Origin of the sequence: Mycobacterium europaeum, from assembly GCF_002102155.1 — a bacterium.
Lineage (GTDB): Bacteria > Actinomycetota > Actinomycetes > Mycobacteriales > Mycobacteriaceae > Mycobacterium > Mycobacterium europaeum.
In genome coordinates this window covers 171,150-227,171 of the sequence record NZ_LQOU01000025.1, presented here as the reverse complement: position 1 = coordinate 227,171, position 56,022 = coordinate 171,150, and the positions used below count along the sequence as shown (strand labels likewise).

Here is a 56,022-nt window from a genome sequence, read left to right as displayed (position 1 = left end):
ACATCGGGACGGTGCGCAGGCATTCGGCCATGGCGGGCGCCGCCACGCCGAGCACCCACCAACCGCCGTCGTGGGCCAATCCGAGCACGGCCGGCGCCGCCATCAGTCGGCGCGCGCAATCGGTCAGCAGCTCGGTGGTCACCTGCGGGGTGTCCATCCCGATCTGCAGCACCGGGAAGCCGTCCGCGGCGTCGGCATGGGCGTTGGCGAGCCGGTCGGCGAAGTCCTCGCCGCGCTGCGGAATCACCGTGAAGGACCGCAGCCGGTGCCCGATCTCGCCGGCGCCGGCCGCGCGGTCGAGGTCACCGGTCATGGCGACCACCCGGTTGGCCACCGGCGCGGCGGCCACCGCGTCCAGCGTGTCCAGCAGCGCGGCCGCGGCGATCTCGGCGGCGACGGCGTCCCCGACGCTGGCCGCCAGCCTGGTCTTGGCCCGGCCCGGTTCCGGCGCCTTGGCGACCACCAGCAGCGTCACCGGCAACACGCTCACGAGATCACCTTCCAGAAGTCGAGGATCGCGGTGATGCTCCCCCGCAGCGAACCGCTGACCTTCGACTTACCGCCGGTGCGGGGACCATAGCTGACGTCGAGTTCGACCACGCGCCAGCCGGCCGCCGCGGCGCGCACCAGCAGCTCCAGCGGATAACCCGAACGCCGGTCGACGACGCCGAGGTTCAGCAGCGCCTCGCGCCGGGCCACCCGCATCGGCGCGATGTCATGCACCGGCAGTCCGTGGCGGGTGCGCAGCCGCCAGCTCATCACCACGGTGCCGACCCGGGCGACCCACGGCCAGTGCAGGCCGGCCACCGGCCGGCGCCGCCCGATCACCAGGTCCGCACCCTGCTCGAGCGCGGCGACCAGCCGCGGCAGGTCGCCGGGGTCCATGGAGCCGTCGGCGTCGATCACCGCCACGATCGGGGTGATCGCCGCCACCACGCCCGCGTGCACCGCCGAGCCGTAGCCGGCCCGCGGCTCGGCGACGACCTGGGCGCCGTGCCGCCGCGCGACGCCGGCGGTGTCGTCGGTGCTGTTGTTGTCGACCACCAGCGCCCGATATCCGGCGGGTATACCCGCCAGCACGCCGGGCAACGACTCCTCTTCGTTCAAACAGGGCAGCACCACCGTGACGGCGTCGGGCATGGAGGTCTCAGAACCCGCGATGGCTGCGCGGCTGCTGCGGGACGAGCGTCTCCTGCGAATGCGTGGGCGGCGCGGTCTCTTGCGTCTGTGTGTGCGGCGGCGGCGAGTACGAGGTCGTCGGCGGCGAATACGACGTCGTCGGCGGCGAATACGAGGTCGTCGGCGGGCTGTTCGTCGTGGTCGGCGGCGAATACGACGTCGTCGGCGGCGAATACGACGTCGTCGGCGGCGACGGCGTGATCGTCGTCGTGGACGGCGGGTTGTACGGCGGCTGCGGGTAGCCCGGTTGCCAGCCCGGGAACGGAACGATGATCGGGACGGGAACGGGCACAGCGGGATTCGGGTTCGGCACGACGCCCGGGGCGCCGGGCGCGACCGGCGCGGCGGGACCGGGTCCCGATGGCGGCGCCACCTGTTGCGGAACGGCGGCGGGAGCCGGGATGGTGCCGCCCTGGAATCCGGCGTTGGGCTGGTCCACGGGGGGCGGCGGCACGGGCGCCTGCTGCTGCGTCGGCAACAGCGGCATGAACTTGCCCGGAGCGGCGTTCTGGTGCCCGACGACGGGCTGTTGACTCGCGGTGGGACGCACGGCGATGGCGATCGCGGCGGCCAGCGACGCGAACCCGATGACGGCGAAGGCGATCACGGCGTTGCCGACCACCAAGGACCGGCGGCTCAGGCGCGAGGGAATGGCCTCGGTCTCGTCGACGGTGTCGTATTCGTCGAATCCGGGGCCGTATTCGTCGCCGGCGAACGGCTCGGCGTCATCCGCCATCGAATAGGCCAGCTGCGGTTCCTCTGCGGCCGGCGGCGGCACGACCGTCGTCTCGTCCCCGGTTGGCGCGGGTGCCATCGCGGTCTCGTCTCCGGTGAGGCCCAGGGCCGGCGCCATCGCCGTCGCATCGCCGGCGGGCAGGGCGGCCATCGCGGCGCCGCGGGCGACCGCGAACGCGGGTTCGTCGGCCACCTGCACCCGCATGGTGGACGCGTCGCGGAGCTGGTCGGCGACCTGGGCCAGCTCGGGGGAGGCGCCCACCAGGTAGACCTCGCCCGCGGCGTCGGGCCGGGCGCTGAGCTGGGCCATCATCGTGTTGAACGTCGCGGTCGCGTCGCCGCCCGCGAGCGGTTCGCCGGCCAGCACGGTCGGTGGGGAGCCCTGGTCGTCGGGGGCGCCCGGCACCGACAACGTCGCCGTCGCGTCGTCCATCACCAGCGCCGCGCCCGGCCGGCCGGCCGCCCGCATCAGGGCGGCCACGGCCTGCGACTGCGAGAGCACCTCGACGTTGGGAACACCGGAGTCTTCCAGCGCCTGGCGCAGCTGACCGGCCCGCGGATCGTCGCTCCAGCACACGCGGGTGCCGACCAGCCGGTGGTTCTCGTCGGCCAGCAACCGATTGGTGCCGACCACCGTCTCGGTGAGTTTGGCGACCGGGTTGTCCTCCAGGTTGACCACGGATTGGTCGATCACGTCGGCGCCCCGCGCGCCCGGCCCGACAAGCGCCAAGCGGGCAACGGGGCCCGTTACCGCGACCCCCAACACGACGTCCATCCCGGTTCTCCTTCGGCCGGTTACCCCACAACCAGCAATGTCCCGGCATCATTACACTTGCGATACCGTTGGCAGTATCCGTTATTCGGGCGACAAGGTTTGCCCCAAGCGCAGCGTAACCAGCTTCTCGAACTACAGAACGGTCGCCGCGGAATCCGCCGCGGCGAACGAACGGAGAATATGTTCGCAAGCGAGCAGTGCGGCCGGCCCGGCAGGGTAATCACCCGCCGCGCAACCGAACCAGCACCGCAACGGACCGTCGTCGAATCCCGGGGGGCATGGTGAGCCAGAGCAGCGACGACCCGCCCACCGGCCCCATCGATCCCGGGCAGGCGCACCGGACCACTCGCATCATCCGTGCGGCGCCAGGCGATTTGGCCCCGGCCGGCAATCCGACGCGACGCTGGCACGTCGTCAGCGACCTGATCGCCGTGGCGCTGCTGGTGATTGCCCTGTTCCTGCCGTGGAACCTGTACTTCGGTGTCGGGATCCCCGGCAGCAGCCCGGCGCTCTTCGCGGTGCTCGTCGCGGTCACCGCGCTGTCCGTCATCGCCGTCGCCGTGGCCGGTTCCTGGCGGTCCTCCGGCGCGCGGTTCAACCCCGCGGCGGCGGGCCGGCTTCGCCTGGCGCTCAACATCCCCTATGCGCTGCTGGTGCTGGGCTTCGTGGCGTTCGACGCGTTCCAGACCGTCCGGTTCGGCGGCACGGTGAACGTACCGGGCGGCGTGGGGCCGGGCGCGTGGGCGGGAATCGCCGGCTCGTTGCTGAGCGCGCAGGCGGTGGCCACCGGCGCGCGCTCGGGACCGGTTCCCGAAGGCGACGAGTACACCGGCTGGCTGAGGTCGGCCCGGGTCATCGGCTATGGGTCGATGGTGTTGGCGGTGCTCAGTTTCGGCTTCAACCTGTATTGGCGGATGCGCTACGCGCTGCAGAACGTCGACGGCGCCGCCGCGTTCGGCACGCAGAACGTCGCGGTCATCGTGACGGCGCTGGTCTACGGGGTGGTGGCGTTGGTCGCCGTGCTGGTCGCCGCCAGGTGGCTGCTGCGCGGCACCCGGGCGACCCGGCTGGCCACCGTCGCGCTCGGCGCGTCGACGCTGGTCGCCGGGATCCTGGTGTGGAGCCTGCCGTCGGGGCGCAACATCGACGCGTTCCACGGCATCGCGCAGAACACCTCGACCGCCGGGGTGGGGTTCGAGGGCTATCTGGCGTGGGCGGCCGCCGCGGGCATCTTCGCGCCGCGGACGCTGTTCGGTCACCGCAACACCACCGGGGCCGAGGAGAGCGCCTGGCGGGTGGCGGCCCGAAACGGCTTGCTGCTCATCGCCGTATGGGGCCTGGGTTCGATGGCGATGCGGCTGACGGATCTGTTCGTCTCGGTGAGCCTGGACTACCCCTTCTCCCGCTACGACAGTGTGGTGCTGGCGGCGTTCGACCTGGCCACCGCGGTCCTGGCGATCTGGCTGCGCATCAACCTTGGCGACGCCGCCCGCTCCGCGCGACTGATCTCGGCGCTGTGCGGGCTGGTCGCCACGCTGAGCGTCGCACGCGTCGTCGTCGGCGTGGCGCTGGCGCCGCGGTTCGCGGACTCACCCAATTCGCCTGCGCAGCATCCGGTCTACGGCAACGACCTCGCCCAGCAGATCACCAGCACCTTCGACGTGACGCTGTGCGGCCTGGCCCTGTGCATCCTCGGGGCCGCCGTCGTGACCGGGCAGCTGCGCGGCCGGCGCCTGCGCCGCCGCCGCGCCGTGCCCGGGCCCGCCGTCGCGGCGCCCAGTGCTCCCGCCGCCCCCAGGGCGCGCGTCCCGGTGGGCCACGCGGCCGCCCCGTCGGGCACGGAGACCACGCGGCTCACCACCGGCCCGCGGATCTTCCGGGGCGACGACTCCGCCACGCGCCAGATCCCGGTGCAGCGGCCCAAGATCTACCGCCCGCCGCAGGGATAACACGCTCAGCGAAGCGGCGCGAAGGCGAATTCCCGCAGCCCCTCGGCGGGGTCGATGGCCGCGCGGAAACCCAACACCTGCTCCGCCCGCGACGGGTCGGCGACGATGTGGCGCACGTCGCCGCTGCGGTACTGGCCGGTGATCACCGGCGAGAGCGCACCGCCGCGCGCATCGCACAGCGCGCCGGCCACCTGCAGGATCGACACCGGCCGCCCCGAACAGACGTTGACCGCGGCGAAGCCGTCGACCCCCGCGGTGACGGCCGCCAGGTTGGCGGCGGCCACGTCGTCGACGTGCACGAAATCGCGCATCTGGCCGCCGTCCTCGAAAACCCTTGGCGGCTGACCCTTTTCGAGCGAGGACCGGAAGATAGCCGCCACCCCGGAATAGGGGGTGTCGCGCGGCATCCCGGGGCCGTACACGTTGTGATACCGCAGCGCCACCACCGAGCCGCCCGTCGCCTCCGACCACGCCAGCGCGTAATGCTCCTGCGCGGTCTTGCTGGCCGCGTACAGGCTGCGCGGCCGCAGCGTGGCGTCCTCGTCGACCAGGCGCCACCGGAGCTCCTCGCCCCCGACCGGGCAGCGGTGTTCGAAGCGCCCCGCGTCGAGGTCGGCGCGCCGCCGCGGCAGGGGGTCGACGAACCCGTGTACCCCGCAGTGGTACCGGCCCTGGCCGTAGACCACCATCGACGACGCCAGCACCAGCCGGCGCACCCCGGCGGCGAACATCTGCGCGATCAGCACCGTGGTGGCGTAGTCGTTGTGACCGCCGTAGGCGGGGGCGTCGGCGGCGTCCACGCCCGCCCCCACCATCGCCGCCTGATGACACACCAGGTCCACCCCGTCCAGCAAGGGCGCCAGGGCGTCGGCATCGCGGACGTCGACGCGGTGACATCCTCGCGGCAGCACCGGATTCGGGCCGTGCGCGGCGGGCAGCAACGCGTCGACGCCCACGACGTCGTGCCCCGCCGCCCGCAGCGCCGCGTCCACCCGCGAGCCGATGAAACCGGCCGCGCCGGTGAGCAACACCCTCATGGCAACTCGACGGGCAGCGTGACGCCGGTGTGCGGCAGGCAGTGTGCGCAGTCGCGGTCACCGGCGACGCGGCCGATCGCCTCGCGCATCAGTTCTTTGAACGGACCGATGTTCTTCTCGAATTCGGCGAACACCTCGACGGTCGTCACGCCCTGGCCTACCGTCACGCCGGCGTCCAGGTCGGTGACCAAAGCGATTGCGGCGTAGCATATCTCGAGCTCCCGCGCGAGCACCGCCTCGGGGTAGCCGGTCATGTTGACCAGCGAGAAGCCGGCCGACGCGAACCATTGGCTCTCCGCGCGGGTGGAAAACCGCGGCCCCTGGATCACCACCATGGTGCCGCCGTCGACCACGCCGGGCAGCCCGGTGACCGCGGCGCGCAGGGCGGGACAGTACGGGTCGGCGAAGTCGACGTGGACGCCGCCGGAGTCGAAGTAGGTGTCGGGGCGGCCGCTGGTGCGATCGACCAGCTGATCGGGCACCACGATCGCGCCGGGACCGTTCTCGGGTTTGAGGCTGCCGACGGCGCACGGGGCGAAGATCCGCCGCACCCCGAGCTTGCGCAACGCCCACATGTTGGCCCGGTAGGGCACCGTGTGCGCCGAGAACTGGTGGCTGGCGCCGTGCCGGGGCAGGAAGGCGACCTGGTGTCCCCCGACGGCGCCGACCGTCACCGGGGCGCTGGGCGGGCCGTACGGGGTGTCGACGTCGACGGCGCGGGTGTCGGAGTCGAAGAAGGTGTAGAAGCCGCTGCCACCGATGACTCCGAGCATCCGCCCATTGTGGTGCATGGCCCGCGCCCGATCGCGGGTGCGGGGGCGCCGCCGGCTCCTGGCAGGATGCGTGCGTGGCCAATTTCGGGCAGTGGATCTCGGGCGCGCGGCCGCGGACGCTGCCCAACGCGGTGGCGCCGGTCGTCGCGGGCACCGGCGCGGCGGCGTGGCTGCACGCCGCGGTGTGGTGGAAGGCGCTGCTGGCGCTGGCCGTGGCGCTCGCGCTGACGGTCGGGGTCAACTACGCCAACGACTACTCCGACGGCATTCGCGGCACCGACGACGACCGGGCCGGCCCGGTGCGCCTGGTGGGTTCGCGGCTGGCCACCCCGCGGTCGGTGCTGGCGGCCGCCATCGCCAGCCTGGCGATCGGGGCGGCCGCCGGTGTGGCGCTCGCTCTGGTCAGCGCGCCATGGCTGATCGCGGTGGGCGCGGCGTGTATCGCCGGTGCATGGCTGTACACCGGCGGCTCGAAACCGTACGGCTACGCCGGCTTCGGTGAAATCGCGGTGTTCGTGTTCTTCGGCCTGGTGGCCGTGCTCGGCACGGAGTACACGCAGGCGTTGCGGGTGGACTGGGTGGGGCTGGCGCTGGCGGTGTCGATCGGGGCGCTGTCGTCGTCGGTGCTGGTGGCCAACAACCTGCGCGACATTCCCACCGATGCGCGGTCGGGGAAGATCACCCTGGCGGTGCGCCTGGGCGATGCCCGCACCCGCGCGCTGTATCAGGCGCTGCTGGCGACCGCCGGGGTGTTGACCCTGGTGCTGATGGCGGCCACGCCGTGGTGCGCGGTGGGACTGGTGGCCACGCCGCTGGCGCTGCGCGCGGCCCGTCCGGTGCGCTCGGGGCGCGGGGGCCCGGAGTTGATTCCCGTGCTGCGCGACACCGGCCTGGCCATGGTCGTCTGGGCCGTCGCGGTCGCCGCGGCGCTGGCGCTGGCCGGCTGATCGGCCGTGCGCCGGCGGCGTTGACCGTGCGCCCGCGGCGGGGCTGTTCGGCGTGTCGGCCGCCGCAAAGGCACACTCGAGTGCACCGGCGGGGGCGGATTCGATAACAATGGGTGACCGGCGTCGGGACGATGGCCGTTGTAGCGAGCACCGATCGGGGACAGCAATGAAGCAGATCGCCGCAACCAGCGGACCGAAGAACATCGGGTTGCTCAGTGTCGGGGCGTACCGCCCCGAACGAGTGGTCACCAACGACGAGATCTGCGAGAACATCGACTCCTCCGATGAGTGGATCTTCACCAGGACCGGGATCAAGACCCGCCGATTCGCCGCCCGGGACGAATCCGCCGCGTCCATGGCCACCGAGGCGGGTCGCGAGGCCATCGCGAGGGCCGGGCTGACGCCGTCGGACATCGACTGCGTGATCGTCGCGACCAGCACGCATTTCCTGCAGACCCCCGCCTGCGCGCCGGCGGTCGCCGCGGCACTGGGCGCCACCGGCGTGCCCGCGTTCGACGTCTCGGCGGGGTGCGCGGGCTTCGGTTACGCGCTCGGCGTCGCCGCGGACATGATCCGCGGCGGGACCGCTACCAAGGTGCTGGTCCTCGGCTCGGAGAAGCTGTCGCCCACGGTGGACATGCAGGACCGCACCAACTGCTTCATCTTCGCCGACGGAGCGGCGGGCGTGGTGGTCGGCGAGACGCCCGATCAGGGGATCGGCCCGACCGTCTGGGGCAGTGACGGCGAGCAGGCCCTGGCCATACGCCAGGACATCGACTGGATCGACTACATGGACGCCCCGACGGGCCCCCGCCCATTCCTGCGGCTGGAAGGCAGCGCGGTGTTCCGGTGGGCCGCATTCGAGATGGGCAAGGTCGGCCGCCAGGCGATGGACGCCGCGGGCATCCGGCCCGACGAGATCGACGTGTTCGTGCCGCACCAGGCCAACAGCCGCATCAACGAGGTCCTGGCCAAGAGCCTGGAGCTGCGGCCGGACGCCGTCCTCGCCAACGACATCGAGCACACCGGGAACACCTCGGCGGCGTCCATTCCCCTGGCGATGGCCGAACTGCTGGCCACCGGGGCGGCCAAGCCGGGCGACCTGGCGCTGCTGATCGGGTACGGCGCGGGCCTCAGTTACGCCGCGCAGGTCGTGCGGATGCCCAACCGCTGATCGATCTCACGCGTCGTCGCTGCCCGCGTCGGGCGGCTCCTCGCCGTGCAAGCGCGCCCGCAGCTGTTCGCGCTCCCGGCGCCGCCGCTCACCGGCGATCGCCAACGATGCGGTGGCGCGCCGGCGCAGCGGGCCGAACAGCCAGATGCCCAGGGGCATCGCGATGATCAGGGCGAACAACGCGGCGACCGCGATCGGGAATTCGCCCACGCCCATCAGGCGCGCCGCCCCGTAGATCGCGGCGGCGAGCGCCACCGCCAGCAGCAGTCGCGCGGCCGCGTAGAGCGAGACGTCGACGACCGCCCGATGGCGGGTGCCCTGCACCCGGCCCTCGTCCGCGCGGTCCCCAGTGCTGTTGTCGCTAGCTCCTTCTGGCACAGGGAGAGCCTACGACGCGGGTATATTCGTCAGAGGAGGTGTTGAGTGCTCTACCTGCTGCTCGTCCTGATGTTGGGGACGCTGATCTACGTTGGCTGGCGGACGGCGCGGTCGCAAATCAACCGGCCCAAGACGCGCGTCATCGGGCCCGACGACGATCCAGAGTTCTTGCGGCGGTTGGGTCACGGGGACAACCCCCGCTAAGCGTCCCTCTATGCGACCCCGGGGTTGCGCTGGTCGCCCGGGAATCCCTCGGCCACAATGGCCGCCAGCTCGGTGAGCGCCTCGCGGGTCGACCGCTTCAGCCGGTCCAAGTCGATCTCGGCGCCCTCTTCGAGGTGCGGGTCGAACGGCACCACCTGGACCGCGCGGCAGCGTCGGGAGAAGTGGTCGACCACCTTGTTCATGTCGACCTTGCCCGTCCGTGGCCGGACCCCGTTGATGACCGCGATCGAGTTGCGGACCATTTCCTCGTGGCCGTGCGCGTCCAGCCAGTCCAGCGTCGCCGACGCGCTGCGCGCGCCGTCGATGGACCCGGAGCTGACGACGACGAGCACGTCGGCCTTGTCCAGCACCGCGGACATCGCCGAGTGCAGCAGCCCCGGCCCGCAGTCGGTGAGCACCAAGCCGTAGAACCGTTCCAGGACGTCCAGGACCCGGTTGTAGTCGTCGGCGCCGAACGCCTCCGAGACGGCCGGGTCGGTCTCCGAGGCCAGCACTTCCAGCCCGCTCGGACCCTTGGAGGTGTAGCGGCGGACATCGCTGTAGCGCTCGATGCTCCCGGCGTCGTGCAACAACTGACGCACCGTCGCCGCCGTCTCCAGCGGAATCTTCTGGCTCAGCGTGCCGCGGTCGGGGTTGGCGTCGACCGCGATCACCCGGTCACCGCGGATGGAGGCGAAGGTCGCGCCCATGGTGGCGGCGATGGTCGTCTTGCCGACGCCGCCCTTCAGCGACACCAGCGCGATCCGGTAGCACCCGCGCAACGGCCGGTTCACCTGCGCCACCAGGTTGTTGTAGCGGGCGGCCCGGGGGCTCTCCCCCAGGTTGATCAGGTGGCCGGACAGGTCGTAGAGCAGCCGGCGCCAGCCCTCCGACGGTGGCGGCTTGACCGGCCGCAGCAACATGCCGGTGGACAGCTCCGGGTACGGCGTGTGCGGCAGCGGCTCGGGCCGCGGCGGGGGTTGCATGGGCGGCGCCTCGACCGGCCCCGTGTAGTAGGCGCCGTACGCGGTCGGGTCGACCCGCGGGATACCGGTCACCGGGGTGGAATCCCACGGCGGCATCCCGGCCGGCCTGGGCATGGTGGGGGGCGCCGCATCGCGCCGCTCGGGACCCGGAACCCGCCGCTCGGTGCGGAACCCGGCGAAGACACGGGTCGGCGCCTCGCCGGCGTCGGCCGGCGGCTCGTCGGCGTTCGGTGCTGGTGACGGCGGGTCGGACGGCCCCTGCGGAGCCAATTGCGTGGTCGGTTGATCGGGCGCCTCAACGCCCGTCGATGGCTGATCGGACACGTGCACTCCCCCTTGTCGTATTACCCGGGTCGGTCGCTGGCGGTCACCCCACGCCCGCATACGAATGCAGGCCCACAGTGACCAGGTTAACGAAGAACAGATTGAAGACCATGGCCACGAATCCCGCGACGTTGATCCAGGCCGCCTTCCTGTCCCGCCATCCCGCCGTCGACCTGGCGTGCAGGTAGGCGGCGTAGATCACCCATGCGACGAAGGACACGGTCTCCTTGGGGTCCCAGCCCCAGTACCGGCCCCAGGCCTCCTCCGCCCAGATCGCCCCGAAGATCACCCCGAAGCCGAACACCGGGAAGGCGAAGATGGTGGTCCGGTAGGCGACGCGGTCCAGCGTCTGCGCGTCGGGGAACCGCCGCACCATCCGGGCCAGGGCGCCGTCGGCGTCCTCGTCGCCGAGCCGGGAGGTGCGCAGCAGGAAGAGGATGCTGGCGATGCCGGCGACCATGAAGACCCCGGAACCCAGGCTGACCACCGACACGTGGATGGGCAGCCAATAGGACTGCAGCGCGGGCATCACCGGGGCGGCGTTGGTGTAGAGCCAGCGCCCGGAGACGGTCAGCAGGATCAGCACCGGCACCAGCAGGAAAACCCACAGCGGGCGGTATTGCGGGCGGCGCAGCACGAAGGCCCCGGCCAGCAGCCCGCACATGCAGGTCAGGTTGATGAACTCGTACATGTTGCCCCACGGCGCGCGCAGGGTGGCCAGGCCGCGCAGCACGATGCAGGCGAACAGCAGGCCGATGCCGAGGTAGACGACGGCCAGCCCCGCCCGCCCGACCCGCTCGTCCAGCGGCCGGCGGGGGGCGTCGTCCACGATGCCCGGAGTGAAGCTGTCGGAGGACACCGCGCCGGCCAACACCCGCTCACGCTGGTCGACGCGGCGGCCGCCGGCATAGGCCAGCTCGAAGGCCAGCAGCAGCAACGCGATGACCAGCGCGACGACGGCGGACGTGAACGCCCAGTCGGAGTAGCGCGCCAAGCCGATGTTGACGTGCACCGTGTTCATTTGACGTCCACCTGTGAACTCCTTCCGGAGGCGGGGGGCTTGAGTGACGGCGCCGCGCCGGGCTCGCCCAGGCCGTTCAGCACCCGCTCCGTCAACCGCTCGAACTCGTCGCCCCACCCGGAGTTGTCGGTGCGCGCGAGCCCGCCCAATTCGACGTTCACCGTACCGGCCGCCTCGCCACCGGCCTCCGTGAGCCTCACCCACACCCGGCGGCGGCGCACCAGCAGCGATACCACCAGCCCGGCCATCATCGTGATGGCGAAGACCAGCACCCAGCTCTGCCCGGGGTCGTGGGAGACCTGCAGGTTGACGAAGGGCACCGCCCCGTCGAAGCGGACGACGGTGCCGGCCGCCGGGCCGGAGTCGATGCGCACTTCCTGCCCCGCGCGCAGGTTGACGCGCTTCTCCCTGGTCAGCCGGCCCTGCTGGATCAGCCGCGGGTCCAGCGTGAACAGCGATTGCGGCCGCCCGGTGTCCAGCCCGGTGTCGCCCCGGTAGATGTCGACGGCCACCGCCGGCGCGTCCAGGGCCGGGAAGCGCGACGACAACAGCGTCCCGTCGAGTTGCTCGGTCGGCGCCAGCAGGCCCTGGATGGCGATCTGGTGCTGGCGGCGCTCGACGGCGCTGGGGTAGCTGCCCGCGGGCGGGTCGATGCGCGCCACCCCCGACGAGAGCAGCGTCTGCGGGTTGTCGGGCCGCCACTGCACGGTCGACGTGCGCGTCTGCCCGTCCGGGAAGGTCACGGTGAAGGTGGGCGCGTAGCCGTGGCCCTGCAGGTACACCCGGTCACCGCCGACGCGCAGCGGGTGGTTGACCTCCAGCAGGTAGTGCCGCCAACTGTTGGCCGCCAGGTCCCGGCCGGCCTGGTAGTCGATGTCGGCGGCGAACGAGGTGGCCTGCCCCGACGGCAGGTAGTGGGCCTGAAAATCGTTGACGCGGATACAGATCGGGGTCAGCGAGGTGCCGTCGACGGTGTTGCCGGCGCGGAACGAGTCGAACGCGGCCGGGGAGGCCGAGCAGAAGCCAGGGCCGGAGTCGGCGATCACGATGACGTTGCCCTCGTACCCGAACAGCTTGCCGACGGCCACCGCGACCAGCAGGCCCAGCAGCGAGAAGTGGAAGGCGATGTTGCCGAATTCGCGCAGATAACCCTTTTCGGCGGACACCTCGACGACTTCGCCCTCGTGCCGGATGGCCGTGCGCCAGCCGCGGAGCCGGCCGGTGATGGTGTTGGCCAGGGCGTTGAGCTCGTCGGCGTCGGCGTGGATCCGGGCGCTGGCGTGCTTGGGCAGCCGGGCCAGGTTGCGCGGGGCTGCCACCGGGATGGCCCGCAGGCTGCGGGCGTGCTCGATCATCCGCGGCGTCAGGCAGCCGACCAGCGAGACGAACAACAGCACGTAGACGGCGGTGAACCAGAAGCTGGAGAACACGTTGAACGCCTGCAGCCGATCCAGCCACGGCCCGATGACGGGGTGGGCCTTCAGGTAGTCGTCGACCTTGCCGGCGTTGAGACTGCGCTGCGGCAGCAGCGCGCCGGGGATCGCGCCCAGCGCGAGCAGGAACAGCAGCACCAGCGCGGTGCCCATCGAGGTCAACGCGCGCCAGGTGTTGCGGGCCCGGGCACCAAGTGGCGCGAGCAGACGCAAAATCGCACTGGGACGGGCCTTTTCGTGCGATTTTGCGTCTGCTCGCGGTTCTACGGGGGCGCTCAAATCGGCAGCCTCACGTCGGACACGAAGGCGTCGCGCAGCCAGGAGACGAAGTCGTTCCACACCCCGGTCACCAGCAGGGCACCGACCGTGATGAGCAGCGCGCCGCCGAAGATCTGGATGGCCCGGGTGTGACGCCGCAGCCAGCCCAGCGCCCCCACGGCGCCCGCCGAGCCGAAGGCCAGCAGGACGAACGGGATGCCCAGGCCCAGGCAATAGGCGATCACCAGCACGATTCCCCGGGCCACGCTCGCGCCGTCGGTGGCCGAGGCCACGGTGATCACGCCGGCCAGCGTCGGCCCCAGGCAGGGCGTCCAGCCCAGCGCGAACACCGCGCCTAGCAGTGGCGCCCCGGCGACCGTCGTCAGCTGCCGCGGGCTGAACCGGGCCTGGCGTTGCAGGGCCGGGATCAGGCCGACGAAGACCAGGCCCATGACGATCGTCAGCACGCCCCCGACCCGCTGCAGCAGCAGCTGGTTGGTGATCAGCGTGGTCGTCATGCCGAGCACGGCGACGGTGCCCAGCACGAACACCGTGGTGAAGCCGGCGACGAAGAGCCCCGCCGAGCCCGCCACCCGCCACCGCGCCGACGGCGGGGCCTTGACGGCGCCCGGGGGCGGCTGCTCGTCCACGCCGACCACCGCCGCCAGGTAGGACAGGTAGCCCGGCACCAGCGGCACCACGCAGGGCGAGGCGAACGACACCAACCCCGCCAGCAGGCACACGCCCAGGGCCATCAGGAGCGGCCCGGCGGCGGCGATCTGGGTGAACCCGGTCATTCGCGGGCCACCTTCTGCACCACGGGCTGCAGGTCGGCGGCCAGCAACTCGCGCAGGAACACGGCCGCGACCCGGTGCTGACGGTCGAGCACGAGCGTGGACGGGATGACGGTGGTGGGGTACTTGCCGCCGAACGCGATCAGGGTGCGCATCGCCGGGTCGTAGATGGAGGGGAAGGTGACGCGGCGGTCGTTGACGAAGTCCAGCGCCGCCTGCCGGTTGCTGTCGCGCACGTCGATGCCGAGGAAGGACACCCCGGCGTCGCGGGTGGCGTCGTACACCTGCTGCAGCTGGCTGACCTCGGCCCGGCACGGGCCGCACCACTGCCCCCAGATGTTGATGACGACGACCCGGCCGGCGAAGATCGGGTCGTCCAGTGACAGCGTGTGCGCCGGGTCCGCCAGGTCGGGGCCGGACAGCGGGCCGGGGTGGCCGCGGCCCGACGGCGGGTTGTAGTAGATGTCGGTCTTCCCGCCCGGAGAGACGAATTCGAAGGTGCCGCCCTGGGCCACCGCGTCGCGACCGGACGAGCAGCCGGTGAGCAGGGCCGTCAACACGACCCCGGCCATCGCCAGTCGCCGCATGATTAGGGTGCCGCCGGTTCGGCGTATTCGACGTCGACGAGCCGGTCGCCCTCGTAGACCAGGGTGGTGATCGAGCACAGCCCGCACTCGCGGCGCCGCGGGTCGTGCCACAGCCGCCTGCCGGTCAGGTGCAGCCGCAGCGTCCACACCGGCAGCTGATGGCTGACGCACACCACCTCACTGCCGGCGCCGCGGGCGCGGGCCTTGTCCACCGCCATGCTCATCCGCGCGGCGATCTCGGCGTACGGCTCCCCCCACGACGGGGTGAACGGGTTGCGCAGGTGCCACCAGAACCGTGGGTCGCGCCAGGCGCCGTCGCCCGGGCTGACGCGGCGGCCCTCGAAGAAGTTCGCCGATTCGATCAGATCGGGGTCGGTGTCCACGGCGACGTCGTGCCTGGCGGCGATGGGTGCGGCGGTCTCCTGCGCCCGCTGCAGCGGGGAGGCGACCACCGCGACGACATCCCGGCCGGACAGGGCGTCGGCGACCGCGGCCGCCTGCTCGCGGCCCCGGTCGGACAGGTGGAATCCGGGCAGCCGGCCGTAGAGGATGCCGCCGGGGTTGTACACCTCGCCGTGGCGCACGACGTGAACCCGGGTCTGCTCGGCCATCAGGGCTTGTCCTTTCCGGCCGCCGCTTCGGCCGCCCGGCGGGCGGCAAAGGGCACTGCGTCGGCGATCCGCTCGAACGCCGCGTCGTCCAGCGCCGCCGAGACGAACCAGGCCTCGAAGGCGCTGCATGGTGGGTAGACGCCCGCGTCGAGCAGGGCGTGGAAGAACGGCGGGTAGCGCCACGTCTGGCTGGCCCGCGCGGTTGCGAAGTCGGTCACCGGCGTGTCGGAGAAGAACACGCTGAGCATGTTGCCTGCCCGCGAAAGTTGATGCGGCACACCGGCGTTCGTCAACGCCTCGGTCAGCAGGGCGGCCAGCCGGTCGGCGTTGGCGTCCAGGGCGGCGTAGACCGCGGCGTCGGCGGCACGCAGTGTCGCCAGCCCGGCGGCCACCGCCACCGGGTTGCCGGACAACGTGCCGGCCTGATACACCGGCCCCAGCGGCGCCAGCCGCTCCATCACCTCGGCGCGCCCGCCGAACGCGGCCGCGGGCAGCCCGCCGCTCATCACCTTGCCGAAGGTGAACAGGTCGGCGGCGACGGGATCGATTCCGTACCAACCGCTTCGGCTGACCCGGAACCCGGTCATCACCTCGTCGACGATCAGCAGCGCGCCGTGCTCGGCGGTGATCGCGCGCAGCCCGGCGTTGTAGCCGGCCGCGGGCGGGACGACGCCCATGTTGCCGGGGCTGGCTTCGGTGATCACCGCGGCGATCTGGTCGCCGAACTCGGCGAACGTCTGGCGCACGGCGTCGATGTCGTTGTACGGCAAGACGATCGTGTCGGCGGCCGCCGCACCGGTGACCCCGGGCGAGGACGGCAGGCCGAGGGTCGCGACCCCCGAACCCGCGTCGGCGAGCAGCGCGTCGACGTGGCCGTGGTAGCAGCCGGAGAACTTGACGATCTTGGGCCTGCCGGTGAACCCGCGGGCCAGCCGGATCGCGCTCATCGTGGCCTCGGTGCCGGAGTTGACCAGCCGTAGCCGTTCGACCGCCGGCACCCGCGCGATGATCTCGGCGGCCAGCTGGCTCTCCCCCGGCGTGGGCGCTCCGAACGACAGCCCGTGCGACGCCGCCCGGGTGACCGCCTCGACGACGGCCGGGTGGGCGTGGCCCAGGATCATCGGCCCCCAGGAGCAGACGAGGTCGACGTAGCGGTTGCCGTCGGCATCGGTGAGCCGGCACCCGTGCGCCTCGGTGATGAAGCGCGGGGTTCCGCCCACCGCGGTGAACGCCCGCACCGGCGAGTTCACCCCGCCGGGGATGACGGCGCAGGCGTCCTCGAACAGCCTGGCCGACGCCGCCGTCGTCGCGGTGTGCGCGGTCGCCTGGTCACTGCTACCCATGACTACCAGTGTCCCAGCCTCCGCGGCCGGTTCAACTACAGGGTGTAGCAGTCAGGCTTCGCCTTGCCGCCCGGCTTCCTGCGCGGCCTGAAAGTTCCGGCGGGCGGCCTCGCGTTCTCGTTCGGCCGCGCGCCGGTGCGCGTCGACGTCCCCCAGGCCCTCGGCGACGGCGAGTTCGTGGATTTCGGCGGCCCGCTCGTGCGCGGTGGCGGCCTCATAGTGGCGGTCCCGCTCGCGGCGGTGGGCGTCTACGTCGCGCTCGTGCGCGTGCTCGGCGCGGTGGGTCGCGCGCTCGACGTCTTGAGGGGTGATCGGTTTGCGCGCGGCGAGGTCTCGAGCCCGGCGCAGCAACTCGTCAGCGCGCTGCGCCGCCTCGTTACCCGCCGAGTCGCCCATGTTAAGACAGTAGACCCGTTCGTCGCGAAAAGTTCGGTTGATGCCGGGCGGCGCAGACGAGTTGGATGGCGGTATGCAGATGCCACAAACGCTCGCCCGGTTCAACCGTCACGTCACCAACCCGGTTCAGCGGCTGTGGGCCGGCTGGCTGCCGCCGTACGGGATCGTGGAGCACGTCGGTCGCCGCTCGGGCACGCTCTACCGCACCCCGGTGACGGTGTTCGGCGCCGACGTCGACGGCAAGCCCGGCGTGGCGATCATGCTGACCTACGGGCCGGACCGGGACTGGCTGAAGAATCTGACCGCCGCGGGAGGCGGGCGGATGCGCCGTAACGGCAAGGACTTCGGCATCACCGACCCGCGGGTGGTCAGCAAGGCCGAGGCGGCCCAGCACGTTAATCCGCGGGCACGGGGGATTTTCGCGAGGTTGCCGTTCGACGACGCGGTGCTGCTCACCACGGCCGACTGAGCCGCGACGCGGGTGTCACACCCGTCACCTCAGCACCAGCACGTGGCCGACATGCGGTCGCGAAAAGTGATAGCGCCTGCGCTATCACGCTGCGCACGCGCAGTCCCTCAATCCCCGGGAGCGGCGGGGATCCGGCCCCGGATCCGGCCGGCGAAGTACAACCCGGCCACCACCGCCCAGGACAGCAGGCTGAGCCACAACTGGCTGCGCGCCGAGCGGTCGAACGCCATCTCTACCAGCACGGCGGTGATCCCGGCGAGGGTGAGGATCGACAACACCGGGAAGAACCACATCTTCACGCGCAGCTTTTCGGCCGGGGTGCGGCGGCGCAAGACGATCTGCGACAGCGCGATCAGCCAGTAGACGAACAGGATGACGGCGCCCGACGAGTTGAGCAGGAAGAGGAACACCGTGTTGGGCGCGACGCGGGCCAGGACGACGCAGCCGAACCCCACCGCCGAGGAGCACAGGATGGCGATGTGCGGAACACCACGCCCGCTCAGCCTGACCAAACGCGCCGGGGCCTCGCCCCGCTCGGCGAGCACGAACAGCATGCGCGACGCCGTGTAGAGCCCCGAGTTCAGGCAGGACAGCACCGCGGTGAGCACCACGGCGTTCATCACCTGATCGGCCCCGCGCAGCCCCAGGTGGCTGAGCGCGGCCACATAGGGCGAGGCGCCGACTTGCACTGAGTCCCAGGGCAATATCACCACGAGCAGGAACACCGAACCGACGAAGAAGACACCGATCCGCGCCACCACCGATCTGGTCGCCTTCTGGACCGCCAGTTCCGGATCCCGGCTTTCGGCCGCGGCCACGGTGACGATCTCGGCGCCGACCATCGAGAAGATCACCACCACGATGGCGGCGAAGACGGCCCCGACGCCCTTGGGGAAGAACCCACCGTGCGAGGTGAGGTTGGTCAGCCCGCCGGCATGGCCCGGCACCACACCCAGGACGAACGCCGTCCCCCCGACGAGAAAGAGCACGATCGTCGCGACTTTGATTCCGGCGAACCAGAACTCGAATTCGCCGAACGACGACACCGAGAACAGGTTGGTCAGCGTCATCAACACCATCAGGCACAACGACAGCAGCCACAGCGGCGCGTGGAACCAGTAGTTGAGGACCTTCCCACCCGCGACCGCCTCGAAGCCGACGACGATCACCCAGAAGTACCAGTACAGCCAGGCGGCCGAAAACCCCGCCCAACCGCCCAGGGCCCTGGCCGCGTAATCGGCGAACGATCCGGTCGACGGGTCCGCGGCCGCCATCTCGCCCAGCATGCGCATCACCAGCACGATCAGCAGCCCGCACAGCGCGTACGTCAGGAACGCCGCGGGGCCGGTGTCCTTGATCACCACACCGGAGCCGACGAACAGGCCGGCGCCGATGACGCCGCCGAGCGCGATCATGCTGAGCTGGCGCTGCGACAGGCCGTGGCGCAGTTGTCCAGTGCCGGCCATGCTCCGTCGGTGCCGCCGCGCTCAGTCCAGGCGGGTGGCCACGACGGACCACACCGGCAGGTGCACCCGGTGGTCTTCCAGCAGCGGATCGATGACGCCCAGCCGGTGCACCAGTGGCCGCATCCGCTGCAGGATCTCACCCTGCTGCTCGGACGCGAACGTCTTCATGGTGTCGAACGTCTCTTTGAGGAAGCGGGCCTGGTACGTCGTGCTGCCGAGGTAGTCGATGCGCCACCCGTTGCCGGCGAACACCCGCTCGAAGTTGTCGGCCGGTATGGCGGTCCACTGCAGCCCGTTGACGTTGTGGGGGCTGAACTCGAACATGTACAGCCGTGCCCCCGGCTTGGTGGCCCGGTGCAGCGCTTGCGCGTACCGCGTCTGGACTGCCTCGTCATTGAGGAAGACGTGATAGAAGGCGCTGTCCACCACCGTGTCGAACCGGCCCTCGAAGCCTTCCAGCCTGGTGGCGTCGGCCACCTGGAAATCGACCTGAACCCCGGCCCGCTCGGCGTTGCGCTTGGCGAGCTCGATGGCCGACGGCGAATCGTCGATTCCGGTCGCCGAATACCCATGCGCGGCAAAGTGAATGGCATGGTAGCCGGGCCCCGTCCCCGGATCGAGCACCTCGCCGCGGACACCGCCGTAGGCCACCAACTGCTGCACCGCCGGCTGCGGGCCGCCGATGTCCCAGGGGATCCGCCCGCCCGGATGTGCCGCCTCGTCGTACAGCGGCTCGAAACCGGCGACGTTCGCGTCAGTCATTGCCCTCTCGCTTCCTCGCGGCTCCCCGACGGGAACGACAATAGTGCGAAGTCAACTCAAAGACGGGGGTTTGCCCGCGGATCGGCGCCGTGGCAACCACGCCAAGGCGGCACAACGGTATGGCGGACGCCGACGGGAAGCGGCGCCGCAGCGCGCCGAACCGGGTGCTGCGGCCGTATTTGGTTGTCATACAAGGGATGAGGTCGACGCAACCCGGCCGCCGCACCCGCCGCGAAGCGGTGAGAAGGTGCACCGCAGGTAACCGGACGGAAACCGACAGATCACGCGAGATCACACAATGCTTCCATTTCGGCGTGGCTCGGGCGGGAATGCCCGGTCAGCGCGGCATTATTGCGATCATGCCTGACCTGACACGCCGGGCGGTGCTGCGGATGGGAGCCGGCACCGGCCTGGGAGCCGTTGGCGTGTTCGCCCTCAGCGCGCTGCTCGATCCGGCCAGGCCGCTCGCCGCGACGTTGCCGCAAGCTCCTGCCCCGTTCGAGCCGTCGGCGGCGAGCAGCAACCTGCCCACGAGGCTCACGGGCTCGTTCGTCTCCGCCGCCCGCGGGGGCGTGAAGACCAACTATGTGATCGCGTTGCCGCCCGGCCAAACCGGGACGTTGCGCCCCGTGATCGCCCTGCACGGCAAGGACGGCGACGCCACCATGATGCTCGACTGCGGGGTCGAGAGGGGCCTGGCCCAGCTGGTCAAGGAGGGCAAGCCCCCGTTCGCGGTGGTGGGCGTCGACGGCGGCAGCGATTCCTATTGGCACAAGCGGGCCGACGGCACCGACGCCGGCGCCATGGTGCTCGACGAGCTGTTGCCGATGCTTTCGTCGATGGGCTTCGACACGTCCCGGGTGGGCTTCCTGGGGTGGTCGATGGGCGGGTACGGGGCGCTGCACCTGGGCGCCAAGCTGGGGCCGGCGCGGACCGCGGGGATCTGCGCCATCAGCCCGGCGCTGTACACCTCCTTCGCCGACAGCGCCCCCAAGGCCTTCGACAGCGAAGACGACTGGGCGAAGAACACCGTGCTGGGCGTGCCGGCGTTGTCGCAGATTCCGCTGCGTGTGGACTGCGGCACCTTCGACCGGTTCTATTTCGCCACCCGGCAATTCGTGAACCAACTGAAAACGCCGCCGGCGGGCGGTTTCTCGATGGGCGGCCATGACATCGGCTACTGGCGGGCACAGTTGCCCGGCGAACTCGCCTGGTTGGCGACCTAGCGGAGAGCGATGACCGTCCGGCCCGGCCAACTCCCCACCCGCCCCCAACAGCGGGCGGTGCAGCGGACCGGATTTCGACCCGACATCGAGGGGCTGCGGGCGGTCGCCGTCATCGCGGTCGTGCTGTATCACGCGGGCATCCCCGGGGTCACCGGGGGCTACATCGGCGTGGACGTGTTCTTCGTCATCTCCGGTTTCCTCATCACCGGGCTGCTGTTCCGCGAGGTGACCACGACGAATACCGTTGCGCTGGGCCGCTTTTACGGCGCGCGCGCCCGGCGTCTGCTGCCGGCCGCCGCGGTCGTCGGCGTGGTCACCGCGATCGGTGCGGCCGTGGTGCTGCCGCCACTGCAGGCGCGAAGCGTGTTCCTCGACGGCATCGCCAGCGCCCTCTATGTCGGCAACTACCGATTCGCCACCCAGGGCACCGACTACCTGGCCCCGCACCTGGCCTCGCCGTTTCAGCACTACTGGTCACTCGGCGTCGAGGAGCAGTTCTATCTGGTGTGGCCGGTGCTGCTCATCGGCACCGCCTGGCTGGCCCGGCGCGCCCCGGCCCTGCGCGGCGCCACCCCGTATGCGGTGACCCTGGGCGTGGTCGGGGCGGCGTCACTGGCGGCGGCCGTGCTGTGGACCCGGACGTCGCCGCCCTGGGCGTTCTTCTCGCTGCCGACCCGCGCCTGGGAACTGGCCGCCGGTGGCCTGCTGGCCCTGTCGATCCGGCACTGGCGGCACCTGTCGCTGCTGACCGGGTCGATCGCCGGGTGGGGCGGGCTGGCCCTGATCGTGGTGACCTGCACCCAACTCGACGCCCGCACCCCCTACCCCGGCACGGCGGCGCTGCTGCCCGTGCTGGGTACCGCGCTGGTCATCGGCGCCGGCAGCGCGACCCGCGGCCTCGGGGCCGGTCGGCTGCTGTGCCGGCCTGAGATGCGCGCGATCGGGCGGATCTCCTATTCCTGGTACCTGTGGCACTGGCCGGTGCTGCTGCTGATGCCGGCGCTGCTCGGCCAGCCCGCCGGCCTGCCCGCCCGGCTGACGGCGACGGCCGTCTCGGCCGGGCTGGCCATCATCACCCTGCACCTGGTCGAGAACCCCGGCCGGTTCGCCGCCGCCCTGCGCCAGTCGGCGAGGGCCAGCCTGGCCGTCGCCGGCGCCGCCAGCGCGGTCGCGGCCTGCGCCTGCATGCTGCTGTTGAACGTGGTGCCGGTGCCGGCGGGTCACGGGGCCGCCGCCCCGCGGGCCAACATCGTCGCGGCGCCGCCCAGCGCCGTCGCGACCGTCAGCGCGCAAGAGGCGGCGGTGCGGCAGGCCTTCGCGCAGGTGCGCGCGGCCGTCGCCGCATCGGCGAACCTGAAAGCCGTTCCGGTAAACCTGGATCCGCCGCTGGCCAAGGCGCCCGCCGACAAGTCCGCCGTCTTCGTCAACGGCTGCGTGCGATCCTGGCGCGAGGTCGGGCAAAACGACTGCGCGACCGGCGATCTCGCCTCGCCGACGACCATCGCCTTGATCGGCGACTCGCACGCCGCCATGTGGGACCCGGCGTTCGCACAGGCCGCCGGGCAACGGCACTGGCGGCTGGAGACCCTGGCCAAGGTGACCTGCCCGATGCAGGATCTGCACATCGTCAGCCCCTACCTGGGCCGCGAGTACACCGAGTGCGAACAGTGGCGCGCCCAGATCATGGCCCGCGTGGCCGCCGAACACCCGCGGCTGGTCATCGTGGACATGAGCCGGCGCTACGGCGCGGACTTCAGCTTCACCTCCTACGACCCGGCGTGGATCGACACCCTGGGCCGCACCGTCGCGGCGCTGCGCGGCACCGGCGCGGCGGTGCTGGTCCTGGGTCCCGCGCCGGATCCCCGATCCTCGGTGCCCGCCTGCCTCTCCGCCCACCTCGACGACGCCGGCGCCTGCGCGCCGGCGCGGTCCGCCGCGGTCGATGACGACGGCGTCGCCGCCGAGCGGGCGGCAACCACGGCCGGCGGCGGCCAGTACGCCGATCTCACCGACCTGTTCTGCACTCCCGACCGCTGCCCGGCGATCGTGGGCAACACCTTGGTGTTCCGCGACGACAACCACGTGACGACCGAGTACGCGCAGTTGCTGGCGCCGGTGATGGGCGCCCTGGCGGACCGCGCCCTGGCGGCTGGGTGAGCGGCAATGAACCTCTGGTGGTCGACGAACGTCATATCAGCGAAGGGTTTTGGGAGGTTGAGGGGATGACTCCGCTGCTGCTGGTCTGCATCGCGGCCGCCGCCCCGGTCGCGGGGTTCGGCTTGCTGAACTTGCAGGCGCGCCTGGAGCGATGGGACTACGAGCGGCACGCCGAGGACTGAACCGCCCGGCACGGCCCGCTCAGGTCGACAGCTGCGTCCGGATGAGCGGCGCGATCTTGTCCGCCATGTATTGATGCCCGGCATCGTTCGGGTGCACGCCGTCCGCCCCGATCAGGTCGGGCCTGCCGACGAACCAGCGCTCGGCGATCGGGTCGACCCACGTCGCCCCCGCTTCGGCGGCCGCCGCGCCGAGCGCGTCGCGGATCTGCAGGATGGGCAGGGGCACATCGGCCGTCGGCCACGGCGGCCCGATCACCAGGAACCGCGCGGACGGCGCCAGGCGGCGAGCCAAATCGAATGTGCTGCGGGCCTTTTGCCCGATCACATTCGCGTCGATGGGCTCGTCGTTGCGGGAGCCGAAGAACACCACCAGCACATCGTCGCCCTGGACGGCCCGGGCGGTCAGGTCCTCGAACACGCTGCCGTGATCGCCCGGCATGCCATAGCCCGCCCTGCCTTCGGCGGAGACGTCGGCCGAGATCCGTTCGCCCCGCGCGGCGAGCAGGTCCCAGGCGCGGGCGGGCCACGACCTCGGGCCCAGGCCACCCTCGCCGGTGCCGGTGGTGTAGGAGTCGCCGACGACGGCCAGGTGGTTCAGCCGGAAATCGAGGGTCAAGGTGTCGTATGTGCGCACCTGCGCGGGGTATGCGATGCCGATTCCCACCAGAAAGGTCAGGCCGATGACAAAGGTGGCCAGACGACTCACCACTACCTCCCCCGTCAACGGCATCGTCACGCGCCACCGCTTTTTCATCAATTATCCGCCGGCCATCCGCGGCCGTGCGCTAAGACAACCGTCACACCGCGCGAGCCGACACCGCTCCCAGCGAGCGGTCGATCGGGTGAACCTTGCCGCTCGGCGAGTCGGGTTCGCTTGTGGCCGTGACGGCTTTGACGTCGACCATCCTGCGCATCCAGCGGCGGGCGGGCTCTTCGACGAAGTGATACATCGCGACGGAAATCAGCACGGCGATCGCCAGCAGGCCAATGACGTTCCATTTCCAGGGATTGTCCTGCGGTCGGAGCTCGAACTGCTCCACGGACCAACCCCACGCGGTGTGCACCAGTTCGTGAACCATGTACAGGCAGAACGAGATTTGTCCGCCGTACACCATCAACCTGGTTGAGAGCGCCCTGGGCAGGCTGCCGACGCCGATCGCCAGCGTGATCACCAACGGAATGAACAGGATGTCGACCACCCCGCCGCTGTCGTTCCCCACGACACCGGAGATGGGGTGCGCGTCAAACCAATACAGGACGCCCACCATGGCGCCCAGCAGAAGCAGCGACAGGTACCCGGCGACGCGGCGGCCGCGATCGGTCAGCCGCAGCCTGCGCACCGCGGCGCAGGCCAGCGCGCCCGCGGTGAACTGCGTGACGATGCGCGGCAGCCAGCTCCACGGTGTGTAGAAGTGACCACTGGCCAGCAACATGATCACCGGAGGCAACGCCGCGGCGAACGCCAGCACCATCAGGCTCCGCGCCCGCGTCGCCTGCTTCATCCGCAGAATCACCAGCACCAAGAGGCCGAAGAGGAGGTAGGCCAGCCATTCGGCGCTGATCGACCAGGCCGGCCCGTCCCAACTCGAGTCGTCGAAGAACGGCACGAACCACAACTGCACCAGCAGGACCTGGCGCACGTAGCTGATCGCGGTGAGCTGACCGGCGTCGGGCGACGGCACGTGACCGACGTGCAGGGTGAAGATCACCCACAGGGCGGCCAGGTGCAGGGTGACCAGGTACACCGGCCACACCCTGGCCAGCCGCAGCCACAGGAAGTGCAGGGTCGCACGCATGGACCATGACCGGCCCATCCGGTCGAGGTAGTTCCACGTCAGCACGAATCCGCTGAGGATGAAGAACAGGTCGACGCCCTGGGCTCCGCAGTTGAGCACCGGCGCGAGGGCGTCGCGGAAATCGGACCCCACGTCGCCAAGCATGGGCCGAAAGTGGAACAGCACGACCCACAGCGCGGCGACGATGCGCAGTCCCGTCAGGGCCTTGATCTCTCCCCTGATCTCTGCGCCGCGCACGATGCTCTTTCCCGCCTGGACTCTGCTGTTCCGTTCGCCTTGAAGCTCGGCTGACCGGGCGACCACGCGATTCCTGCAAGCCCCCCGCCTCACAACCGGCAGCCCTGGCAGCCTAGCAGCGCAATCGCCCCGGCGCGCGGACGGTTGTGGTGTGGCATGCGATCTTTCGGCGGGAATCCGCACGCGCCGGCCTTTGCTCGAACTCCGCGAAAACCGGGGCGAGAATGGCTTCTTACCAAACCGTTAGTTGCGGCTTCCAGCCTCCTTAAGCTTGGGGTTTAGCGTCAGAAGGCACAGCGAGCGGCACGGAGAATGAGGGGTGCCCATGACGATCGCCGATGTGCTGACGCAGGAGCAAGACGGCGTCTTTCGCTGCGGCGGAGCCTGGGTCCGGGCGCACCGCCGTCAGTTGGCGACGGTGGTGACCGTTCGGGGTGAAATCGACGCCCTCAATGCGGACCAAGTCGGCGACCACATTCGGCATTTCATCGTCGGCGCCGACCGTGTGGTGCTCGACATGGCCGGCGTGAACCAATTTGCTGAGGCGGGCATTGCGCTCCTGCAATCCTTCGACGAGGGGTGCCGCGCCGAAGGGGTGCAGTGGACGTTGGTCGCGAGCCCGGCGGTGGCCGAGTCATTGGGTGACGGCGCCAGCTGCTCGGTGCACGAGGCGCTGCACGACCTGGCCGACGCCATAGCGAGGCGGCGCCGGCTGGCGCTGTCGCTGGTCAGGACCTCTTAGCGCGGCGCTCACGGCGCCGCCTGGCGGTGCCGATCACCGCCAGCACCCCCGCGCTCGTCAGCAGCAGCAGGGTCAGCAACAGCAGCTGAGGGTCGAACACGACCGACGTGGTGAACGGCTGTCCGTCGGCGATGGGCGCCACCGCCACCGTGTGCTGGGAACGCGACCAGCTCACCCCCGCGCCGATCAGCGCCGCGCAGGCCAGGCCGAGTTCCACCAGCGCCCTGGAACTCCCGTACCGGGCGCTCACGGCGCGGCTCCGGCGTCGTCGTCACGATCGGAGTCGGTGACATCGGCGGGTTCGACCCGCTCCTGGACCAGCGGGGTCAGCGCCGCGCGCAGGGCGCGGTGCCGGCGCGCCCAGGCCTGCGCGTAGCGGTCGCCGGTGAGTTTGAGGCCGATGCCGATCCGCCCGCGGGGCACCCCGACCAGTTCGCCGAGCGCCCGCGCCGACTGCCATCGGGCCAGCTCCTTGCCGGACGCTTCGTGGTTCTCGGGTTCGGGAAACACCCGCAGGATTTCGCGCACCAGGATCGTCTCCGTGCCCTGACGCAGGGCGTCGTCGGTGAGCTCGACCGAGACGTGGATCCGTGCCGCCTTGACCTGCAACCCGACGAACCCCGACACCAGGACCAGGAAGATCACCGGGATGAGGAAGGACACGGGGGCGCCACTCCAGACTTCGATGAGGATCATCGCGCCCGCGGCCACCGGGCCCCAGCCCACCCACCACCAGCTGGCACCCGACTCGTAGAACAGCGGCTTCGGTTCGGTGGCTGTCGACTCGGAATTCACAGCAAGCCCCATCTCACGAAAGCCAACCGGCCGCGTCCGCGGCCCAATAGGTCAGCACGATATCGGCTCCGGCGCGGCGGATGCTGGTCAACGACTCCAGCGCCGCCTGACGCTCGTCGATCCAATTGTTCGCGGCCGCGGCGCAAATCATGGCGTACTCCCCCGACACCTGGTAGGCGGCCACCGGCACCGGTGAGACCTCCGCCGCGGCGGCCACCACGTCGAGGTAACTCATCGCGGGTTTGACCATGACCATGTCCGCGCCCTCGTCGAGGTCGAGCCGGATCTCGCGGAGCGCCTCGCGGAAGTTGCCCGCCTCCTGCTGATACGTGCGCCGATCGCCGGACAGGCTGCAGCTGACGGCCTCGCGGAAGGGGCCGTAGAACGCCGAGGCGAACTTCGCGGCGTACGCCAGGATCACCACGTCGGTGTAGCCCGCGGCGTCCAGGCCATCGCGGATCGCGGCCACCTGCCCGTCCATCATTCCGCTCGGCCCGACCACGTGCGCGCCCGATTCAGCCTGCGCCACAGCCAGTTTGACGTACCGGGCCAGCGTCGCGTCGTTATCCACCCGGCCCCTGGCGTCCAGGACGCCACAGTGGCCGTGGTCGGTGAACTCGTCGAGGCAGGTGTCGGCCATCAACACCGTCGCGCCGCCGAGGTCCTTGGCCAGGTCCCGCAGGGCGAGGTTGAGGATGCCGTCGGGGTCGGTGCCGGCCGCCCCCGTCGGATCCTTGTCCTCCTCACGCGGCACACCGAACAGCATCAGCCCGCCCACCCCGGCGGCGACGGCATCGGCCGCCGCGCTGCGCAGCGAATCGCGGGTGTGCTGCACGACGCCAGGCATCGACGCGATCGGGCGCGGTTCGTCGATACCGTCGGCGACGAACATCGGCAGCACCAAATGCCTTGGCTCCAAGGATGTTTGCGCCACCAAACGGCGCAACGCGGGGGTGGAGCGAAGCCGGCGCGGGCGCTGCCGCGGGTAGCCGCCGACGCTCATCGCGACGCGCCGCCGCGAGCGTGCACAGATTGCCGGCCCCGACGGCGTGCCGGCGTACAAACACGCGCCCTCGCCGGTTCGGCGGCCACAGCCACTAGCGCCTGCGGCTCTTCTTACGCGGCGGCGGCAGCGCGCCCTCGGCGCGCAACCGCGCGGCGTGTTCGGCCAGCGCGTCGACCAGCGGACCGACGGCGGCCGTTTCGGGCTGCACGTCCACCCGCAGACCGAACTCGGCGGCGGTCTCGGCGGTCTTGGGACCGATGCAGGCGATGATGGTCCGCGCGTGCGGCTTGCCGGCGATGCCGACCAGGTTGCGCACCGTGGAGCTGGAGGTGAAGCACACGGCGTCGAACCCACCCGTCTTGATCATCTCCCGGGTCTCCGCCGGCGGCGGGGCGGCCCGCACCGTCCGGTAGGCGGTGACATCCTCGATCTCCCAGCCGCGTTCGCGCAGCCCCTCGGCCAGCGTCTCGGTGGCGATGTCGGCACGCGGCAGCAGCACCCGGTTCACCGGGTCGAAAATGCTGTCATACGGCGGGAAGTCGTCCAGCAGACCCAGCGACGACTGCTCGCCGGCCGGCACCAGCTCGGGACTGATCCCGAACGCCCGGACCCGGTCGGCCGTGGACTCGCCGACACAGGCGATCTTCACGCCCGAGAACGCGCGGGCGTCCAGACCGAACTCGCCGAACTTCTCCCACACCGCGCGCACCGCGTTGGTGGAGGTGAACACCACCCACTGGAAGCGGCCGTCGACCAGGCCCTTGACGGCCCGCTCCATCTGCGCGGGGCTGCGCGGCGGCTCGACCGCGATGGTCGGCACCTCGATCGGCAGCGCGCCGTAGGCCGTCAGCCGCTCGCTCATCTCGCCGGCCTGGTCCTTGGTCCGGGGCACCAACACGGTCCAGCCGTAGAGTGCGCGGCTCTCCCACCAGTTCAGCTTCGCCCGGCTGGCCACCGTCTTGCCGATGGTCACCACCAGCGGTCCGGTCAGCGGGCCGGCCGGGTCGGTACCGCCCAGCACGGCCGAGTCGGTCAACCCGCCCAGGGTGGTTTCGATCGAACGCTGCTGGCACGTGGTGCCGTGCGCGGTCACCACGCACGGGGTGGTCTCGGCCAGCTGGTGCTCGATCAGGGCCCGCGCGGCGTCGGCCAGGTGCGACGTGGTGGCCTGCAGGATCAGCGGACCGGGCGCGGCGGCCAAAGCGTCCCAATCCACATGGGGGTCGCGCACGTCGGCGACCGTGTGCGACGAGCCCAGCGGCAGCCCCGCATACGTGGGCACGGCGCCCGTGGGCGCCAGGCCGGGCACGATCTCGAGGTGCAGGTGGCTTCGCGCAACGGCGTTCACCTCGGTGATGACCGCGTCGACCGTCAGCGGGTCACCCGCCACCAGCCGGACCACGTCGGCGCCGGCACGGGCCTCGGCGGTCAGCGTCTTGGCCACCTCGGCCGGCTCGCCCAGCGCGGGACGGACATCGGGGCCGGCCGATATCACCGCGGGTTGCTCGGCGCCACCCGGGGTGGCGTCGCCGTTGCCGGCAGCGGCGTCGGCGGGGGCCGCCGGGCCCGAAACCGGTGGCAGATCCTTGCCGATCAGCGCCAGCACCGCCTCCGGCACGTCGGGGTCGGTGAACACCAGGGCGGCGTTCGCCAGTACGGTCGCGGCCCGGGTGGTCAGCAGCCCGGGATCGCCGGGGCCGGAGCCCACGTATGTGATGCGGCCGGGTCTCGGCTTACGCCCTCGCGTCGTCATTGTCGCTCCCACGTCACTCGCAATTAATTTCCTCGTGCCGGGTCCTGCCGCGCCTCCGCCATGAGTTCTCGGGCGCCGAGTTCGAACAACTCTGCGGCGACCGAAACCCCCAGCTCCCTCGCCCGATCGGCGGCGCCGATGCCGGACGCGCGGATCACGTCGGACCCGTCCAGCGCCGCCACACAACCGCGCAGCGACAGCTCGTTGAAGACGCGGCCCTCCTCATCGATGGACTCGACCACCTCGGCGATCGCGCCCACCGGTGCGGAGCAACCCGCCTCCAGTTCGGCCAGCAGGGCTCGCTCCGCGGTGACCGACGCGCGCGTGTCGGCGTCGTCCAGCTCCGCCAGCACTGCCGCCAATTCATCACCGGCGCGGCATTCGACGGCGAGCGCGCCCTGAGCCGGTGCTGGCAACATCTGCACCGGCTCTAGCGTCTCGGTGACATCGTCGAGGCGACCGAGCCGGGCCAGTCCGGCCCTGGCCACCACGATCGCGTCAAGATCACCACTGCTTACCCTGTTCAACCTGGTATCTAGGTTGCCTCGTAGGGGGCGGATTTCCAAACCGAGACCCAATGCTCTAAGCTGCGCGGCCCGCCGCGGGGACGACGTCCCCACCAGCGAACCCGGCGGCAACTCTCCGAGCACCAGCCCGTCACGGGCCACCACCACGTCGCGGGGATCGTTGCGGGCGGGTATCGCCGCGATGGTGAACCGGGGGTCGTCCGCCGTGGGCAGATCCTTGTGCGAGTGCACGGCGGCGTCCACCCGGCCGTCGCTCATCGCCTCGCGCAGTGCGGTGGTGAAGACGCCGACACCCAGGGTCTCGATGGGCGCCGACGAGCGGTCGCCCGCGGTGGTGATGATCACCAATTCCGCGGGATGACCGTTGGCGATCAAGGCGTCCCTGACGACGCCGGCCTGGGTGGTGGCCAGCAGACTGCCCCGGGTGCCTATCCGGATCACGTTCGCCAATCGGGCTACTCGGCGGACGCTTCGTGCGTTCCGGCGTCGAATCCCGTTGAGATGACGGGCAATTCGCCGGCAGCGACGGCGGCTACGGAGTCTATGGCGGTCTGGTCGAGTTCGAAGAGTTCACGCAGCGCCTCGGCGTAGCTGTCCCCGCCGGGTGCGCTGGCGAGTTGTTTGATCCGCACGGTGGGCGCATGCAGCAGCTTGTCCACGACCCGTCGCACGGTGCGCGCCACCTCCTCACGGTGGGCACTCTCCAGGCCGGGCAACCGGTTGTCCAGGCGCAGCAGCTCCGCCTCCACCACGTCGGCGGCGCGCTGGCGCAACGCGGTGACCGTCGGGGTGACCTCGGCCATCCGCTGCCCCGCCAGGTAGGCGGCGACCTCGGCCGCCACGATGTGGCGGGCGGCGTGCACGTCGGAGGCCGCGGCGTGCGCCGACGGCTCGTGCTGGACGCGGTCCACGTCGACGACCCACACACCGGGCAGACCGGCGACCGCCGGGTCCACGTCGCGCGGCATGCCCAGGTCGCAGATCACCAGGGGGCGGGTCGACTCGTCACGGCGCGCGGCGGCCAGCGCGTGGTGCACGTCGGCCAGCGTGACCACCGGGCTCACCGCGCCCGTGCAGCTGACCATGACGTCGGCGTCCGCGACCGCGTCGGCCAAGCGGTCGAGCGGCATCGCGTCGGCCCGCACGCCCGATTCGCGGAGCTTGCGGGCCAACCGCTGCGCGCGCGACAGCGACCGATTCAGCACGTGCACCCGGCCGATGCCGGCCCGGGTCAGGTGGGCCGCCGCCAGGGCGCCCATCGCGCCCGCGCCGACCAGCGCGGCCGTCTTGCCCTCCAGGCCGTCCAGCCGGCGTTCGGCCATGTTCAAGGCGACCGACACCACCGAGGCGCCCGCCGCGTCGATGGCGGTCTCCGAATGCACCCGCTTGCCCACCGACAGCGCCCGCTGGGCCAGCTCATGCAACACCCGGCCGACGGTGCGATTGGTTTCCGCGGTGGCATACGCGCGGCGCACCTGGCCGAGCACCTGCTGCTCACCGACCACCGCCGAGTCCAGGCCGCTGGCCACCGCGAACAAGTGCTCGACGGCGGCCTCGCTGTAGCGGACGTACGCGTACTTGGTCAGGTCCCCCATGGACATTCCGGAGTGCTCCGACAGCACCTGCCCGATCGCCGCCAGGCCGCCGTGGAACGCATCCACCACCGCGTACACCTCGACCCGGTTGCACGTCGAGAGCACCATCGCCTCGGTCACCAGCGGCGACTGCAACACCCGGTCGACGATCTTGCCCTGATCGGTCTCGTCGATGGTCAGTTGTTCCAGGACGGAGACCGGCGCACTGCGGTGCGAAACCCCGAAAAGCAAGACGCTCACGGCAGCATCACCTGGCCAGCTCCCTTGCTTTCTCCAGTAATTGAACTGGTTTCCAAGGTAATCGTTTATCTGGTGGGCTACCAAATAATCGCCCGGCCGCCCTCATCGAGCGAGATCCGCCCGCAGCCGCGCCTCGTCGATATCCCAGTAGCTGTGCTCGCGGCCGTCGAGCAGGACCACGGGCAGCCGGTCGCCGAACTCGGCCCGCAGCGCCGGGTTGCCCGCCGACGCGGCGGCGTCGACATCGGTCATCGATAGGTCGAAGCCCAGCTCAGCCGCCAATTCGGCCAGCCGGGCATGTACGCGCTCGCAGATGGTGCAGCCGTCGCGGGTCAAGAGCTCCACGTGCGGCCGGCCGGTCGCTTCGGTCATGGGCACCAGTGTGGCATCGGTGACTTGTGGGGGCATCTACCAGGCGTTATGTTCCGGTTATGGCCGACGAGACTGTGCGAGTTGACCCGGTGGTGATGCAGGGCCACGCGGTTTCCATCGGCGGCGCCGCCGAGCATCTTTCGGCTGAGCTGGCGCACCTCGACGATCAGGTGGGTCGGCTGCTGGGCGGTTGGCAGGGCGCGGCGGGGACCGCGTACGGCTCGGCGTGGGAGCTGTGGCATCGGGGCGCTCGCGAGGTGCAACAGGGCTTGTCGCTGTTGGCGCACCTGGTGGGTCAGGCGGGCGAGGGCTATCAGAGCAACGAGGCCGGGTCCGCCCAGGCGGAACGGGCGGTGCGCGGTGGCTGACGCATTTCGGGTGGACCCCCAGGCGCTGGCTGACGCGGTGCAGCGAATGGCGGCGTTCCAACGCTATGCCGAGGACATGATCACCGAGATCGATTCTCGCGTAACGCGGTTGCACACCACGTGGACGGGTCAGGCCGCGGCCGCCCACGCCGAGGCGCACCAGCACTGGGTGCGCGGCGAGGCGATGATGCGCGAGGCGCTGGCGCAACTCGAGAAGGCGGCCACGACAGCGCACGGCAACTACACCGGGGCAATGTCGACGAATCTCGGTATGTGGTCGTGAGCAGATGGCGCCGCTGGCGTGTGATCCGACTGTCCTAGATCGCGCCGGCGCCACGGTGCTGTCCGCCGGCGAGTCGCTGGGATCGGTGATCTCGGGCTTGACCGCGGAGCTGGCCAGCAGCGCGGGCATGGCCGGCGATGATCCGGTGGGCGCGGCGCTGGGCCGCGCGTATGACGGCGCGGCGGCCAAGGTGGTCGACGCCATGGCCAGCGCACGCAACGGGTTGTGCAGCATCGGCGACGGGGTGCGAGTGTCGGCGCATAACTACGCGCTGGCCGAGGCGTTGTCGGACGTCAGGGGCCAAGCCGCGGGTCTGCCCGCACCGCAGGTGACCGCGCCCATGACCGTCGGCACGAAGCCGCCGTCGGCGGTGGGCCCCGGCAGCGGCGCCCCTGCGGGCTGGGGATGGGTGGCCCCATACATCGGAATGATTTGGCCCAGTGGCGATTCGGCGAAATTGCGAGCCGCCGCTGGGGCGTGGGCAACCGCGGGCGCTAATTTCATGGCCACCGAGACGGCGGCGGGTGGCGGGGCGATGGCCGCCATTGGCGCCCAGCAGATCCCGGAAGGCGCTGCCATCAACAAGGCGTTGGCGGATGCCTCCGAGGCCACCCTCAACGTCGCACGCCAGTGCCAAACGGTCGCCGCCCAGCTCAACAGCTACGCGGCCAAGGTCGACAAGGTTCATGCGGCGATTCTGGACTTGTTGTCGCGCATCTGCGATCCGCTGACCGGGATCAAAGAGGTCTGGGATCTGCTGACCGACGCAGACGAAGACGAGATCAAGAGGATCGCCGACGACATCCGCACGGTGGTCGACAACTTCGCCCAGGAAGCCGAGACGCTGGGCGATCAGATCAACGCCGCCATGACGGCCGCCGTCGACGCGGCCGAAGGCATGGCCCGGTGGGCGGGGAAAGAATGGGACCACTTCCTGCACGGCACCTCGGTCGGCAGAGTCCTCAACCACGTGGGCCGGTCTCTGAAAGGTCTCGGCGAGGAGGCCTGGGATTCTCTTGAGGACGTCGCGAAATTCAGCCCGAGCCGGCTCCAATCCGATCCGGTGGGTTACGCCAAAGATGTCGTCGGCATGGTTGCCGGCGAGGCGCCTCTGGTCGGTTTGGGCCCCGACGGTGGACCCGGCGTCGCCGAGTCCTGGAAGGCGCTCGGCAAGCAGGTCACCCACTGGGACGAATGGGGCTCAAACCCCGACGGGGCGTTCGGGAAGACCCTCTTCGACGTAGCGACTCTGGCGCTGCCAGGCGGCCCGCTGTCAAAACTCGGCAAGCTGGGGCGCGGCGTCGGCGACGTGGTGAGAGACGCGCCGAAGCCGCCGTTGCCGGAGGTCGCGAAACCGCCCTCGGTGAAGCCCCCGGCGGAAGCACCCCCGGCCGCCCCCAAGCCGCCGGAACCGGGACCGCCCGCCCCGTCGGGCAAACCCGAACCAGGCCAACCCGCACCGCCAGCCTCCGGCAAACCCGCACCCGGGCCCTCTGACGGCCCCCTTCCCCACAGCCCGACGGAGTCGAAGCCACCGGTCGGCGAGAAGCCCCCCGCCGGTGAGCCGCCCAAACCGGCCGCCGCGCCACCCGAGCCGGCCGGCAAGCCGGCGGTGCCCGCGCCAGCCGAACAGTTACCCCACCCGAAGCCGGGCGAGCCGGCGCCGGCCCACGCGCCGCCTTCTCCCGGCGGCGAACCGGCCGCCGCATCTCCCAGCGCGGGTCTGCCATCGCTACCGGAGCCGCACCTGCCGACGCCGCCTTCGGTGCCCATGGGCGGAGCGCCCACCGAAGCACCTCCAGGCCTGGGAGAAATGCCCCACGGCCAGCAACCGGGCCTCCACCCGCCCGAGTCTCAGCTGCCTCACGACGGTGGCCCGCTGCATCAGCCCGGTGAAGGCCCGCCGCATACGCCCGGTGACAACACCCCGCCACACCAGCCCGTCGAAAGTGGTGGACCGCATGATGGCGACAGCCACGGGCCGCACGACGGCACACCCTCGGACGATCCGGCCGATGGCCATCTACCGCATACGACACCATCGGATTTGCCGCCTTGGCGACAAGCCCAGCTAACGCGTGCCGAATCGCCGGAAAGGCTCGTGCAGGATCTGATAGACCACGGCTGTCCGCGGGATCTTGCTGAATCTGCGCTGCAGAGCCCCTATTCGGGAATGACCGCCCAGGAGATTTTGGACAACTTCTGGAACCACGCAGAAGGGACTTGGAAGTGGCCGCTGGAAAATGGCTTTTCTGATGGAAAATGGGAAACAGCCCGAAGCATTCCAGAGCACGTCTGGTTGGATAGAATCGGAGAGGTCAGCAACCAAAGAGGGGATTTTATGGGAGCGGTCGGCGACAGTTATCCCGAGCGCGGCCTAGCCCCAGGCTCATCGGGAGATTACAATCGATTCCAGGGCACCGGCAAGGAATTGCCCGCAGACTGGGAGGTCAGGTACGGAAATGTCGCGGAGGCATTCGGTCAGCCCGGCGGAGGGATCCAGTGGGTAGTCTATGACACTAAGAATAAAATAACCGTGCTGATTGATACCTTGCTTGAAGACGGCTATCTGCGCCGACCGTAGGCTGCCACGAGGAGGAACCTCCCCTAATGAATACGCAATTCGGCGGCACGGCCGCTTCCGAAGAGTTCACAGAAGTAGCATTCTATTACGACCTCTGGCGCAGGCTTGCGAACTCAGACGGCAGAGGCACATATGAAGAGCCCGACTGGCATGAGGGCCGTTTGTACCTTCGTTCAGATTATTGGGACAAGATAAAAGAATGGCCCCAATGGGGCGCATTTGGCGATTGGGCTGCCTGGGTTATCGCGCCGATGCCTGGAGGCCACTTCCGCGTGTTACGGTCTTTGAAGCACGAGCGTGTCGGCCAACGATCCGAAGAAATCACCGCAATATTTTCGCGTTTTATTGATGCGGGAAAATACGTGATCTTGCGGATGGGAGACAGCCTTCGCAGCGACCTTCGGCTGAAGACGCTATTCATTCAATGGGACGATCGGGGCCTCAACAACCAATTCGAAGTCAGCCCGGCGGGGCCCGACATAATAGACTTATTGTGTAGAGCGATGCCCACCCTCGATAAGGAGTCGGTCGAACGGTATCTCAAGCGTTACACGCTCAAGAGTGATCCTGACTCGTTTGCATATACGTTCCCTTCGGAAGAACCGAGGATGGAGGTCCTCGGTTTGTCATTCAGAGAGCTAACTGCAGCACTACTCGACGGCATGCCTGGAAGCATCACTTCGATGGCCGGATTTGGTGAAAGTCAGACTTCCAATTAGACAGGAGAGAAAAGATCCCCCGGCGGAATGGTTCACCGTCAAAGTCGCAAGGACTCAGCGATCAAGACCACCCAGTCCGCCGAGCGTGAAGCTAACTTCACGCTCGGCGAGTGTGCGGCTAGCTTCACACCCGACGGCAAGGGATACGTCAGCCCTCCCCCGCCCCCGCCGGATAGGGTTGGACACCGGGACCCACCGGGTCGCCAGGCAACACAGCGATCTAGGAGGTTTGGCGATGACTTCCTCTGACCCGGGCAACGGAGACGTCGGTCGCGTTGACTTGGAGTCGCTGGCCGCCGACGCCAGCGCCGCCCGCGCGCTGGAAGGCCTGCAGGCCGAACAGGCCGCGGTCGACGAGGACCGCCCCCAGCCGCCGATCGACCTGACCGCGGCCGCCTTCTTCGACGTCGACAACACTCTGGTGCAGGGCTCCTCGGCGGTGCATTTCGGCCGCGGCCTCGCGGCCCGCAACTACTTCACCTACCGCGACGTGATCGGCTTCATCTACGCCCAGGCCAAGTTCCAGATCCTCGGCAAGGAGAACAGCAACGACGTCGCGGCCGGCCGACGCAAAGCGCTCGCCTTCATCGAGGGCCGATCGGTCGACCAGCTGGTGGCCCTGGGCGAGGAGATCTACGACGAGATCATCGCCGACAAGATCTGGCCGGGCACCCGGGAACTGACGCAGATGCACCTCGACGCGGGCCAGCAGGTGTGGTTAATCACCGCCACGCCTTACGAACTCGCGGCCACCATCGCGCGGCGGCTCGGCCTGACCGGCGCCCTGGGCACCGTCGCCGAGTCGGTCGACGGCGTGTTCACCGGGCGGCTCGTCGGCGATATCCTGCACGGCACGGGAAAGGCGCATGCGGTGCGTTCGCTGGCGATCCGGGAGGGCCTCAAACTCAAACGTTGCACCGCGTACTCCGACAGCTTCAACGACGTGCCCATGCTGTCGCTGGTGGGCACCGCCGTCGCCATCAATCCCGACGCCCGGCTGCGCACCCTGGCCCGCCAACGCGGCTGGGAGATCCGCGACTTCCGCACCGCCCGCAAGGCCGCCAGGATCGGTGTGCCGTCGGCGCTGGCGCTGGGGGCGGCCGGCGGGGCACTGGCCGCGGTGGCATCCCGGCGGCAATCCCGCTGATAGGCTGCGCCGCTGAGACCTATTCGAGCGGAGAGCAACAGCGGCATGACGACCCCCAAAGAAGCCGAAGGACTCATCGGCAGCCACTACCGGGCCCCGGACCACTTCCTTGTCGGGCGCGAAAAAATCCGGGAGTTCGCGCTCGCCATCAAGGACGACCATCCGACGCACTTCAGCGAGGAGGCCGCCGCGGCCGCCGGGTACGACTCGTTGGTGGCTCCGCTGACGTTCCTCGCCATCGCCGGACGGCGCGTCCAGTTGGAGATCTTCACCAAGTTCAGCATCCCGATCAACATCGCGCGGGTGATCCACCGCGACCAGAAATTTAAATTTCACCGGCCGATCGTCGCCGGCGATAAGCTGTACTTCGACACCTATCTCGACTCGGTGATCCAATCCCATGGCACCGTGCTCGCTGAGATCCGCAGCGAAGTGACCGATGTCGATGGGAACCCGCTTATCACCAGCGTCGTCACGATGCTGGGGGAAGCGTCAACCGAAGCTGACACTGAGGCAACAGTGGCCGCGATTGCATCGATATCTGCAGGAAAGTAGGGTCCAATCAATGACTTCACAGGGGGAAACGGGTAGCACGCAGCTGAAGCCGCCGGTCGAGGCGGTCCGATCCCATTACGACAAGTCGAACGAGTTCTTCAAGCTCTGGCTCGACCCGTCGATGACCTATAGCTGCGGCTATTTCGACGAGAATCCGGATCCCAACAACCTCACCAAGACGCTGGAAGAGGCGCAGTACGCCAAGCGCAAGCTCGCGCTGGACAAGCTCAACCTCGAGCCCGGCATGACCCTGCTCGACATCGGCTCCGGGTGGGGCTCGACCATGCGGCACGCCGTCGCGGAATACGACGTCAACGTCATCGGGCTGACGCTCAGCGAGAACCAGTACGCCCACTGTGTGGCCGAGTTCGACAAGATGGACAGCCCCCGCCGCAAAGAGGTGCGGATCCAGGGCTGGGAGGAATTCCCCGACGAACCGATCGACCGCATCGTGTCGCTGGGCGCATTCGAGCACTTCGCCGACGGTGCGGGCGACGCCGGGTACGAGCGGTACGCCACCTTCTTCAAGAAGTACTACGACTTGCTGCCCGACGACGGCCGCATGCTGCTGCACTCGATCGTGGTGCCCTCCGCCGAAGAGGGCAAGGCGATGGGTTTGCAGGTGAACATGACCCTGCTGCGGTTCATCAGCTTCATCTTGAAAGAGATCTACCCGGGCGGAAAGTTGCCCCAGGTCGACCTGGTCGACAAGTACGCGACCGACGCAGGTTTCAAGATCGAGCGCCACCACTTCATCGGTAAGAACTACGTTCCGACGTTGACCGCCTGGGGGGATGCGCTCGAGGCGCATAAGGACGAGGCGATCGCCCTCAAGGGGCAGGAGACCTACGACATCTACCTGAAGTACCTGCGGGGCTGCTCGGACCTGTTCCGGGACGGTTACACCAACGTCTGCCAGTTCACGCTGGTCAAGTAAGTCACCCGAGAAACGCCCCGGAAGCCGTTGGCTCCGGGGCGTTTTCGCGTCAACGAACGATCAGGAAAAGCGACGCGAGCTTCAGCCGAAGAAGATGTTGCGACGGCCCGCGAGCAACCGGTACAGCGTCTGCTGGATGGTCTCGCGGACCTGGTCGGTCAGCTCGAAGGTGACCATCGGGTCCTCCGCGTCGGAAGCGGCGTAGTCGTTGGTGTAGATCGGCTCACCGAAGGCGATGCGCCACTTCGACGGCAGCGGCACCAGACCCGCGGGACCGGCCAGCGGGAAGAGCGGCGTGATCGGGAAGTAGGGCAGGCCGAACAGGCGGGCCAGCAGCTTCACGTCGGTGAGCATCGGGTAGATCTCTTCCGAACCGATGATCGAGCACGGGATGATGGGCGCCTTCGTGCGCAGCGCCGCCGTCACGAAGCCGCCGCGGCCGAATCGCTGCAGCCGGTAGCGGTCCTCGAAGCGCTTGCCCAAACCCTTGTAGCCCTCCGGGAACACGGCGGTCAGCTCGCCGGCGGCGAGCAGCCGGTGCGCGTCCGCCGTGCAGGCCATCGTGTGGCCCGCCTTGCGGGCGGCTTCGCCCACGACGGGCAGGTCGAACACCATGTCGGCGGCCAGCAACCGCAGGTCGCGGTGGGCGGGATGCTCATCGTGCACCGCCACCGACAGCATCAGCCCGTCGAAGGGCAGCACCCCGGCGTGATTGGCGACCACCAACGCGGGCCCGTCGCCGGGCAGGTTCTCCACACCGCTGACCTCCACCCGGAACCAGGACCGGAAGAAGAACCGGAGCAGGGGCCGGACGATGGCGCTGTTGAAGTGCGGATCGAAGCCGAACTCGTCGACGGCGTAGTCGCCGGTGATCCGCTGGCGCAGGAACCCGGCTACCGCGGCGACGCGTTGAGCCAGTTCGTTGAGCGGCACCTCCGACGACCCCGCGGCGGCGCGACGGTGCTCATCGATCTCGCGGACGACGGCGGCGATTTGTTCGGCGGACCCCCGGCCGTGGGGATCCGAGAGCGAGGACGGATGCTGGCGAGATGACTCCGCGCGCTGGTCGGCTCTCCGACGTGCCGCTACCCGCCCCCGATTCGTGTGCAGTGGAATAACATTCGCTCTGTTCTCACCCGCCACGATACCTACCTGACCCCACCCCACGTAACTGGATTTCGGCTACCCCAGCGCTGAGCTAAAGAGATGGCGCGACCCTCCAGGGAGCGTACCCGATGCGGGTCGATAATGGGAGTCATGCCGCGGCCGCGAACGTAGTCGTCGAAGGCCTCGGCCGTCGTCCATTTCGGCTGGTAGCCGAGCTCCGAGCGCATCCGCGTGGTGTCCATGACCCGGCCGTAACTCAGGTAGGCAAACTGATCGCGGCTGATCTCGTTGTAGCGATTGGCCCGCCTCAGTGAATCCAGCGCCCAGACGCCAAACCCTGGCACCGGCAATGGAATCCGGCCGGCGCGACGAATCGCCTGCGACAACATGATGATCCCGTCGGCCCCGATGTTGAAGGTGCCGGCCTTGCCGGCCATCGCCGCGCGCTCCAGCGCACCCAGCGCATCCTGCTCGTGCAGCAACTGCAGTCGCGCGTCGCGGCCGAACATCGTGGGCACCAACGGCCCGGCCAGATACCGCGAGAGCGTGGTATCCATCGCCGGCCCGATCATGTTCGCCAGCCGCAGGATTGTCACGGCGATATCGGGCCTGCGCCGCCCCAGACCGCGCGCGTAGGTCTCGATGTCGAGGCTGTCCTTGGCGAAACCCCCGCGCAGCGGACGGCGGCTGGTGCTGTCCTCGGTGAACATCACCGGATCGTGCGCGCTGGACCCGTACACCTCAGACGTCGACTTCAGCACGACGCGGCGCACCGAGGGCGCCTTCTGGCAGGCCGCGAACAGCTGCATCGCGCCCATCACGTTGATTTCCTTGAGCGCCGCGGTGCCCCCGGACCGCGGCGCGTACGACGCTGCCGCCGCATGCACCACCGTGTCGACGTCGCCGTTGCGAATCACCTTGGCTATGAAGGGATTGCGGATGTCGGCACGAACGAACTCGGCGCGGCCCATCCGGCGCAACATGTCCTTGCTGGGCGCGATCGCGTCCACCGCGATGACCCCTGTGATCATCGGGTTCTGCACGAGCCGCGCGGTCAGGTAGCCACCCAGGAACCGGCACGCACCGGTAACCAGCACAACCTTGGGGTAATGCACCGTGTTGCTCGCGGTGTCGCCGGTTCCGGCGCCTTCCCCACTCGACTGATCCACCCAAACAGCCTATCGACCGGGAGAGACCGCAGCACTACGCCGCGGCTGGGCCCTACTTACCGAGTTTTCTGCGCTGCACCCGGGTGCGGCGCAACAACTTGCGGTGCTTCTTCTTCGACATGCGCTTGCGCCGCTTCTTGATTACTGAACCCATGAACTCCGCTATCTGACCCGTGACCTGCTTGAGGATTGACCGGGACACTTTACCCGGCGGGACGCACCGAACACCAAACCGGTGTCGGCGACCGCCGCGTAACCGCGAAGCGCACGGCTGGCCGGTTGGACGCGCACTCAGCGCACGGCCAGTTCCAGATCAGCCCGCGTCGAAGTAAGAGGTCTCGAGCATGTCGTGCACCGCCTTGGCGTGCACCCGGAACGAGCGCCCGACCCGGACCGCGGGCAGCTCGCCGTTGTGCACCAACCGGTACACCGTCATCTTCGAGACCCGCATCAACGCCGCCACCTCGGCGACGGTCAAGAACTGCGTCCTGCCCTGCTGGCCGTCGCCGGGACCGGTGTCCCGCTTACCAGCAGAATCTCGCGCCGATGGCCCGTTCGTAGACGTCATCGCAACCCAATCGTGTCAGGCCCGCGCAATGCCAGCGGCTTCCCCTCCGCTGGCACCCACACGTGCATACAAAGAGGAGAATAGCGGGACTAATGGGGTTACTGGTACTGGTGGGGGACAATCAGTTCAAATTTCTTGGATTACTCCGATGTAATTCTTAGCTGCTCAGAGCGCGTTTTGGCGGCCTGGACCGCCGCGTCGACGGCCGCCCGCAGGCCGCCCCGTTCCAGTTCGCGAAGCCCCGCGGCAGTGGTGCCGCCGGGCGAGGTGATCGTTGCGCGCAGCTGCGTCGGGGTGGCGTCGACGCGCAACCCCGGCGCCTCCCCTTCGCCCGGCCGCCGCTCGGCGTCCATCCGTTCCAGCAGCATGGCGGCCGAGCCGGCCATCGTCTGCGCCGTCAGGTCGGTCGCCACCTCACGACTCAGCCCGGCCGCGACCCCGGCGTCCACCAGGGCCTCGACCATCAGGAAGAAATACGCCGGCCCGGATCCCGAGAGGGCGGTGACGGCGTCCATTTGGGCTTCCGGCACCGTCAGCACCCCACCGACCGAGTCGAACAGGGCCGAGACCCCCTCGAGCTGCGGGGCCGTGACGAACCGGCCCTTGGCCAGCGCGGTCACCCCGGCGCCCACCAGCGCCGCCGCGTTCGGCATCGCCCGGACCACCGGCGTGCCGGCGGGCAGCCTGGACTCGAAATACGAGATGCTGATCCCCGCCGCCACCGTCACGAAGACCTGCTCGGCGCTGTCGCTCGCCGACGCCGCGGCCACCCGGGCCAGCTCGGCCATCACCGGCTCGACGTCAGCGGGCTTCACAGCGACCACCACGAACGACGCGTTCTCCACCGCGTCGGCCACCGAGGTGACCAACACGGAGTAGGTGGCGGCCAGATACTCGGCGCGCTCCGGCACCCGCTCGGCCACCACCAGGTCCTTGACCTGCCGACCGGCCCGCAGCAGACCCGACAGCAGAGCCTCCCCGATGCTGCCGCCACCGACGATCGCGATTCTTGCCATGCCCGACAGCATCGCAGACAGCGGCGGCTACCCGGCGGCAGGGACCAACGCCAGCTGGCGGGCCTGCACCACCAAGCGGCCCAGACTGTCGACCACGGTGTGGTCCTCGTCGAACCAGTCGTGGCCGATCTCCGTGCACGTCGCGGTGATTCGCAGCCACCCGTCGGCGGGCAGGCCGCGCAGGAAGGCGGTCAGCTGGATGGTGGGCGCCCAGCCGGTGCGCTCCACCGCGAAGGTCACCGGCGCCGACAGATCCCCGCACATGAGCGCGAACAACCCGTCCGGCGCCACTCCGCGCGGGCGCGCCCACATCTGGATCACCGGCGGGCCGCCGTCGGCGGGCGGCTCCAGGCTGGACAGCACCGGTCGCACGTCGCACCCTTCGCCCAGGTGCACCAGGCCGGCCAGCGGGTGGCCGGGCCCGATCGGCGCGATGTCGTCGGGGGGCTCTGGCGCCATCAGGCCCACCACCGGGTTGGCCGACAGCAGCGGCTTGGCTTCGCCATCGGGCGGGAAGTGCTCCGGCTCGCCGAGGTTGACCACCGCGTGCACCGCCGTCCGGTCGCCCTGGGTGAGCTCGACGTCGACGACGCTGATCCGGCGGCCCCGCTTGCGGATCGAGGTCACCAGCCGCATCGGTCCCGGATCGGGCGCCCACAGGAAGCTGGCCGACACCGCGACCGGTTCCAGGACCCGTTCCAGGCCGGACGATTGCCCGCCGCAGGCTGTGCGGGCCGCTTTGGCGCACAGCGCCAGCATCGCGCCGCCGTGCACCTTGGGTCCGATGGTCCAGTGCTTGTTCAGCTCGCCTTCGAAGACGCCGGGACCGACCTCCCGCAACGCCATCGCGGTGGTGAATAACGCGTTCATGGTCTCCTGGATCTGATCAGCGCAGCAGGTGCGTGCGGGCGAACTGCAACGACTCGGCGAGCATGCCCTCGCGCTCGTTGGCTGAACGCGCGCTGGACGTCGACACCTCCAGAATGACGTGGCCGGCGAAGTGGCTGCCGGCCAGCAGCTGGCACACCTCGGCGGTGGGCTGCGTGCCGCGCCCCGGCACCAGGTGTTCGTCGGCGGGCAGGCCGCTGCCGTCGCACAGGTGCAGGTGGACCAGCCCGTCCGCCATCCGTTGCGCCATCTCCAGCGAGTCGCTGCCCGCGGTCGAGGTGTGCGACAGGTCCAGCGTGTAGTGCGCGTGGTTGCCGTCCAGCGGGTCGTAGGAGGGCGCGAACGCCGAGATCGCCGGGCCGGGGCCGCCGCCACGCCGGCGCATCCGCTCGCGTGACTGGCCCGACCCGAAAAACCGGTCGGCCCGGAACGGGAACATGTTCTCCACCGCGATCATCACGTCGCTCGACGCTTCCAGCGCGGCGACCTGGTCGCTGAACCCCTCGGCATAGCGCCGCTGCCAGCGAAACGGCGGGTGCACGACGACGGTCTGCGCGCCCAGTTGTTCGGCGGCGCGCACACTGCGGTCCAGCTTGGGGATCGGGTTGGCTCCCCACACCCGCTGCGAGATCAGCAGGCAGGGGGCGTGCACGGACAACACCGGCACGCGGTAGCGCCGGGACAGTTTGGCGATGGCGTCGATGTCCTGACTGACCGACTCGGCCCACACCATCAGCTCGACGCCGTCGTAACCCAGCCTGGCCGCGTACTCGAACGCGGCCTCGGCCCGCAACGGGTACACCGAAGCCGTGGAGAGTCCGACTTTGATAGCTGGGCGCAACGGTCTGTGGGGTTCCGGGTCCGCCTAGCCCGACTGCAACGACAGCGCCAGGGGGCCCAGGGTGATCAGTGCCCCCACCGCGACGGCGATCAACGTGCTCGCGATGTCCTCGGTCTTGCGCACCACCCGGACCCCGACCACCAGGCCGAGGATGACCAGCACCGAGAGCACCAACGCCACGATCCTGTTCCAGCGCCACAGCTCGTCGAAGGCGACGAACAATCCGGCGCCGAAGGCGACGGCCAGGATGGACTGGAACACCACCAGGCTGCCGCGCCACAGCGCCTCGAGCCGGCCCGCCGGGTGAACGTCGGCGGCCCGCCCGGCCTCGTCCCCGAAGTGGTCCTCCTCGCGCTCCTCGTGCGGTAAGAACCCGGCGGCCAGCGGGTCGGCGTCCTCTTCGACCTCGTCGGTCTCGGTCCGCAGGAAGGAGCGGACGTATGCGGAGTCCTCCAGCGCGGGTTCGGCGTCGCGCACCTCCGAATCCATCACGTCCACCGGCAGGTCGGTGTAGTGGTCCAGCGGGTCGGGATTCATGCCCTCGGCGCCGGATCGGCCGGCGCCGTTGCTGTCCCCGGCCTCGCCATGGCTCAGCGGGCGCGGGTAGGCGCTGCGCTCCGGCCCCGTGGCCGTCTTCGGCTGTGCGGGCGACTTGGGCCAGCGCGGCTCCGGCTGCGACCAATAGGTGGCGGGCTTGCCTTCGCTTTGCCGCTCGGGCGCGGCCGGCTCGGCGACGCGCTCCTCGGCCACCGGTTCTGCGCTGGTCCGCCCGGCCGTGCGCGGGTCCTCGTGGTCGTCGCGGATGACCGGGATCTCCCCGGTCAGCTCGGCGACGGTCACCGCGTCGCTATCGCCGCGGCGGCGGCGCCGCCGCCGGGTGACCGCCGGGGCGCCGATGGTTCCGTTCTTGGCCAGAAGTTCGGCCACCGAGATAGGCCGAGTGCCGGGGCTCTCGGTCTCGGAATGTGGTCCGGTCATGCTTTGTCGCCTCTCGATCGGTTGCCGTCCCGATCACCTGCCTGGCCTCCAGCATCGCGCACGGATCGATTCATGAGGGGCGTTCCGTCGGCTTCGCTGTCGAGTTTGCGCAAGATGAGACCCTCCCGTAACGCCCACGGGCAGATATCCACCGATTCAATCGCCAGCGCTCGCATACTCGCCTCCGCCACCAACGCACCCGCCACGATCTGCGGCGCCCGCTCGGCGCTCACCCCTTCCAGCTCTGCCCGGTCGGCGGTCGTCATCCTAGAGATGAAAGATATGAGTTGCCTGAGGCCGTTTGCTGTGAGCGTCCTTTTCACCCGCGGTCCGGCGGCCGACGGCGCCGCGCCGGTGAGCCTGGCCAGCGAGCGGAACGTCTTCGACGTCGCCACCGCCAGGTCGGGTGCGCCGGCTTCGAGCACGGTGACGGCGGAATCGGCGAGCTCGGCGTCCAGCCAATCCCGCAGCATGCCGACCCGGCGCCGGCCGGGCGGGTCGTCGGGCAGCCACTCGCGGGTCAGCCGGCCGGCGCCCAGCGGCAGCGACAACGCCACCTCCGGCTCCTCGTCGACCCCGCTGGACATCTCCAGCGAGCCGCCGCCGATGTCGAGGTTGATGATCCGACCGGCACTCCACCCGTACCACCGGCGCACGGCCAGAAAAGTCAGCCGGGACTCGTCGACCCCGCTCAGCGCCTCCAGCTCGACGCCGGTCTCTTTGCGGACCCGGGTGAGCACCTCCTCGGAGTTCACCGCGTCGCGCAGCGCGGACGTGGCAAACGCCATCAGCTCGGCACAGCCCGAGCTGTCGGCGATCTTGGCGAACTCGTCGATCGTGGAGATCAGCTTCTCCGCGCCCCGCTTGGTGATCTTGCCGGAGCTGTCGATCGACTCGGCCAGCCGCAGCGTCGCCTTCGTCGAACTCATGGGCGTGGGGTGCCCACCACGGTGCGCATCAACCACCAGCAGGTGAACCGTGTTGCTGCCCACGTCCAGCACGCCCAATCGCACGCCAAACAACCTAGTCGGGCGACGATGCGGGCCGCGTTGCGGCCCGCTGAGGAGCACGACAATTTAACCTTGCGGGCGACGATGCGGGCCGCGTTGCGGCCCGCTGAGGAGCACGACAATTCAACCTCTTGCGGGCCGCTGGGTCGTTCGCCGATCTCGCACCGCCGGGACCCGAGTGTCAGCGGGCCGAACGGCCGGAATCGTCGTCTAACGTGGACCCGTGGCGAATTCGTACCCGGAGCCGGGACACGAGGTCGAACTGGACTTCGCCCGGGAGTGGGTGGAGTTCTACGACCCGGACAATCCCGAGCACCTGATCGCGGCCGACCTGACCTGGTTGCTGTCCCGCTGGACATGCGTGTTCGGCACGCCCGCCTGCCACGGCACGGTGGCCGGCCGCCCGGATGACGGGTGCTGCTCGCACGGGGCGTTCCTGTCCGACGACGACGACCGCGCGCGGCTCGACGACGCCGTGCAGCAGCTGACCGACGAAGACTGGCAATTCCGCGAAAAGGGCTTGGGCCGCAAGGGATACCTGGAGCTCGACGAGCACGACGGACAGCCCCAATACCGTACCCGCAAGCACAAGGACGCCTGCATCTTCTTGAACCGGCCCGGCTTTCCCGGCGGCGTCGGGTGCGCGCTGCACAGCAAGGCCCTCAAGCTGGGCGTCGCCCCGCTGACCATGAAGCCCGACGTCTGCTGGCAGTTGCCGATCCGGCGCAGCCAGGAATGGGTGACACGGCCCGACGGCACCGAGATCCTCAAGACCTGGGTCACCGAATACGACCGCCGAGGTTGGGGTTCCGGGGGCGCCGACCTGCACTGGTATTGCACCGGCGACCCGGGCGCGCATGTCGGGGCCACGCAGGTCTGGGAGAGCATGGCCGACGAGCTGACCGAGCTGCTCGGCACGAAGGCGTATGCCGAGCTGGCGGCGATGTGCAAGCGGCGCAGCAAGCTGGGCCTGGTCGCGGTGCACCCGGCCACCCGCCTCGCCGAATAGCCCGTCAGGTCGCTTGGTTCTTGTTGTACGACAACACCATTCGCTGCGCACTCGCGCCCAGGTAGTCCTCGACCGCGGCGGCGGCCGCGGTCTCGTCGCCCGCCAGGACGGCGTCGGTGATCGCAGCCAGCCCGGCCACCACGGGGGCGGCGTCGTCGTAGGCGGCGGTGAGCTCGTGCTCGCGGCCGCCGAAGGCGTGCTCGACCCAGCGGTACAGCAACGCCAGGGCCCGGTTGCGGCTCTGCTGGATCAGGACCCGGAAGTAGGCGAGGTCGGCAGCCTGGCGCGCCGCCGCGCTGTCGGCCTCCCGGACCGCGGCCAATGCGCCGCGCAGGGCCTCCGCGTCCTCGGGGGTGCCGCGTCGCGCGGCAGACCGCCCGATCAGCGGGCCCAGGGCGGCCCGGATCTCGAACAGCTCCACCAGGAACTCCGGCCCCAGCCTGCGGACCAGCGCCTCGACCACCGCGGGGTGGGTGAGCGCCTGTGGGTCCGCGACCACGTTGCCACTGCCGTGCCGGGCCTCGATCAGGCCCATCTGCTGCAGCCGGGCCAGGCCCTGCCGCAGCGACGTGCGGTTGACGCCGAGATGTTCGGCCAGGTCGCGCTCGGGCGGTAGGGCGGAGCCCGGCGGAAACGCCCCGTCGAGGATGGCGTCGGCGATGGACGCGGCGATCTGTTCATCGACGCGCTGGCGGTCGGGCGGACGCAGCGGACTTGACTGGTTCATTGGCTCAACCAATATAGTGGACGAACTGACGGGAGGTGAGCGATGGACGGCGACACGCGGTCGGCGGTGACGCCACGCTGGCGCGGCACGGCCGGCCGGCTGGAGGTCTGGTACGCCACGCTGTCGGACCCCAAGACACGCGCCGGGCTGTGGGTGCACTGCGAGACGGTGGCCCCGATCGCGGGCGGCGGTGACCCCTACGCGCACGGCTGGGCCACCTGGTTCGCCCCCGACGGCCCGCCCCGCACCGAGCGGTTCGGGCCCGTGCCCACCCGGCCGGCGACCGGCCCGTGGTGGTTCGACGCCGCGGGGGTGCGGGCGGGCGAGATGCGGCTCGAGGGACGCGCCGGATCCATGGCCTGGGAGCTGTCGTGGACGGACGCGGGCGCGCCGCTGTGGACCTTTCCCCGCGCGGCCTGGGAGCGCGAACTGCTGCCGGGCGCCCAAGTCGTCGTCGCCCCCACCGCCGACTTCACCGGCTCGTTGACCGTCGCCGACACCGCCTTGCGCCTCGAGGGGTGGCGCGGCGGCGTCGCGCACATCTACGGGCACGGCAACGCCAAACGCTGGGGCTGGGTCCACGCCGACCTCGGCAATGGCGACGTCATGGAGGCCGTCACCGCGGTCTCGCACAAGCCCGGGCTGCGCAGGTTGGCGCCGATGGCGTTCGTCCGGTTCCGGATCGACGGAAAGGATTGGCCCGCAGGCCCTTTACCGTCGCTGCGGATGCGAACGACGCTCGACGTGGCGCACTGGCAACTGGAGGGACGCATCGGCGGTCGCCGGGTGCTCATCCGGATCGACCAGCCGCCGGAACGGTGCGTGAGCCTGCAATACACCGATCCCGACGGTGGCAAAGCGGTGTGCACGAACACCGAACAGGCCGACATCCACCTCGAGATCGACGACCGCCGGTGGTCGGTGCTGGGCACCGGGCACGCCGAGGTGGGCCTGCGCGGCAGCGCCGCACCCGCCGTCAACGAGAGGATTCCGACATGAGCTTTCTGCTCGACCCACCACTGCTGTTCGCCTCCGGCGTGCTGATCGAGCGGCGGCTGCCCGCCGACCGGCGCGACGTCGCCGAGGCCGCCACACTGGGCGTCTTCTTCGGCGGGTCGTTCGGGCTCTACAACAACGTGCCGGGCCTGGGCCTGCTGTGGCGGCCCTTCCGCGCCCGCAACGGCCGCGACTTCATGTGGAACAGCGGGGTTTTCAGCGTGCAGACCGAACAGCTCGACTGGCCGATGCACGCCGCCGCGGGGGCCATTTTCGCCACCTATCCCTTCTTCATCAAGATGGGCCGCCGCCTCGGGCGCCTGCTGTGAGCCGTCTCGCCGGCCGGGCAACCGCCTCGTTCGGCACCGCGCTGCTGCCCGAGGAGTACGGCGGGCCGGCCGCACCCGAACTGACGCAGCGCGTGGAGCGCTACCTGCGACAGTTGCCGACGACATCGCGCGTGGCGATGCGCACCGGGCTGCTCGCGCTGTCCGCCGCGAGCTATGCCACCACCGGCCGGCCGCTGTCGCGGCTCGACCCGGACCGGCGCGAGCGGGTGCTGCGGCGGGTCGCCGCGCTCAGCCCGGACGCCGGTGCGGCCGTCGAGGCGATGAAGGCGATCGTGCTGCTCGCCAACGGGGCCGAAACCTATGCGGCCGAACTGCTTTCGCATGCCACGCGGCACGACCCGGCCCGGCCCGACGCGGCGCTGAACATCGTCTCCTCGGCCGAGAGCCGCTCCGTCGTCACCGCCGACGCGGTGATCGTGGGATCGGGCGCCGGCGGCGCGATGGTGGCCCGCACGCTGGCGCGCGCGGGGCTGGACGTCGTCGTTCTCGAGGAGGGGCGCCGCTGGACGGTCGAGGACTTCCGCACCACCCATCCGATCGACCGCTACGCCGGGTTGTACCGCGGCGCCGGGGCCACCATCGCCCTCGGACGCCCGTCGGTGGTGCTGCCCATCGGCCGGGCGGTCGGGGGCACCACGGTGGTGAACTCCGGCACGTGCTACCGCCCGCCGCCGGCCGTGCAGCGGCGCTGGCGCGACGAATTCGGGCTCGCCCTGGCCGATTCCGACCGGCTGGCCGAGCACCTCGACGACGTCGAAGCCACGCTGCGGGTCGCCCCGGTGCCGCTGGACGTCATGGGCCGCAACGGGCGCCTGCTGCTGGACGCCGCCGCCAAGCTGGGCTGGCGGTCGGCGCCCATTCCGCGCAACGCGCCGGGCTGCGAAGGGTGTTGCCAGTGCGCGATCGGCTGCCCCCGCAACGCCAAGTTCGGCGTGCACCTCAACGCCCTGCCCGAGGCGTGCGCGGCGGGCGCGCGAATCATCTCCCACGCCCGCGTCGAGCGGGTGCTGCAGCGCAACGGGCGCGCCCGGGGCGTGCGCGCCCGCCGGCCCGACGGCACGGCCCTGGACGTCCTGGCCGACACCGTGATCGTGGCGGCCGGTGCCACCGAAACACCGGGATTGTTGCGGCGCAGTGGTTTTGCCGCTCACCCGCGGCTCGGCCGTAACCTGGCGCTGCATCCGGCGACGATGCTCGCCGGACGCTTCGAGGACGACGTGGTCGCCTGGCACGGGGTGCTGCAAAGCGCCGCGGTTCACGAGCTGCACGAATCGCACGGGGTGCTGATCGAGGCCACCTCCACCCCGCCCGGGATGGGTTCGATGGTGTTCCCCGGCTACGGCGCCGAGCTGCTGGGCTGGCTGGACAACGCACCACGGGTGGCGACGTTCGGCGCGATGGTGGCCGATCGCGGTGTCGGCGCGGTCTCCACGGTCCGCGGCGAGACACTGGTGCGCTACCACATCGCCCCGGCCGACGTCGCCAAGCTGGTGGCGGCGATCGAGGCCATGGGCCGGCTGCTGTTCGCCGCGGGCGCCGTCGAGGTGCTCACCGGCTTGCCCGGCGCGGCGACGGTGACCTCACTGCCCGCCCTGCAGGATGCGTTGCGGCGCAGCGACCCGAAAGGGTTGCACCTGGCCGCCTTCCACCCGACGGGCACGGCCGCCGCGGGCGCCGACGATCAGCACTGCCCGGTCGACGAGACCGGCCGGCTGCGCGGCGCCGACGGGGTATGGGTCGCCGACGCCTCCATCCTGCCGAGCTGCCCGGAGGTCAACCCGCAGGTGTCGATCATGGCGCTGGCCCTGGGGGTGGCCGACGAGGTGGTCGGCGCGCGGTAACCCCGGGTGCATTCAGGGCTTTGCGTGTGCGTCCAGGGCGGCCCTGGGCCGCTCGTGCCGCCCTGGATACCCAGCTAATGCCCAGGGGTCACACTCGTCGCGTGCTGCGCCTGCGAATCCGCCGCGACCCCGTGCCGCGGCTGATGCAACAACGCACGCACCAGCGGGCGCGGCCCGACGGAGCGAAGCATCAGGCTGGCCGGGCGCACCCGTACCCGTTTCGGCCACCAGAACCAGCGTCCCATCACCGTCATGATCGACGGCGTGATGAGCGATCGCACGACGAAGGTGTCGAACAGCAGGCCGATGCCGATCGTCGTGCCGAATTGGCCAATCGCCCGCAGATCGCTGGTGATCATCGCGCCCATCGTGACGGCGAACACCACACCGGCGGCAGTCACCACCGGGCCGGTGACCCCCATGCCGCGGATGAGCCCCGTTTTCAGGCCGGCCCCGATCTCCTCCTCGATGCGCGACACCAGCATCAGGTTGTAGTCGGACCCCACCGCCAAGAGCACAATCAACGCGAATTCCGTTGCTACCCAGTGCAGCTGGAACCCACCGAGGTGCTGCCAGATCAGTGTCGAAAACCCGAAGGCGGCCCCCAGCGACATGACGATCGTGCCGACGATGACGCCGGCAGCGACCAGAGCGCGGGTGACGATGACCATGATGATGAAGATGAGCACGATCGATGCGACCGCTGCGATCATCAGGTCATATTTGGCGCCGTTGGCGATGTCGTAGAACGTCGCGGCCGTCCCGCCGAGGTAGATGTCGGCATTCTCCAACGAGGTGAGCTTCAGCGCCTCCTTGGCCGCTTGGCGCTCCTGGTCGACGGACGCGATGCCCTTCGTTGTCGCCGGATCCACTGCGTGGGTGATGATGAAGCGAGCGGCTTTGCCGTCCGGCGACACCATCAAGCGCAACCCCAACTGGAAGTCCGGGTTGCCGAAGATCTCGGGCGGCAGGTAGAACAGGCTCTCCACCTGAGAGTCGTTGAACGACTTGCCCATTACGGCGTTCGTGTCGGTCAGCCGGTCGAACTGATCGATCAAACTGTCGAACGAGCTGTAGATCGTCAGCGTCGTATCCCGGATCGACTTCGAGACAGCGATATTCTCGGGAATGATCGCCAGCAACTCGCGCGTGGCCGTCGCCGTGTTGGTGAGGTCGCTAGTGAGGGCGTGGAACTTCTCGGCCAGCTGATCGAACCCGTCCAGCGCGTCGAACAGGCTTCGTAGCGACCAGCAGATGGGGACGTCGTAGCAATGCCTCTCCCAGTAGAAGTAACTGCGAATCGGTCTCCAAAAATCGTCGAAATCCGCGATATGGTCCCGGATCTCGTCCGTGATGGCCGCCGTCTCCCCCGTCGTTTTCGAGCTGTCGTCCGCGGCGTTCGCGAGCTTCTGGGTCACGGCGTACTGGCGCTCCAACAGGGCTATCTGAGTGTCGAGAAAACCGGTGATCTTCTTGATGTCGCCGACACGGGCCTTCAGGTAAGTGAGGTTGTCGCGGATGGGCGCGCTCTGCACACTGAGCTGGAACGGAACGGATCCGTCTTGGATTGGTGGGCCAAGCGGTCTGGTGATGCTCTGCACCCGTTCGATCCCGGGCACCCGGAAGATGGCGCCGGCAACCTTGTCCAGGACCAGCATGTCGGTGGGGTTGCGCAGATCGTGGTCCGATTCGATCATCAGCAGGTCCGGATTCAGACGGGCCTGGGTGAAGTGCCGATCGGCCGCGGTGTACGCCTGCACTGAGGACGCGCTCTGCGGCAGGTAGTACAGGTCGTTGTATCGGGGGGTGAAACCCATCAACCCCAGGGCGCCGACGATCGCCAGGATGACGGACGTGGCGAGGATGGGCGCCGGCCACCGCACGATGGCCGTCGCCAGGCGGCGCCAGCGGGTGTAGTTGAACTTTCGTTTCGGATCGAAAAGGCCGAAACCGCTCGCGACCACGATCAGGGCCGGCGTCAGGGTCACCCCGGCGGCCACGACAACCAGCAGACCCACCGCGCACGGAAACGCCAGCGAACTGAAGTAGGGCAGCCGGGTGAACTTCAGACACGCCAGCGCCCCGACAATCGTCAAACCCGAGCCCAGCACCACCTTGGTGACCCCGGCGAAGGTGTCGTAGTAAGCGGCTTCGCGGTCCAGGCCCCGTTCGCGACCCTCCTGGTAGCGGCCCACCATGAATATCGCGTAGTCGGTACCCGCCGCGATGGCCAGCGCCGTCAGCAAGTTGACGGCGAAAGTCGACAGCCCCATGATGCCGGTTTCGCCCAGCAGCGCCACCACGCCTCGGCCGGTGGCCAGTCCGACGAACAGGATGACCATCGTCAGCAGCACGGTGCCGATGGATCGATAGACGAACATCAGCATGATCGCGATGATGACGATGGTGATGATCGTCATCTTGGCCAGACTCGCATCGCCGACGACGATCGTGTCGGCGGTCAGGGCTCCCTGACCGGCGACATACGCTTTGACCCCCGGCGGCGGCTTGGAGTCCGCAACGATTTTGCGTACCGAGGCAACCGACTTGTCGCCGACGGCGCCGCCCTGGTCGCCGCGCAGGTTGACCTGGACGTAGGCGGCCTTGTGGTCATAGCTCTCGACCCCCGAGGACGTGAATCGCTGCCCCCAGAAATTCAGCGCGTGCTCGACGTGCTGGGTGTCCTGTTGCAGCTTCTTGACCAACGCGTCGTAATACCGGTGAGCGTCCTCGCCGAGAGGTTTGTCACCGACCAGGGTCACCAGGACGAGGTTGTCGGAGTCGTACTCCTTGAACTTCTCCCCGATGTGCTTCATCCCGGTCACCGACGGCGCGTCGGAGGGCGAGAGCGGCACCGACACTTCCTCGGCGACCTTCTCCAACTGGGGGACGAAGACGTTGACCCCGACCGCGATCAGTACCCAGAACACGACGATCGGCAGCGCCAGGATGCGGATGGTGCGGGCCAGACGCGGTTTGTGCTCAACGTCGGTGCGCGGGGCGACGGGGATTTCGTCCGTGTCGCTGGTGCCGTCGGTCACGCGGACTTGTCCAAGCAGGAAACCTGGGCATCACGCGTGTCGACCTGGTGTTGATCGACCAGTTTGCCGTCGACGGTGATCCGGCAGCCGAGGGACGGGCTGTCACCCTGGGCGACGACGTAGGCGAATATGCCCGGCATCTGGGCGACGATGGTCTGCGACCACGGCAACGTGGTGAAGCTCGCCTTCCGCGGTTGTGCGTCGGCGTCCATCCAGTTGACGACGCCGGTCGTCCCGGGCGGTCCCAGGATTTCGTAGATGGCGGTCTTGGCCGCGTACGGCGGGGTCGCATCCCGCGGATCGGGCTTGGGCAGCCCGGGCCCCGGGAAGACGCCGTTGAGGCGGTCCACCGCGACGCCGCCGACGATGACTGCCACCACCACGACGAGCGGAACCCATGCCCGTCTGAGAAGGGTCAACACCGTTCTCTCCGATCGTGATTGCCCGACGGGCCGATGCTAGGACACTTCATCCGTTCGGGCATTTCGTCGCGAGAGCCACGGCTAGGCGAACGCCTTGGCCGCCGAATTAATTCCTGCGTGTGCGCAGCACGAGGCGACGCCCGACGGCACGGCACCCCCTCGTGCATCAAACGGTTTTGCGCGACAGGTCTTTTCGCCACCCGGAGCCGATTTGCCGCCTATTGACCTGTGGCTTCGTCGATTTCATTGAGGTACCGCGCCGGTCGTGCCGAATTGCGTCGCAAGCGACAATGGGCTACGGCTGAGTTAGTTTCCGAAAGCAATTCGCTGGCGCAGACCATTTCGGTCGAATTGCACACCGGGAGTTTTTGCGAGTCGTCGATCTCCGCCGTCCATCTGGAACCGGCATAAATTTGACGTCACGGCGCGTACCCTGACCGACATGGCTACCAAGACCAAGGTCAAGACCTGCGTGCATTGCGGCCACACCTTCGATCCCGACGACCGACGGCGCGACCTGTCCGATCCCGGCTGGCTTCCGGCCGCGTCAATTTATTGTTCGCATGAATGCAGTGACCGGTTCCATTGCGATCTGACGCATTGCTGCTCAACCCATGCGAAAGACAAGGCTCGCCATAAAGGCGACAAGGCGGCGCGGTAATCCGCGCTTTGCACCAAATCAACGGACTCACCACTTCCTGCAAGAAAGCGGCGACAACTCCGCCGGGCCAGCGCGGGCCGGTGGGCCCCCGAACTAGCCCTCCAGCTTGTAGCCGAGCCCTCGCACGGTGACCAGGTGGACGGGGTTGGCCGGGTCGGCTTCGATCTTCGACCGCAACCGCTTGACGTGCACGTCGAGCGTCTTGGTGTCGCCGACGTAGTCCGCGCCCCACACCCGGTCGATCAACTGCCCGCGGGTCAGCACCCGGCCACTGTTGCGCATCAGGTACTCGAGCAGGTCGAACTCCTTGAGCGGCAAGGTGATTGTGTCGCCGTTGACCGAGACGACGTGTCGCTCGACGTCCATCCGCACCGGGCCGGACTCCAGCACACCATCGCTGATCTCCGAGTCGTCGTCACCGCCACGGCGCAGCACCGCGCGGATCCGGGCGATCAACTCGCGCGCCGAATAGGGCTTGGTCACGTAGTCGTCGGCGCCGAGCTCCAGCCCGACGACCTTGTCGATCTCGCTGTCGCGCGCGGTCACCATGATCACCGGCACGCTGGAGCGCGCACG

At 69.6% G+C, this 56,022-nt stretch carries 57 protein-coding genes and 1 pseudogene (2 of these 58 running past the window's edge); 20 read left to right on the top strand and 38 right to left on the bottom strand.

Going from position 1 to position 56,022, the window contains the following annotated elements; genetic code table 11:
- The 3 genes in view from AWC03_RS13010 to AWC03_RS13000 are tightly spaced (at most 7 nt apart) and all read right to left on the bottom strand, a layout consistent with a single transcriptional unit that may run on beyond the window.
- On the bottom strand, window positions 1-490 hold the 5' portion of the coding sequence (locus AWC03_RS13010; protein ID WP_085240875.1) for a TIGR04282 family arsenosugar biosynthesis glycosyltransferase. 173 nt of this gene lie to the left of the window's left edge; the window shows 490 of its 663 coding nt (coding positions 1-490); its start codon is at window positions 488-490; its stop codon lies off the left edge, out of view.
- Window positions 487-1,140 (bottom strand): glycosyltransferase family 2 protein, encoded by a 654-nt coding sequence (locus AWC03_RS13005; protein WP_085240874.1) that lies wholly within the window; start codon window positions 1,138-1,140, stop codon window positions 487-489. Before AWC03_RS13005 ends, AWC03_RS13010 begins: the two co-directional genes overlap by 4 nt.
- A 7-nt stretch (window positions 1,141-1,147) precedes the next feature.
- A complete protein-coding gene (locus tag AWC03_RS13000) occupies window positions 1,148-2,689 on the bottom strand; it encodes a DUF7159 family protein (protein WP_085240873.1) in 1,542 nt (513 codons plus the stop codon).
- Window positions 2,690-3,063: 374 nt separating this feature from the next.
- Between AWC03_RS13000 and AWC03_RS12995 the strand changes: the two genes are divergently transcribed.
- Window positions 3,064-4,638 (top strand): DUF7937 domain-containing protein, encoded by a 1,575-nt coding sequence (locus AWC03_RS12995; RefSeq protein WP_249025875.1) that lies wholly within the window; start codon window positions 3,064-3,066, stop codon window positions 4,636-4,638.
- Between the two features lie 5 nt (window positions 4,639-4,643).
- Here the strand turns inward: AWC03_RS12995 and AWC03_RS12990 are convergent, their stop codons facing one another.
- Window positions 4,644-5,675, bottom strand: a complete 1,032-nt coding sequence (locus AWC03_RS12990; protein WP_085240871.1) for an NAD-dependent epimerase/dehydratase family protein — start codon at window positions 5,673-5,675, stop codon at window positions 4,644-4,646.
- Window positions 5,672-6,448, bottom strand: coding sequence for an S-methyl-5'-thioadenosine phosphorylase (locus tag AWC03_RS12985; RefSeq protein ID WP_249025872.1), 777 nt, complete (start codon window positions 6,446-6,448; stop codon window positions 5,672-5,674). The genes AWC03_RS12990 and AWC03_RS12985 overlap by 4 nt, the downstream gene beginning before the upstream one ends.
- A gap of 74 nt (window positions 6,449-6,522) precedes the next feature.
- On the opposite strand from AWC03_RS12985, the gene AWC03_RS12980 reads away from it, so the two are divergent.
- Window positions 6,523-7,395, top strand: a complete 873-nt coding sequence (locus tag AWC03_RS12980; protein ID WP_085240869.1) for a 1,4-dihydroxy-2-naphthoate polyprenyltransferase — start codon at window positions 6,523-6,525, stop codon at window positions 7,393-7,395.
- 166 nt (window positions 7,396-7,561) lie between these two features.
- Window positions 7,562-8,569, top strand: coding sequence for a beta-ketoacyl-ACP synthase III (gene fabH, locus AWC03_RS12975; protein ID WP_085240868.1), 1,008 nt, complete (start codon window positions 7,562-7,564; stop codon window positions 8,567-8,569).
- A gap of 6 nt (window positions 8,570-8,575) precedes the next feature.
- Here fabH and AWC03_RS12970 read toward each other — a convergent pair whose 3' ends face one another.
- The gene (locus tag AWC03_RS12970) at window positions 8,576-8,893 is read right to left on the bottom strand and encodes a DUF4229 domain-containing protein (RefSeq protein ID WP_085240867.1); all 318 of its coding nucleotides are present in this window, start codon (window positions 8,891-8,893) and stop codon (window positions 8,576-8,578) included.
- A 99-nt stretch (window positions 8,894-8,992) separates the two neighbouring features.
- On the opposite strand from AWC03_RS12970, the gene AWC03_RS26920 reads away from it, so the two are divergent.
- Window positions 8,993-9,151, top strand: coding sequence for a hypothetical protein (locus AWC03_RS26920; RefSeq protein ID WP_142274984.1), 159 nt, complete (start codon window positions 8,993-8,995; stop codon window positions 9,149-9,151).
- Window positions 9,152-9,159: 8 nt separating this feature from the next.
- Here AWC03_RS26920 and AWC03_RS12965 read toward each other — a convergent pair whose 3' ends face one another.
- The 8 genes from AWC03_RS12965 to AWC03_RS12930 form a co-directional block, all read right to left on the bottom strand.
- Window positions 9,160-10,461, bottom strand: a complete 1,302-nt coding sequence (locus tag AWC03_RS12965; protein WP_244275172.1) for a MinD/ParA family ATP-binding protein — start codon at window positions 10,459-10,461, stop codon at window positions 9,160-9,162.
- A gap of 43 nt (window positions 10,462-10,504) precedes the next feature.
- Complete coding sequence (gene ccsB, locus AWC03_RS12960; RefSeq protein WP_085240865.1) at window positions 10,505-11,482, bottom strand: c-type cytochrome biogenesis protein CcsB; 978 nt, start codon at window positions 11,480-11,482, stop codon at window positions 10,505-10,507.
- Window positions 11,479-13,068 carry a cytochrome c biogenesis protein ResB gene (locus tag AWC03_RS12955; protein WP_085240864.1) on the bottom strand — a complete coding sequence of 530 codons (1,590 nt, stop codon included), beginning with the start codon at window positions 13,066-13,068 and terminating at the stop codon, window positions 11,479-11,481. Before AWC03_RS12955 ends, ccsB begins: the two co-directional genes overlap by 4 nt.
- Before the next feature lie 122 nt (window positions 13,069-13,190).
- Complete coding sequence (locus AWC03_RS12950; protein WP_085240863.1) at window positions 13,191-13,970, bottom strand: cytochrome c biogenesis CcdA family protein; 780 nt, start codon at window positions 13,968-13,970, stop codon at window positions 13,191-13,193.
- Window positions 13,967-14,554, bottom strand: a complete 588-nt coding sequence (locus AWC03_RS12945; protein ID WP_085240862.1) for a TlpA disulfide reductase family protein — start codon at window positions 14,552-14,554, stop codon at window positions 13,967-13,969. Before AWC03_RS12945 ends, AWC03_RS12950 begins: the two co-directional genes overlap by 4 nt.
- A gap of 2 nt (window positions 14,555-14,556) precedes the next feature.
- Window positions 14,557-15,165, bottom strand: coding sequence for a histidine phosphatase family protein (locus AWC03_RS12940; protein WP_085240861.1), 609 nt, complete (start codon window positions 15,163-15,165; stop codon window positions 14,557-14,559).
- The gene (gene hemL / locus AWC03_RS12935; RefSeq protein ID WP_085240860.1) at window positions 15,165-16,508 is read right to left on the bottom strand and encodes a glutamate-1-semialdehyde 2,1-aminomutase; all 1,344 of its coding nucleotides are present in this window, start codon (window positions 16,506-16,508) and stop codon (window positions 15,165-15,167) included. Before hemL ends, AWC03_RS12940 begins: the two co-directional genes overlap by 1 nt.
- A gap of 51 nt (window positions 16,509-16,559) precedes the next feature.
- Complete coding sequence (locus AWC03_RS12930; protein WP_085240859.1) at window positions 16,560-16,904, bottom strand: hypothetical protein; 345 nt, start codon at window positions 16,902-16,904, stop codon at window positions 16,560-16,562.
- Window positions 16,905-16,977: 73 nt separating this feature from the next.
- On the opposite strand from AWC03_RS12930, the gene AWC03_RS12925 reads away from it, so the two are divergent.
- Window positions 16,978-17,373, top strand: a complete 396-nt coding sequence (locus AWC03_RS12925) for a nitroreductase family deazaflavin-dependent oxidoreductase (RefSeq protein ID WP_085240858.1) — start codon at window positions 16,978-16,980, stop codon at window positions 17,371-17,373.
- Window positions 17,374-17,480: 107 nt separating this feature from the next.
- Here AWC03_RS12925 and AWC03_RS12920 read toward each other — a convergent pair whose 3' ends face one another.
- Together AWC03_RS12920 and AWC03_RS12915 are read right to left on the bottom strand one after the other, a co-directional pair.
- A complete protein-coding gene (locus tag AWC03_RS12920; protein ID WP_085240857.1) occupies window positions 17,481-18,839 on the bottom strand; it encodes an amino acid permease in 1,359 nt (452 codons plus the stop codon).
- Between the two features lie 21 nt (window positions 18,840-18,860).
- Window positions 18,861-19,601 carry a class I SAM-dependent methyltransferase gene (locus tag AWC03_RS12915; protein WP_090420292.1) on the bottom strand — a complete coding sequence of 247 codons (741 nt, stop codon included), beginning with the start codon at window positions 19,599-19,601 and terminating at the stop codon, window positions 18,861-18,863.
- Between the two features lie 359 nt (window positions 19,602-19,960).
- Between AWC03_RS12915 and AWC03_RS12910 the strand changes: the two genes are divergently transcribed.
- Window positions 19,961-20,827 (top strand): alpha/beta hydrolase, encoded by an 867-nt coding sequence (locus tag AWC03_RS12910; protein ID WP_276327150.1) that lies wholly within the window; start codon window positions 19,961-19,963, stop codon window positions 20,825-20,827.
- 9 nt (window positions 20,828-20,836) lie between these two features.
- On the top strand, window positions 20,837-22,984 hold the full coding sequence (locus AWC03_RS12905; RefSeq protein ID WP_085240855.1) for an acyltransferase family protein: 2,148 nt from the start codon (window positions 20,837-20,839) through the stop codon (window positions 22,982-22,984).
- 201 nt (window positions 22,985-23,185) lie between these two features.
- On the opposite strand, the gene AWC03_RS12895 is transcribed toward AWC03_RS12905, so the two are convergent.
- Together AWC03_RS12895 and AWC03_RS12890 are read right to left on the bottom strand one after the other, a co-directional pair.
- Entirely contained in the window at window positions 23,186-23,872 is a 687-nt protein-coding gene (locus AWC03_RS12895) for an Rv0518 family GDSL lipase (RefSeq protein ID WP_085240945.1), read from the bottom strand.
- A 91-nt stretch (window positions 23,873-23,963) separates the two neighbouring features.
- Window positions 23,964-25,199: an acyltransferase family protein gene (locus AWC03_RS12890; protein ID WP_085240943.1), complete on the bottom strand. Its 1,236-nt coding sequence runs from the start codon at window positions 25,197-25,199 to the stop codon at window positions 23,964-23,966.
- Window positions 25,200-25,524: 325 nt separating this feature from the next.
- On the opposite strand from AWC03_RS12890, the gene AWC03_RS12885 reads away from it, so the two are divergent.
- A complete protein-coding gene (locus AWC03_RS12885; protein ID WP_085240853.1) occupies window positions 25,525-25,941 on the top strand; it encodes an STAS domain-containing protein in 417 nt (138 codons plus the stop codon).
- Here AWC03_RS12885 and AWC03_RS12880 read toward each other — a convergent pair.
- The 7 genes and pseudogenes from AWC03_RS12880 to AWC03_RS12850 form a co-directional block, all read right to left on the bottom strand.
- Window positions 25,928-26,191, bottom strand: coding sequence for a hypothetical protein (locus AWC03_RS12880; protein ID WP_085240852.1), 264 nt, complete (start codon window positions 26,189-26,191; stop codon window positions 25,928-25,930). The two genes, AWC03_RS12885 and AWC03_RS12880, sit on opposite strands and share 14 nt — an antisense overlap.
- Entirely contained in the window at window positions 26,188-26,700 is a 513-nt protein-coding gene (locus tag AWC03_RS12875) for a DUF3093 domain-containing protein (RefSeq protein ID WP_085240941.1), read from the bottom strand. Before AWC03_RS12875 ends, AWC03_RS12880 begins: the two co-directional genes overlap by 4 nt.
- A 49-nt stretch (window positions 26,701-26,749) precedes the next feature.
- Window positions 26,750-27,739, bottom strand: a complete 990-nt coding sequence (hemB, locus tag AWC03_RS12870; protein WP_085240851.1) for a porphobilinogen synthase — start codon at window positions 27,737-27,739, stop codon at window positions 26,750-26,752.
- 94 nt (window positions 27,740-27,833) lie between these two features.
- Window positions 27,834-29,495 (bottom strand): bifunctional uroporphyrinogen-III C-methyltransferase/uroporphyrinogen-III synthase, encoded by a 1,662-nt coding sequence (locus AWC03_RS12865; protein ID WP_085240850.1) that lies wholly within the window; start codon window positions 29,493-29,495, stop codon window positions 27,834-27,836.
- Window positions 29,496-29,518: 23 nt separating this feature from the next.
- Complete coding sequence (hemC, locus tag AWC03_RS12860; RefSeq protein WP_085240849.1) at window positions 29,519-30,463, bottom strand: hydroxymethylbilane synthase; 945 nt, start codon at window positions 30,461-30,463, stop codon at window positions 29,519-29,521.
- 14 nt (window positions 30,464-30,477) lie between these two features.
- Window positions 30,478-31,857 carry a glutamyl-tRNA reductase gene (locus tag AWC03_RS12855; RefSeq protein ID WP_085240848.1) on the bottom strand — a complete coding sequence of 460 codons (1,380 nt, stop codon included), beginning with the start codon at window positions 31,855-31,857 and terminating at the stop codon, window positions 30,478-30,480.
- A gap of 7 nt (window positions 31,858-31,864) precedes the next feature.
- Window positions 31,865-32,229, bottom strand: a pseudogene (locus tag AWC03_RS12850) (glutaredoxin family protein).
- A gap of 59 nt (window positions 32,230-32,288) precedes the next feature.
- Here AWC03_RS12850 and AWC03_RS12845 point away from each other — a divergent pair.
- From AWC03_RS12845 to AWC03_RS12815, 7 genes are all read left to right on the top strand, one after another.
- Entirely contained in the window at window positions 32,289-32,597 is a 309-nt protein-coding gene (locus tag AWC03_RS12845; protein ID WP_085240846.1) for a WXG100 family type VII secretion target, read from the top strand.
- The gene (locus tag AWC03_RS12840) at window positions 32,590-32,880 is read left to right on the top strand and encodes a WXG100 family type VII secretion target (RefSeq protein WP_085240845.1); all 291 of its coding nucleotides are present in this window, start codon (window positions 32,590-32,592) and stop codon (window positions 32,878-32,880) included. Before AWC03_RS12845 ends, AWC03_RS12840 begins: the two co-directional genes overlap by 8 nt.
- 4 nt (window positions 32,881-32,884) lie before the next feature.
- Window positions 32,885-35,464: a glycohydrolase toxin TNT-related protein gene (locus AWC03_RS12835; RefSeq protein WP_085240844.1), complete on the top strand. Its 2,580-nt coding sequence runs from the start codon at window positions 32,885-32,887 to the stop codon at window positions 35,462-35,464.
- A gap of 26 nt (window positions 35,465-35,490) precedes the next feature.
- Window positions 35,491-36,183: a hypothetical protein gene (locus AWC03_RS12830; RefSeq protein ID WP_249025871.1), complete on the top strand. Its 693-nt coding sequence runs from the start codon at window positions 35,491-35,493 to the stop codon at window positions 36,181-36,183.
- Window positions 36,184-36,418: 235 nt separating this feature from the next.
- Window positions 36,419-37,330, top strand: a complete 912-nt coding sequence (locus AWC03_RS12825) for an HAD family hydrolase (RefSeq protein ID WP_085240842.1) — start codon at window positions 36,419-36,421, stop codon at window positions 37,328-37,330.
- A 45-nt stretch (window positions 37,331-37,375) separates the two neighbouring features.
- The gene (locus tag AWC03_RS12820) at window positions 37,376-37,885 is read left to right on the top strand and encodes an FAS1-like dehydratase domain-containing protein (protein WP_085240841.1); all 510 of its coding nucleotides are present in this window, start codon (window positions 37,376-37,378) and stop codon (window positions 37,883-37,885) included.
- A gap of 10 nt (window positions 37,886-37,895) precedes the next feature.
- Window positions 37,896-38,822 (top strand): cyclopropane mycolic acid synthase family methyltransferase, encoded by a 927-nt coding sequence (locus tag AWC03_RS12815; protein ID WP_085240840.1) that lies wholly within the window; start codon window positions 37,896-37,898, stop codon window positions 38,820-38,822.
- Between the two features lie 81 nt (window positions 38,823-38,903).
- On the opposite strand, the gene AWC03_RS12810 is transcribed toward AWC03_RS12815, so the two are convergent.
- From AWC03_RS12810 to AWC03_RS12770, 9 genes are all read right to left on the bottom strand, one after another.
- On the bottom strand, window positions 38,904-39,989 hold the full coding sequence (locus AWC03_RS12810) for a lysophospholipid acyltransferase family protein (protein ID WP_208859336.1): 1,086 nt from the start codon (window positions 39,987-39,989) through the stop codon (window positions 38,904-38,906).
- On the bottom strand, window positions 39,971-41,098 hold the full coding sequence (locus tag AWC03_RS12805) for an SDR family oxidoreductase (RefSeq protein WP_085240838.1): 1,128 nt from the start codon (window positions 41,096-41,098) through the stop codon (window positions 39,971-39,973). Before AWC03_RS12805 ends, AWC03_RS12810 begins: the two co-directional genes overlap by 19 nt.
- A 52-nt stretch (window positions 41,099-41,150) precedes the next feature.
- The gene (locus AWC03_RS12800) at window positions 41,151-41,252 is read right to left on the bottom strand and encodes a 30S ribosomal protein bS22 (RefSeq protein ID WP_003402602.1); all 102 of its coding nucleotides are present in this window, start codon (window positions 41,250-41,252) and stop codon (window positions 41,151-41,153) included.
- A 159-nt stretch (window positions 41,253-41,411) separates the two neighbouring features.
- On the bottom strand, window positions 41,412-41,666 hold the full coding sequence (locus AWC03_RS12795; protein WP_085240837.1) for a cell division/environmental response transcriptional regulator: 255 nt from the start codon (window positions 41,664-41,666) through the stop codon (window positions 41,412-41,414).
- Window positions 41,667-41,806: 140 nt separating this feature from the next.
- A complete protein-coding gene (gene proC, locus AWC03_RS12790; protein ID WP_208859335.1) occupies window positions 41,807-42,682 on the bottom strand; it encodes a pyrroline-5-carboxylate reductase in 876 nt (291 codons plus the stop codon).
- 27 nt (window positions 42,683-42,709) lie between these two features.
- A complete protein-coding gene (locus AWC03_RS12785; RefSeq protein WP_085240835.1) occupies window positions 42,710-43,552 on the bottom strand; it encodes a thioesterase family protein in 843 nt (280 codons plus the stop codon).
- 16 nt (window positions 43,553-43,568) lie between these two features.
- Entirely contained in the window at window positions 43,569-44,411 is an 843-nt protein-coding gene (locus tag AWC03_RS12780; RefSeq protein WP_085240834.1) for a sugar phosphate isomerase/epimerase family protein, read from the bottom strand.
- A 24-nt stretch (window positions 44,412-44,435) separates the two neighbouring features.
- Window positions 44,436-45,389 carry a hypothetical protein gene (locus AWC03_RS12775; protein ID WP_085240833.1) on the bottom strand — a complete coding sequence of 318 codons (954 nt, stop codon included), beginning with the start codon at window positions 45,387-45,389 and terminating at the stop codon, window positions 44,436-44,438.
- Entirely contained in the window at window positions 45,386-46,402 is a 1,017-nt protein-coding gene (locus AWC03_RS12770) for a Ppx/GppA family phosphatase (RefSeq protein WP_085240832.1), read from the bottom strand. Before AWC03_RS12770 ends, AWC03_RS12775 begins: the two co-directional genes overlap by 4 nt.
- 220 nt (window positions 46,403-46,622) lie before the next feature.
- Between AWC03_RS12770 and AWC03_RS12765 the strand changes: the two genes are divergently transcribed.
- Complete coding sequence (locus tag AWC03_RS12765; RefSeq protein WP_085240831.1) at window positions 46,623-47,408, top strand: DUF3109 family protein; 786 nt, start codon at window positions 46,623-46,625, stop codon at window positions 47,406-47,408.
- 4 nt (window positions 47,409-47,412) lie between these two features.
- On the opposite strand, the gene AWC03_RS12760 is transcribed toward AWC03_RS12765, so the two are convergent.
- Window positions 47,413-48,135 carry a FadR/GntR family transcriptional regulator gene (locus AWC03_RS12760; RefSeq protein WP_085240830.1) on the bottom strand — a complete coding sequence of 241 codons (723 nt, stop codon included), beginning with the start codon at window positions 48,133-48,135 and terminating at the stop codon, window positions 47,413-47,415.
- Window positions 48,136-48,177: 42 nt separating this feature from the next.
- Between AWC03_RS12760 and AWC03_RS12755 the strand changes: the two genes are divergently transcribed.
- The 3 genes from AWC03_RS12755 to AWC03_RS12745 are packed head-to-tail and all read left to right on the top strand — an operon-like array spanning window position 48,178 to window position 51,322.
- Window positions 48,178-49,134, top strand: a complete 957-nt coding sequence (locus AWC03_RS12755; protein WP_085240829.1) for a hypothetical protein — start codon at window positions 48,178-48,180, stop codon at window positions 49,132-49,134.
- On the top strand, window positions 49,131-49,460 hold the full coding sequence (locus AWC03_RS12750; protein WP_085240828.1) for a hypothetical protein: 330 nt from the start codon (window positions 49,131-49,133) through the stop codon (window positions 49,458-49,460). Before AWC03_RS12755 ends, AWC03_RS12750 begins: the two co-directional genes overlap by 4 nt.
- Window positions 49,457-51,322 (top strand): GMC family oxidoreductase, encoded by a 1,866-nt coding sequence (locus tag AWC03_RS12745; RefSeq protein ID WP_085240827.1) that lies wholly within the window; start codon window positions 49,457-49,459, stop codon window positions 51,320-51,322. Before AWC03_RS12750 ends, AWC03_RS12745 begins: the two co-directional genes overlap by 4 nt.
- Before the next feature lie 74 nt (window positions 51,323-51,396).
- Here the strand turns inward: AWC03_RS12745 and AWC03_RS12740 are convergent, their stop codons facing one another.
- On the bottom strand, window positions 51,397-54,363 hold the full coding sequence (locus AWC03_RS12740; protein WP_085240826.1) for an MMPL/RND family transporter: 2,967 nt from the start codon (window positions 54,361-54,363) through the stop codon (window positions 51,397-51,399).
- Window positions 54,360-54,782 carry an MmpS family transport accessory protein gene (locus AWC03_RS12735; protein ID WP_208859388.1) on the bottom strand — a complete coding sequence of 141 codons (423 nt, stop codon included), beginning with the start codon at window positions 54,780-54,782 and terminating at the stop codon, window positions 54,360-54,362. Before AWC03_RS12735 ends, AWC03_RS12740 begins: the two co-directional genes overlap by 4 nt.
- A gap of 445 nt (window positions 54,783-55,227) precedes the next feature.
- Between AWC03_RS12735 and AWC03_RS12730 the strand changes: the two genes are divergently transcribed.
- Window positions 55,228-55,446, top strand: a complete 219-nt coding sequence (locus AWC03_RS12730) for a ferric uptake regulation protein (protein WP_085240824.1) — start codon at window positions 55,228-55,230, stop codon at window positions 55,444-55,446.
- A 93-nt stretch (window positions 55,447-55,539) separates the two neighbouring features.
- On the opposite strand, the gene regX is transcribed toward AWC03_RS12730, so the two are convergent.
- Window positions 55,540-56,022, bottom strand: partial view of a two-component sensory transduction protein RegX gene (gene regX / locus AWC03_RS12725; protein ID WP_007167631.1) — the 3' portion only. 201 nt of this gene lie beyond the right edge of the window; only the last 483 of its 684 coding nucleotides appear in the window; its start codon lies beyond the right edge, outside the window; its stop codon occupies window positions 55,540-55,542.

Excerpts from the sequence above, each read along its gene's own strand:
- AWC03_RS12825 (WP_085240842.1), top strand. The coding sequence starts at position 36,419 with ATGACTTCCTCTGACCCGGGCAACGGAGACGTCGGTCGCGTTGACTTG.
- AWC03_RS12835 (WP_085240844.1), top strand. The coding sequence starts at position 32,885 with ATGGCGCCGCTGGCGTGTGATCCGACTGTCCTAGATCGCGCCGGCGCC.
- AWC03_RS13000 (WP_085240873.1), bottom strand. The coding sequence starts at position 2,689 with ATGGACGTCGTGTTGGGGGTCGCGGTAACGGGCCCCGTTGCCCGCTTG.
- AWC03_RS12760 (WP_085240830.1), bottom strand. The coding sequence starts at position 48,135 with ATGAACCAGTCAAGTCCGCTGCGTCCGCCCGACCGCCAGCGCGTCGAT.
- AWC03_RS12925 (WP_085240858.1), top strand. The coding sequence starts at position 16,978 with ATGCAGATGCCACAAACGCTCGCCCGGTTCAACCGTCACGTCACCAAC.
- hemB (WP_085240851.1), bottom strand. The coding sequence starts at position 27,739 with ATGAGCGTCGGCGGCTACCCGCGGCAGCGCCCGCGCCGGCTTCGCTCC.
- AWC03_RS12930 (WP_085240859.1), bottom strand. The coding sequence starts at position 16,904 with ATGGGCGACTCGGCGGGTAACGAGGCGGCGCAGCGCGCTGACGAGTTG.
- AWC03_RS12830 (WP_249025871.1), top strand. The coding sequence starts at position 35,491 with ATGAATACGCAATTCGGCGGCACGGCCGCTTCCGAAGAGTTCACAGAA.
- AWC03_RS12905 (WP_085240855.1), top strand. The coding sequence starts at position 20,837 with ATGACCGTCCGGCCCGGCCAACTCCCCACCCGCCCCCAACAGCGGGCG.
- AWC03_RS13005 (WP_085240874.1), bottom strand. The coding sequence starts at position 1,140 with ATGCCCGACGCCGTCACGGTGGTGCTGCCCTGTTTGAACGAAGAGGAG.
- AWC03_RS12845 (WP_085240846.1), top strand. The coding sequence starts at position 32,289 with ATGGCCGACGAGACTGTGCGAGTTGACCCGGTGGTGATGCAGGGCCAC.
- AWC03_RS12730 (WP_085240824.1), top strand. The coding sequence starts at position 55,228 with ATGGCTACCAAGACCAAGGTCAAGACCTGCGTGCATTGCGGCCACACC.
- AWC03_RS12865 (WP_085240850.1), bottom strand. The coding sequence starts at position 29,495 with ATGACGACGCGAGGGCGTAAGCCGAGACCCGGCCGCATCACATACGTG.
- AWC03_RS12955 (WP_085240864.1), bottom strand. The coding sequence starts at position 13,068 with ATGGGCACCGCGCTGGTGCTGCTGTTCCTGCTCGCGCTGGGCGCGATC.
- AWC03_RS12920 (WP_085240857.1), bottom strand. The coding sequence starts at position 18,839 with ATGGCCGGCACTGGACAACTGCGCCACGGCCTGTCGCAGCGCCAGCTC.
- ccsB (WP_085240865.1), bottom strand. The coding sequence starts at position 11,482 with ATGAACACGGTGCACGTCAACATCGGCTTGGCGCGCTACTCCGACTGG.
- AWC03_RS12785 (WP_085240835.1), bottom strand. The coding sequence starts at position 43,552 with ATGAACGCGTTATTCACCACCGCGATGGCGTTGCGGGAGGTCGGTCCC.
- AWC03_RS12915 (WP_090420292.1), bottom strand. The coding sequence starts at position 19,601 with ATGACTGACGCGAACGTCGCCGGTTTCGAGCCGCTGTACGACGAGGCG.
- AWC03_RS12985 (WP_249025872.1), bottom strand. The coding sequence starts at position 6,448 with ATGCTCGGAGTCATCGGTGGCAGCGGCTTCTACACCTTCTTCGACTCC.
- AWC03_RS12750 (WP_085240828.1), top strand. The coding sequence starts at position 49,131 with ATGAGCTTTCTGCTCGACCCACCACTGCTGTTCGCCTCCGGCGTGCTG.
- AWC03_RS12990 (WP_085240871.1), bottom strand. The coding sequence starts at position 5,675 with ATGAGGGTGTTGCTCACCGGCGCGGCCGGTTTCATCGGCTCGCGGGTG.
- AWC03_RS12945 (WP_085240862.1), bottom strand. The coding sequence starts at position 14,554 with ATGCGGCGACTGGCGATGGCCGGGGTCGTGTTGACGGCCCTGCTCACC.
- AWC03_RS12800 (WP_003402602.1), bottom strand. The coding sequence starts at position 41,252 with ATGGGTTCAGTAATCAAGAAGCGGCGCAAGCGCATGTCGAAGAAGAAG.
- AWC03_RS12795 (WP_085240837.1), bottom strand. The coding sequence starts at position 41,666 with ATGACGTCTACGAACGGGCCATCGGCGCGAGATTCTGCTGGTAAGCGG.
- AWC03_RS12940 (WP_085240861.1), bottom strand. The coding sequence starts at position 15,165 with ATGGCCGAGCAGACCCGGGTTCACGTCGTGCGCCACGGCGAGGTGTAC.
- AWC03_RS12815 (WP_085240840.1), top strand. The coding sequence starts at position 37,896 with ATGACTTCACAGGGGGAAACGGGTAGCACGCAGCTGAAGCCGCCGGTC.
- hemL (WP_085240860.1), bottom strand. The coding sequence starts at position 16,508 with ATGGGTAGCAGTGACCAGGCGACCGCGCACACCGCGACGACGGCGGCG.
- fabH (WP_085240868.1), top strand. The coding sequence starts at position 7,562 with ATGAAGCAGATCGCCGCAACCAGCGGACCGAAGAACATCGGGTTGCTC.
- proC (WP_208859335.1), bottom strand. The coding sequence starts at position 42,682 with ATGGCAAGAATCGCGATCGTCGGTGGCGGCAGCATCGGGGAGGCTCTG.
- AWC03_RS12775 (WP_085240833.1), bottom strand. The coding sequence starts at position 45,389 with ATGACCGGACCACATTCCGAGACCGAGAGCCCCGGCACTCGGCCTATC.
- AWC03_RS12820 (WP_085240841.1), top strand. The coding sequence starts at position 37,376 with ATGACGACCCCCAAAGAAGCCGAAGGACTCATCGGCAGCCACTACCGG.
- AWC03_RS12950 (WP_085240863.1), bottom strand. The coding sequence starts at position 13,970 with ATGACCGGGTTCACCCAGATCGCCGCCGCCGGGCCGCTCCTGATGGCC.
- AWC03_RS12755 (WP_085240829.1), top strand. The coding sequence starts at position 48,178 with ATGGACGGCGACACGCGGTCGGCGGTGACGCCACGCTGGCGCGGCACG.
- AWC03_RS12885 (WP_085240853.1), top strand. The coding sequence starts at position 25,525 with ATGACGATCGCCGATGTGCTGACGCAGGAGCAAGACGGCGTCTTTCGC.
- AWC03_RS12910 (WP_276327150.1), top strand. The coding sequence starts at position 19,961 with ATGCCTGACCTGACACGCCGGGCGGTGCTGCGGATGGGAGCCGGCACC.